The following is a 57671-nucleotide window of genomic DNA, read 5'->3' on the forward strand; positions in this document are numbered from 1 at the left end:
ATGAATTTGTTGATTGCAGCTTTTAACAATTGCATGTATACGGTGAAAGCCGGGGTTTTCAATCCCGTACTCTTTTGTAGGACCAAGTAGTTGAAGTAGTAGCCAAAGAAGGGGCTGAGTACCAGCTCCGATTACAATTTGATCAGGTGAAGAATGTACTCCGCGCGCATGATATAAATAATTTGAAATATGCTCTCGAAGAATAAATTCGCCTTGTGGGTCTTCTTTGGTAAATAAAGCATTTTCGTATTTTAGTAGTGCTTCTTGTAATGCTCTTTTCCAGTTTGTAATTGGAAAGGCAGTTTGATCAATAAGACCTTGGCTACAATCATATTCATATTGTTCATTTAATAAATTGTTAGCTTCCCTTGCTACAATTAATTTTTTATTTGGAATAACGTCAATATCAACATCTGCAACAAAAATACCACGTTTCGGTTTGCTTTCTACATAACCTTCAGCTAATAATTGTTGATAAGCTGATTCGACTGTAATACGACTAATATTAAGGTGTGATGCTAAATTTCTGTGTGAGGGGAGACGCGTGCCAACAGAAATAGTCCCTTGTATAATTTCATGTTTTATATATTCGTAAATTTGTAAGTAAATAGGTGTGTTACTTTCTATTTGCAATGGGATAGTAAAATCCATGTTATGAACTCTCCTTTAAAACTGGCCTTATAAAAAATAATTAAACTGTCACTTAAGTGAAGGGCAGATGCTCTCTATAATAATGATATAACATTTAGAAAATTATACAAATAGTTAGGGGAGAGTTCAAATGAATGTGAAAGAAGTAGTAGCAGAAGAACAATTACATGAAGTATTACCTGTTTTACAGCAATTACGAACGAAGCTTTCAAAAGAGGAAGCGAGCTCTTTATTTCGAAAAATGAAAGAAGATAATTATAAACTATTTTCGTTACGTAATGAAGATGATGAAGTTGTTAGCCTTGCCGGTGTAGCAATTTGTACAAACTTTTATAATAAGAAGCACGTTTTCGTATATGACCTTGTAACAGCAGAAGCGCATCGTTCAAAAGGATATGGGAATGTATTACTTTCATATATAGAGAACTGGGGAACGGAAAATGGGTGTGAGTCTATCGCTCTTACATCAGCGTTTCCTAGATTGGATGCCCACCGTTTTTATGAAAGAGAAGGGTATGATAAGGTGAGTTTTTCTTTTCATAAAGAATTATAAATAAAAAGAAGCTGTCCCAAAAGAGTTGGGAACAGCTTCTTTTTATTTGAAAAGTTATTATAGATAACCGGGTAGATTTTATTGAACTGTTAATAGGATGTGAGTTACGATATATGTATTTGAAAAGGTTATATAGTGTATTTTGTCGAATTTTTTTTATAAATAATAAAGAGAATGATTGGAGCGCTTATACTTGGAGAAAATAAAGAAACTATCAATCCCTAATGATGCTAGAGTTATCGTGATATCTGATATTCATGGAGAATTAAATCTTTTAAAAGAATTACTACATAAAGTTAACTTTAATGATGAAGATTATTTAATTATTAACGGAGACCTTTGTGAGAAAGGAAGCGATAGCATCGGCGTAGTAAACTATGTAATGGATCTTGTGGAGAATAATTTAAATGTTCACGTTGTTGAAGGGAATTGTGAAGTTTTAGTTGATGCTCTTATTAATGAAAATTCTCGTCTCATTCATTATTTATGTACGAGAAAGCGTTCGATTTTTAATGAGTGGTTAGAGAAATTGCATTTTTCTATTCATGAAGATACTTCCATTGGAGAAGTGAAGGAAGTGTTAATGAGTCAATTTTCAAAAGAAATAAAGTGGCTAACAGAGCTGCCAACAGCGATTGAAACAGAAGATTATATTTTTGTACATGCTGGACTTGAAGATAGAGTAGATTGGAAAGAAACCGAGCGCAAAAATGCGATAGCAATGCCAGAGTTTTATAATAAATCACATAGAGCAAATAAGTATGTAGTAGTTGGTCATTGGCCTGTTGTGAACTATTCTGAAGAAGCGCCTTCTAACAATCCAGTTATTGATAAGAAGAAAAAAATTATTGCAATTGACGGCGGAAATGCAATTAAAGAGGCAGGGCAATTAAATGCATTTATTATTCAGAGGGCAACTACAGGTGATACGTTTTTTTATACATATGTAGACAATTTTTCAGAGTATGAAGTAATAGCAGATTTTAATGCGGATATAGAAATGCTGGGTGGGGTTACTTATCCGTATTATTACATTGAGCCTGTGGAGATGATGCGAGATTATACAATATGCAGGCAAAAGGAAACGAATAAGGTACTCTCTGTGAAAAACGAATACATTAAGCAACTTGAGTCAGGTGAATACACGGTGAAAACCGATATTTCTTGTGCGCAAGTAAGCGTTAGAAAAGGGGATATTGTTTCACTTATTGATGGTAGCTGTGCGGGCTATGACTTAATCAAGAAAGATGGGGTAGAAGGTTGGATAGAGAAAGGAATAATACTAGAAATGAATAAGAATGAAAGTAAAATATTTAACTGAAATAGGAGGGATGTAACCTCCTATTTTTTATTAACTGTATTACGATCACGTACCTCATCTAGTTTTTTCCGAAGTTCTGTTTCTAAATTAAATTCAAAAAAATTGGCTAACTTACATAAATAAGCTAAACAATCTGCAAGTTCTTTTCCTAGATTTTCGCGTATTTCAGCTTTTGCTATTATGTAGGATTCATCTTCTGACACTCCGTTTTGTTTTAGTTGTTCAGTTTTGTAAATGAGTGCACGAAATTCTTCCGCTATTTCCGCTACTTCCGTTGTTAATAACATATGGGTAAATAGAAGAAAATCCTTACTATCCTGATAGTTATTCCTTTTATTGTTATGATTCCAGTTCATGTCCTCTTGAAAACGTTGATACATTTTTTGAACTTGTTCCATAATAGATTGCCTCCTCAAATATGCTGAAATTAAAGATTAGAAGCTTTTCTTTTCATAAATATTGGGTGCCAAATAACAAAATTATACAATATAATAAATGATATTTGTTTTGATTTTTCAGAAAAAATATTATAATTATATATGAAATAAAGAGGGATGTAGGAGGGAATTATGCAAAACGTTATATTAAAGGGGAAAAAAGTTACAATTCGTACAATTGAAGAATCGGATATAAAAACATTATGGAGCCTCGTATTTAAAGAAGAAAATCCAGAATGGAAGAAATGGGACGCACCGTATTTTCCGTTTACAATGCAAGAATACTCGTCCTATAAAGAGATGATGCAAACTCGTTTAAAAGAAGAACCGCTATCAAATTTAATTATAGAAAATAACGGTCAGATTATAGGGACAGTCGGATTTTATTGGGAGCATAAACTGACGCGTTGGTTGGAGATGGGAATTGTTATTTATAATCCAACATACTGGAATGGTGGCTACGGTACAGAAGCATTAACATTATATAGGGACTTACTATTTGAAAATATGGAGATTGGTAGAGTAGGGCTCACAACTTGGTCTGGTAATGAACGAATGATGAAAGTAGCGGAGAAAATAGGAATGAGCTTAGAAGGTAGAATGCGAAAATGCCGATATTATAACGGAACATACTACGATTCTATTCGAATGGGAATGATTCGTGAAGAATGGGAAGCGCTATATGTAACGAAGGGGTGAGGAAGCGTGTACGCTATTATTGCTACATTTGATAGTGTGTTTACTAATAAAATTAGAGAATTGCAAAATGAACTAACAGATATAATAGGATCAAATCAATTAGCTGGAATAGAACCCCATATTACAATTGCTGATTATAATGAGTTAGATGTTAATTTATATACTGAAAAATTAAAGGATTTTGTAGTTACTCAAGAGAATTTTACTGCTGTAAATTTTCCGTTAGTTGGAACTTTTCCAACTAACGGAACGATCTTTCTAGCACCGACCATTACCTATGGATTATTAAGATTTCATCACTCCTATCATGATTATTTTAAAACCTTTCATGATCATCCAATGTCATATTATGTACCGGGAAAATGGGTTCCACATTGCACGATTGCTAAAGGGTTAAATGCAAATCAGTTTTTAAGTGTAATGGAGTATATATATGAAAAGTTTGATGTTACAACAGCTTCGATTGAGAAGTTAAAATTAATTAAGGTGAATTGTGGGAATGCTTCTGCGGTTTCTTCTAGTATATTAGCAGAATATAATTTAAAGAGAATGGAGACAACGAGATGACATATGTAATTAGAGAAATGAAGCAAGAAGATATACATGCTGTACAATCAGTAGCGAAAATAGCTTGGCATGATACATACGAAGGAATTATTCCGAGAGAGATTCAAGATAGCTTTTTAGATGAAGCATATTCTGATGAGAAAATGAAATATCGTCTTAAAAATACACATTTATTCGTTGCGGAAGAAGAGGGAGAAGTAATAGGATTTGCGAATTTTTCACCTGTTAGACTGCAAAACGAAGCAGAATTAGGTGCGATTTATTTGTTACCCGATCAGCAAGGGAAAGGAATAGGAAGTGCTTTATTACAAAGAGGGATTAAGGCATTAAAAGGGATCCGGAAACTGTACATACATGTAGAAGCAGCAAATGAAAAAGGAAAACGCTTTTATGAAGCGAAAGGTTTTGCGACCCTAGAGCAATTTGAAGAAGATTTTGAAGGACATATGATGCAGACAGTAAGGATGGTTTTATACATATAAGGAGGACTTGAAATGCAAATATTTGATTTTAGTGAAAAAGTGGGAAAGCACATATCAGTATTTCAATCAAATTTCATTATGTCGAAAATATTAAAGTTTCAAGAGAATATACATATAGGTGCTATGCATTTACAAGCGAATGGAATTATTGGATATCATGAAGCAGTTATATCGCAACTGCTTCTTATTGTGGATGGCGAAGGATATGTATGCGGGGCAGATAAAGAAAAAGTGAAAGTAGAAGCTGGACAAGCGGTATTTTGGGAAAAGGGGGAGTTTCATGAAACGAGTACGGAGAATGGGTTAATGGCAATTGTTATGGAAGCAGAGAATTTTGAACAAGCGATATTGATGCCTATGCATGATGGGGGTTGTGAAAAATGATAGAAAAGGCGAATCAAGAAGATACAAATGAAATATTAAAATATGCAGCTCAATCGCTTTTGGAAGGGACGAAGGGGAGTTGTCAGTTAAGTACGGAAAAAGCAATTGAAATTACAAAGCCATTAGTAGAAAAGGGAGCATACTATTTAGTCATTAAAGAAGAAAATAAAGTAATGGGATGGATATTAATAGGGGAAAATGTAGACTATTTTTCTCGTGAAAAACTTGGATTTATATATGAGCTGTACGTTTTCCCGGAATATCGCGGGAGAGGATTATCGCGAGAACTTATGGAAGCTGGTATTAAGAAATTGAAGGAGAAATATTCGGAGATTCGTTTGAACGTATTTGCTGGGAATTTTGCAAAAGAGATGTACGAAGATTTTGGGTTTGTTGAAAGACAGGTAATTATGACTTTGAAGTGAGAAAATATTTCAAGCTGGAATAGCACAATATGTTAAAAAGCCGATTTTAAATCGGCTTTTAATTATCGATACATCGTCCACATCCCAATATCTTTAAACCCTAATCGTTTATAAATTCGTCCAGCAGCTGGGTTGTTATAAAATAAGCAAAGCGTTCGGCCTTCTTTCGTAAAGTCTTGAATCATTTTTTGTAATATGAGCGAAGCGTATCCGCTCCCGCGATAATTTGGGTGTGTACAAACGCCAACGACCATAGCGGATAATGAGTTTTCAGCAGAAGTAGAGGCGGATGCGATGATTGCATCATCTTTTTCAATATAATATGTACGTCCTGTATTTGTTTCGATAGCTTGCCTTAACATTTTTTCTGATTCATTAGCAGACGGAAATTCAGCGATGTTACTTCGTAATTGCATAACTCGCCCTATATCATCTAGCGAGGCAAGTTTAATTGTTTCAAGAATAGGTGTGTTAGGTAAGTTATTGTCATCGAGACATTCACAAAAATACATTTCATTTTTGGCACCTAGTTGTATACGTGGAGCAGTTTCAAACCTTTCTACAATAGTTGACTTACCAGAGAGTTTAAGCGGCTTATATGCTGAAAGAAGTGCCTCATAGTCAGAGGCTGCAAACTCTTCTTTACTATACGGTATAAATGTATCGTGGAAGCGGAGTAAAATCGATTTTAACGTTCCGTTCTCTTTGAATGCTCCCCATAATTCTTGAAAGTCCGTTTCGTAACCGAAAGATTCTATATCTCCAATAATAAACAAGTTAAGGGCTGCTTCTTCTTTTAGAAAAGAGAATACTTGCTCATGATCTTTCTTTGTTAATTTTCGTATCATAACGAATCGACCTCTTTTTTTATTTTTCTAAATATTACAACTTATATTTTTTGAAATCAATATAAAATTTTATGTTTAGTTCACAAACTTTCGGAAAAACTAGGAAAGATATGACAAAGGAGGTTATGAACGGTGGATCATCCAATTCAAGGGTTAATGAAGGCAGCAATGGAAAATTTAAAAGAAATGGTTGATGTAAATACGATTGTTGGAGAGCCTGTTCAAACGGCTGACGGTGGTGTAGTGTTAACGGTTTCTAAAGTAGCATTCGGTTTTGGAGCAGGAGGTTCTGATTTCCAGACGAATGATGGTCAAAGAGCGAACGGTAACCCTGCATTTGGTGGCGGTAGCGCGGGTGGTGTTTCCATTACACCAGTAGCATTTCTTGTGGTGAATAAAGATGGGGTAAATATTCTTCATTTACAAAATGCGACACATTTAGCAGAAAAAATGATTGAATTAGCTCCACAAACAATTGATAAAATTCAATCGATGTTCCAAAAAGATGAAAAGAAAGAGGGAAATCATCACCCTCAAAACCCAGATGAAATCCTTTAAAAACACCTGCTTATGAGCAGGTGTTTTTTCTTGTAATCAGTATGTAATAAAACACATGAAATTGTAAATAGTTTTTGAAGTTTTTTCTATGTTTCTAAAATTTTTCATGTTAAAATATGCTATAGAATTGAAACATACAAAACGAAGGTGGCTAGGTGCTTTGTCTGGAGGATCTGACCAAGTAAAGAATATGATATATATTAATGGTAATCGTCGGGGTCATTGTTTTATTACATCAGGAATTACGTTTAAAGAGTTTGCAAGTAACATCCCTTCACCGCTTCATCAAGTGTTGCTTTTGAAGCATAACTTTGAATGGACGGATTTTCACTATCATACTTTATTTGAATATGTTGAGGAAGAAAATATACATAAGTTAATTCAAGCAGAGATTGATGAATTTGATGAATTTTGTTGGGTAGATTTTGATGATGCAAGCGATTTAGATGAATTAGAGTCAAAAGAAATTGCAGAACTTTTATATTTGGCTCACAAAAAAGAACCACTTGCAAGAACATTCTTTCCGTTATTGAAAAATAGATTTGTTTATTTTTCACATGATGACGGGTGGTACAACAAAGTGTATTACCGTAGAATTGCTGACTTTGTAGGAATGTTAAGTAAAGTCATTCCTTATAAACTCGGTGCTTTCGGTAAGAAACGTTTTTCTTTCTTCCAAAAATCAAAAATTTTCCCAGCAATTTCAAAAGAAGTGGTTATGGGACTTGTTCCATTAATGGAAGATGGTCTTTATATCGATTTAGCAGGGAAAATTGAGTCAAGAAGAGGTCTTGAAATTCCGGTATATGTAGTGGGTTCGTATGAAAGTACGGATGAGGTACTAGATAATATTGATGAATTGAAGGAAGAAGCAACAGAAACTGGTTGGCTCATTTTTGATAAGAAAGAACAAGAGTGGCAATGGGTTGTTGACTAAGAAAACTTGGCGCATGAAGTCAAGTTTTCTTGTCATTTGAAAGGAGAACAAATGAAGAAATATTATACAATTGTGGGTATTGTAAGTATTATTCTCGTGGCAATATTACTTATTACTTGTCCGAAAGAATCAGATTTTAATTTGTATGTAGAGGATAAGTATGCGTTGAAATGCGATGAGAGTAGTTTTGAATGCACGCAAAATGTAGATGGTAAAAAAGAAAAGCTACAATTTGAAAGTACAAATGCACGAGATGGTGTATTCTTTATGACTGTAAAGCAAACATTTAAAACAGAAGCTGGTATTACGAAAGAATATAGCGGAGTAGGAATGTTTGGTACATTTCTTTTTGTTTCAGAGAAGACTTTCTAGTAATAGAAGGTCTTTTTTTTATGCTTACGTTCATATAGATGAAGTAAGACAAGCATAGGAGGGATAGTGATGAAGAATACATGTATTGTTTGTGGCGGTGAGGAGTTTTTTTCCTCGACGTTATATGCACGTACGAAACAAGATTGGGCATATGCACCAAACATGTATCGATTTGAAAAAGTGTTTATTGAGCATCGGGATGAAGAGAATTATCCAGTTTTTCAAGAAATTACAGCGAAACATTGTTGTGGATGCGGTCATATTATGTTGTATCATGAATGAACACACCAAGTATAACTTGGTGTGTTTTTTTAAAATGCTGACAAAGCAAGCGGATAAAGTAAAGTAAATAACACAGAAAAACTACCAAAACCAATTGCTGTATATCCAAGGGTTCTCGATCCGAAATTAACAGCTAATAAGCCAACTAAAATCGCAAGAGAGCCGAGTGTAACTGGATAAAAAGCAATTGAGAATAACGAAAGAAATAATGCGGCATAGCCGATCATTGCACCGGTATTTGTACCTTCTATTTCATTTGCAATTTCTTTACGCTCATGTATTATTGGAATGCCAGCTGGAGATATTTCAGCCGCATACTCTTCGTTTTTTTCACCACTTTTAAAATGATGATTTCTCTTTCTTCGCATGTACATCCCTCTCTTTCAATTGGGTGTATCTATAGTATCTTTCATAAAGAAAAGAACATGAGTATGAGTTAAACCCAAGTAAAGCAAAAATTGGAGAAAATATATCCCGTTGTTATCCTGTTCATCTCCTTATGAAGACAAACAGGAATTTTGGAAAATGATGTAGAATGAAATGAATGATAATACGTGAAGGTAGGGGAATGTATGACGGAATTTAATTGGCATGAATCAGCAGAGAAGAAGTGGGATAGTAGTGCAGAGTTTTGGAATCAAAATAGTCAGGAAATGTGGGACAGTGGAAGTAGGAGTACAATTATTCCATTTTTTGAACAGTACGTGGAGAAAGAAGCTCAAGTGCTCGATGTTGGCTGTGGTGATGGATACGGTACATATAAATTAAGTCGCGCGGGTTATAAAGCAGTTGGAGTAGATATATCAGAAGTTATGATTCAAAAAGGTAAGGACCGTGGTGAAGGTCCAAATTTATCTTTTGTGAAAGGAGATCTTTCTTCATTACCGTTTGAAAATGAACAATTTGAAGCGGTTATGGCGATCAACTCTTTAGAATGGACTGAGAGCCCGTTACAAGCATTAAATGAAATGAAACGTGTTTTAAAGAAAGATGGATATGCATGCATCGCCATTTTAGGACCGACAGCAAAGCCTCGAGAGAACAGTTATCCTCGTTTATATGGAAAAAACGTTGTATGCAATACGATGATGCCTTGGGAATTTGAACAGTTAGCGAAAGAACAAGGATTTGATGCTGTAGATGGCATAGGAGTATATAAGCGCGGAGTAAATGAAAAGATGATTGGTCAATTACCGACAGAGTTACAACAAGCATTAACATTTTTATGGGTATTTATGTTAAGGCGTGTATAAAGAAACCGAAGAATTTTTAGGAGGGAAATAAGTGCAGAAAATACAAAAAACTGATACAATATCATCAGAACCAATTAAAGGGGGACTAGGGTATATGACAACTACTACAACAGTTAAATCCGATATTGAAATCGCACAAGAAGCAAGTATGAAGAAGATTCAAGAAATTGCAGCTGATTTAAACATTTTAGAAGATGAATTAGAGCCATATGGGCATTATAAAGGTAAGTTATCTCTTGATATTTTTAAGCGCTTACAAGATGAGAAAGACGGTAAAGTTGTTTTAGTAACAGCGATTAACCCAACTCCAGCTGGAGAAGGTAAATCAACAGTAACAGTTGGTTTAGGCCAAGCTTTTACTAAAATTGGTAAGAAAACAGTAATTGCGCTTCGCGAACCATCTCTTGGACCAACAATGGGATTAAAAGGTGGAGCAGCAGGTGGTGGTTTTTCACAAGTAGTACCAATGGAAGATATTAACCTTCACTTTACTGGAGATATTCATGCGATTACAACTGCTAATAACGCATTAGCGGCGTTTATTGATAATCATATCCAACAAGGAAACACACTTGGAATTGATACGCGTAAAATCGTTTGGAAACGCTGTGTAGATTTAAATGATCGTGCCCTTCGTAACGTAGTAATTGGTCTTGGTGGACCAGTTCAAGGTGTACCACGTGAAGATGGTTTTGATATTACAGTAGCATCTGAAATTATGGCCGTATTCTGCCTTGCAACAGATATTCAAGACTTAAAAGCACGTCTATCTCGCATCGTAGTTGCTTATAACTTTGCAAATCAACCTGTAACGGTTAAAGATTTAGGCGTAGAAGGTGCGTTAACATTACTATTAAAAGACGCATTAAAACCGAACTTAGTTCAAACGTTAGAAAATACACCAGCTATCATTCATGGCGGGCCATTTGCGAATATCGCTCACGGTTGTAACAGTGTTATCGCTACAACAATGGCAGCAAAATTAGGTGATTATGTTATTACAGAAGCTGGATTTGGTGCAGATTTAGGCGCAGAGAAGTTTTTAGATATTAAAGCTCGTGCAGCTGGCATTAAACCAGAAGCAGTTGTTATTGTTGCGACTATTCGTGCGCTTAAAATGCATGGCGGCGTAGCAAAAGATCAATTAAAAGAAGAAAATGTAGATGCATTAGCAAAAGGTATGGAAAACTTACAGAAGCATGTTGAAACAATTCAAAGCTTCGGTGTACCTTTCGTAATTGCAATTAATAAATTTATTACAGATACAGATGCAGAAGTTACATACTTACAAGAATGGTGCAATGAGCGTGGCTATGCAGTATCCTTAACAGAAGTTTGGGAGAAAGGTGGCCAAGGTGGAGTTGACCTTGCTGAAAAAGTACTAAAAGAGATCGAAAAAGGTGAGAATAACTACGCACCACTTTATGAATTAGAATTACCTTTAGAAGAAAAAATTCGTACAATTGCTCAAAAAGTGTACGGCGCAAAAGATATTGAATTTGCTCCGAAAGCGCGCAAGCAATTAGCTCAATTTGAAGGAGAAGGTTGGAGTAACCTACCGATATGTATGGCGAAAACACAATACTCTCTTTCTGATGATGCAACAAAATTAGGTCGCCCATCTGATTTTATCGTTACAATTCGTGAATTAAAACCATCTATTGGTGCAGGATTTATCGTTGCGTTAACAGGTACAATGTTAACAATGCCGGGTCTTCCAAAACAACCAGCAGCACTGCAAATGGATGTAAATGAAGATGGAAAAGCAGTAGGTTTATTCTAAAAGGTTGTAATTCATCTCGTTTATCTGTAAACTATATATACATCAAGTGGCGCCTTTCCATCGAAAGGCGCCTGTTTTTTGGAGGAAATTATGTTTGATCCAACTGCTTTTGACAATCTAAAAGTAATCGTAGAAGGTGCTGTTTATGATTTTGATTTACATGGAGATATTCTTGTAACAGATCGAAAGGATATGATGGACCTTGCCTCATTAAGTCGTATATATCATATTTCATTTCAATTAACAGAACCGTTCGAACCATTAGTAGAAGCAACATTTTCATTATCTGTGGATGCAAAGAACTTGTCTGGTGAAATACTAGAAGTGCCCCAGTTTACACCAGGTTGTGAAATGAAGTTAGCATTTTCATTCCCGTTAGAACAACCAGAAGTAGTGTGCGAAGAAATTGAAACTTTAATGTGTTCTATATGGGGAAAAGAAAGAATGATTATGCAGAAAGTTTCATACGAATATAATAAGCAAGCGATTTCATATCATAATAAGGTAGAGGTTCTATTTCAAAAAGCGATTACAGAAGACCATGTTGATGATTTAATAGCTGTTATTTCTCACATGATAGAAACAGTGCGAGCAATACAGCATTTTCTTCAAAAATAGAGATAAAGGAGAAAAACGAATGATAAAAGATATGCAACCATTTTTACAACAAGCTTGGGAGAAGGCTGGTTTTAAAGAGTTAACTGAAATTCAAAAACAAGCGATTCCAACTATTTTAGAAGGACAAGACGTTATAGCTGAATCTCCAACTGGAACAGGAAAAACATTAGCGTACTTATTACCCCTTTTACATAAAATTAATCCTGAAGTAAAACAGCCACAAGTTGTTATTTTAGCTCCAACGCGTGAACTTGTAATGCAAATTCATGAAGAGGTTCAAAAGTTTACAGCAGGAACTGATATTTCAGGTGCATCTTTAATTGGTGGTGCAGATATTAAGCGCCAAGTAGAAAAGTTAAAGAAACACCCGAGAGTAATTGTCGGTTCACCAGGCCGTATTTTAGAATTAATTCGTATGAAAAAGCTAAAGATGCATGAAGTGAAAACAATTGTATTTGATGAGTTTGATCAAATCGTAAAACAAAAGATGATGGGCGCTGTACAGGATGTAATTAAATCAACGATGCGAGATCGTCAATTAGTATTCTTCTCGGCGACAATGACAAAAGCAGCAGAAGACGCGGCACGTGATTTAGCAGTTGAACCACAATTAGTACGTGTAACACGTGCAGAGTCAAAAAGTTTAGTTGAGCATACGTATATCATTTGTGAGCGACGCGAAAAAAATGATTACGTAAGAAGAATTATGCATATGGGCGATGTAAAAGCAGTTGCTTTCTTAAATGACCCATTCCGTTTAGATGAAATTACTGAGAAACTGAAATTCCGTAAAATGAAGGCAGCTGCTCTTCATGCAGAGGCAAGTAAGCAAGAGCGTGAAGCAACGATGCGTGCGTTCCGCGGCGGAAAATTAGAAATTTTACTTGCTACTGATATTGCAGCACGTGGAATAGATATTGATGATTTAACACATGTAATTCACTTAGAGTTACCAGACACAGTAGACCAATACATTCACCGTTCAGGTCGTACTGGACGTATGGGTAAAGAGGGAACAGTCGTTTCTCTTGTAACACCACAAGAAGAGCGTAAATTACTTCAATTTGCAAAAAAACTAGGTATCGTATTTACGAAACAAGAAATGTTCAAAGGATCATTTGTAGAAACGAAACCGAAAGCACCAAAGAAAAAGAAACCAGCATTTACTGGGAAGAAAAAGCCTAGATAAATAATTGGGAAGACGTAACTATGTGTAGTTACGTCTTTTTTGTTTACGAGCCAGTCGATAAACTTCGTAAAGAAGTACATATGAATGAAAAAGGATTAATAATAGAACTTGTAGAAAGCTACATAGAATATAAAAAGTATTAGGGGGAAAACCAATGATTCATAAAGTCGGACAAATTATGGTGTATGTAAATAATCAAGATGAGGCAGTAAATTTTTGGACGGAAAAGGTCGGGTTTCATGTAGTTGCAGAGGAAGATAACAAACAAGGAATGAGATGGATCGAAATCGCTCCAACTAACGATGCAGAAACGAGCATTATACTACATAATAAAGAAGTTATTTCTAAAATGAGCCCGGAATTAAATCTTGGTACACCGTCTTTAATGTTCTTCTCAGAAAACCTTGATCAACTATATACAGATTTAACAAATAAAAATGTTACAGTTGGAGAAATGGTAACTATGCCTTCTGGTAAAGTGTTTAACTTTGCTGATAGTGAAGGGAATTACTTTGCAGTAATGGAGAAAAATAAATAATTATATAGTTATGTAAAAATCCCCCTCGTATATAATGAGGGGGATTAAATATTTGAAGTGGATTTTTCATTAGAGAGTTGATTAATAAAAAATGCGCCTTTTTCAATAGCTGTCTCAATATAACCAACAATTTGGTCAAACGTAAACACTTGTAAATCTTCATGCAAATGCTGCTCGGGATACAACATATCTTCAAAAAGATATGTTCGAAAAGCTAAAACGTTTTCTTTAGAAACCTCTTCGATATCCACAATGTGAGCTTCTTGATTGAGAAGAGAGAAGAGCTTTTGTTCTTTATCGTAATGATGAAGCAACTTTGCATTTAACAATTTAAAATCGTTATAGTACATAGGTGCGATAGTTTCGTCGTTTTCTATTCTATTTTTTAGCCAAGGTAGAAAAAAGCCGTTTAGCCAATTATCATCGGCAATGAGGTGGGTGTAATAGCCTAAGAGAAAAGGGGAATCCATATGAACTTCATATTTATGAATAAATGAATCATAATCTATTCTTCTCGTATAGTTTTTCGTTGTACCGGCGTAAAAATGTGAAGTTCCTTTTTCTTTTTTTGAATGAACAGCATCAGGAGCTACACCTCCAAGTAAGAAAGAAGTTTTATCTTGAATGGATAATTTTTCGGCAATCCCGTTAGCAATAATAACATGCATAATTCGTGATCCCATATATAGCCCCCTTTTTAAGTATTCATTTTAGGGAGCTGACTGAACGTTTAGTATGACTTTCCCTGTACTTTTTCTACTTTCGACCCATTCGTGTGCTTTCCCTGCATCTTGAAGTGGAAAAGATTTCGTAGCCTTAATTTGCAAAATTCCGTCACGTAAATAACGGAAAACTTGATTTGCAGTTTCTTGGAGTGATTCAGGACGTTTTTTTCTTGTAGTGCCGAAGCTAAAACCGAGTATAGAACGGCAACTTGCGTGTAAATCTTTCGTTTGGAAATTACCAATTTCACCGCTAGCATTACCGAAATGAACGAGGCGACCGTAATAAGCGAGGCATTGTAAACTTCTTTCCGAAACAGTTCCAGAAATAGAGTCTAAAATAACATGAACTCCTTCTCCGCTTGTCAGTTCATTGACTTTCTCTACAAAGTCTTCATCTTGATTGCATATAACATAATCGGCTCCAGCGTCTAAAGCAATTTTTCTTTTCGCGTCACTGCCGACAGTACCGATAACTTTTCTAGCCCCTAATAGTTTTGCAAGTTGAATCGCTGTAGTACCAATTCCACCAGCAGCTGCATGAATCAGTACAGATTCACCTTGTTGAATTCTTGCAACATTTGCGAGTAAATTATAGCTTGTAAAAGATACGATAGGACAAGCGGCTGCAGTTTGAAAGTCGACTTCATCAGGTAAAACGAAAGTTAGGTTTTCGTTTGCGACAACATATTCTGCGTAAGATCCAGTTTGAGGAAAAGAAATGACACGCTGTCCAGGGTGAATGTTTTTAACATGAGAACCTACGCGTTCTACAATACCAGCTGCATCTATCCCTGGAATAAAAGGTAATGATTTATTTCCTTTTTTGCCATAACGAGATTTAATATCAGCAAAATTAACACTTGTAGCAACAACACGAATTAATACTTGATTTTCTGAAATGGTCGGAATATCCACATCTGTATATTTCATCACTTCAGGACCACCAAAAGAAGTTACAACGATAGCTTTCATCATATATCCCCCTAAATTTGACTATATAAATCATTTTAAAGCTTTATTAGGAAATGGAAAATTATATAATTGTTATGCATGGTTATAAGTGAATCTTATGAAGTTATTAGATCATTATATTAATTTATATAAAAAAACTTTTGAAAAAATCGAACGAAATATCGTTTGCTTGCCAATATATAGTGTAAGACAAAGGAGGGATGGTAGATGAAGGATGAAACAGTGTATACAGATCTAATTAAATTAACTTTATCAGGCAATAAGGAAGCGTATAGCGAATTGTATGATAAAACGATTCAAGAAGTGTATAAGACAGCACATTTTTTAATGGAAGATAAAGCGGATGTAGATGATGTTGTTCAGGAAATATACATACAGCTATATGAATCACTTCGTAAATACGATAGTGAGAAGCCATTTCGTCCTTGGTTAATTGGACTTGCGATTAAACAATTCATTCTTATAGAAGAAAGAGGTGGATGCGACTACGAATTGTAAAAAAAGCAGAAGAGCAAAGAAAGCCAGTACAAATTGATTTTTCTAGCGATGTTGTGAGTAAAATATCAAATCAAAAACTAATCGAACTCATTCATAAATTACCGTATAAATTGAAGCAAGTTATTATCTTAAGATACTTACACGATTACTCACAAGAAGAAATAGCACATATATTACATATTCCAATCGGTACTGTGAAATCTAGAATACATGCTGCATTAAAGAAACTACGTCAAAAAGAGCAAGTAGAAGAAATCTTTTTAGGAGAGGTAGGGAATGTGAAATGAGTTTAGAGTGTAGAGATTAGAGAATCTATACAAGAAGAAGCGAAGGGGATTGTTGCCCCGCCGGAGTTAAAAGAAAAAGTAATTGTTCAAATAAAAATGAAGCGCGGGGGGAGTAAAAGGAAGAAGCGCCTTATCGCAGGAGCGCTTGCTGCAGCATTTTTAATTCCGACGACTGGTTTTGCTTATCAATCTATTATGGCAGATGGTATATATGGATCTTTTGAGAATTTAAAAAAACATGCCGGAACGATGACATTAGAAGCATATATGCGTTTTAGTGCAAAGTTATCGCAAGCGAAAGATGATATGGGGGCAAAGGAATATGAAGAGTTTACAAAAGAACTAAAAAAATTAACAAATGCAAAGCTTGAGTATGGAGATTCGAACGGTAATATTGATTATGATCAATTATTACCAGCTAAAAGGGAAGAAATGAAAAAGGTAAATATGGACCTTCAACCATACTTTGATAAGTTAAACGGTCATAAATCTAGTAAAGAAGTATTAACACCAGAAGAGTTTGATGGCTATGTGGAAGCTTTAATGACATATGAAATAGTACAAGTAAAAACAAAATCAACTGGTGGAATGGAAGTAGAAGAAGTACCTGAGGCATACAAAGAAAGATTTATTAAAGCACAGCAGCTTATGGAGTATATAAATGAACAGGTGAGATAGATAAAAAGGGGGAACCTGTGAATAATTAGGTTTTCCTTGTTTAGTTATAAAAATATGATGATTGCATGTATTATTTAAGAGAGATTATATTAGACAACGCTACCATCTATCTTTTAAAAAAAAGAAACATCTGGGTCAGCTGTATTACTTTGTTGTGGGAATAAAAATCTTTCAAAGTATGGTGAAGATTGTCCGTGTAATCGCAGAAGTTTTTCAATTTCAACTGCAAAGCGACGAGCATCCTCTGCAGTACGTTTCCCCGTAACAATATCCATACATTAAGTTTAAAGCCATAAAGTTAGCTGATTCTAAATCGCATTTAGCGGTTGCTTCACCAGCGGTACGATCTAAATATAAACTACCATCAAATTTCGCTAATTCATCTAAAAATTGTATAGGTGCTTTAAAATCAATCGTTTGTCCTAAATAGTCAAGATGAGGTGTTGGGAAGTTATGAGGAACTGTATCGAGATGAACAACTGTGCGCTTCCATGGTCTATTATTGTGCCAAATAATCCTTCTAGTACTGGCTTCACTGGGTAAACCGTATTTATTAATTAAAGCGTAAACTGTTTTTTTCTGTTCTCCACTCCAATCATTTAAAATTTGATCTAAAACAGGATGGACTCCTGATTGTTGCCGATAATAGTCATTAAATCCATAAGTCATTACAATTCCCTCCCTATATACAGTAATTAAAGCGCACTATATTTATTATATGGTGGACATTTGTCCGCATTTCTAATTACCGGTATTATAGTGTAGCTATGAATTTATTTGTTATTTCATGAATGTAGCAACAGGAAACGAGGCGGAACAGAATTATCCTTCATTTTTGCTATTTGCATGATCCTTTTGTATAAAACAATCTAATAGTGAATAACCAGCTATTAAACTAATTATAGTAACAAATGTTGTATTTATAAGAATAATGTTAAGTAAGTAAGGAAGGAATTCGCCAAGAGGGGAGAAGAGTAGTGCCGGGGAAAAGGAAATTAATATTGTAGGAACTGTAATAGCAATAAATTTATCCGGTTGAAAGCTCCAGTTTTGTTTACTCGTTTCGCGATTAATGGATTGAAGGAATCGTAATAAAATGCCGACTACAAGAGGAAAGAGGGTATAGTAGAATAGCCTTGGATAAATGTTAAAGTTCACCTGCGCGTCTGTATCTAAATAAAATTGAATTTTCACTCCGACAAATAATAATAAGACGATAAATAATGTAAAGCAGAGGTATAGCATTACTTTTTGCATTGCATTCCACCATCCTTTACTTAAAATATATTCAAAGAAAGAAGAGATATACAATAACTACTATTGTATATCTCTTCTTTTACTGTTATTTAATAGTGGAATTTGTTTTCTCTTGCTTCGTGAAATAATCAATAATGCCCATTGCGCTAATTTCTATATCTAGATGTAAAATGTTATAAACGGAATGATTGGATGGGACGTTTAACTTTGTAAGGTGAGAAGTGATTTTATCCATTAATAAAGTTTGTAATGCTTTAGTCGCTTCATCGAAATCATTATATTTTTCAAAGACATCTTTACCAGTATGAACGAAAATGGGTAACCAATGTTCAAGTTGGTTATATACTTCTATAACATGAGATGATGCACCGTAATGGCCGAAATAAATAGTATCTACATTCATACTTTGAATATGATTTTTAGAAGCAATCATCGCATCTGGCTGAAATTGTGAAGGGGACGTTGACGGTAGATATAACTCTACACCAAGGTCTGCAAGCTCTCTATAATAAATCCCAATTGTATCACCAGTAAAAATACCGTTTGTTAATGAATCATGGATGCTTATATGGTGCTTCGCATGCCCTGGTGTATCATAAAATGTAAGGATGCGGTCTTCTGCAATTTTTAACGTATCTCCATTTTGTACAATGTGAACACGTTCTTCTTCTATAGGAAGAATTGGATCAAAAAGTTTATCGAAATCTTCTTTATACACAGCTTTTGCGCCTAAAATGAGTTTTGTTGGATCAATCATATGACGTGCCCCGCGAGAATGCACATATAAAGTAGCATTTGGGCACTTTTTCATCATTAAACCAGCTGCCCCAGCGTGATCTAAATGAACATGTGTAACGATAATGTTTTTTACATCATTTAAGTCGATATGTAATTGTTGTAAGCCATCTAAAATATAGGGAAGAGAAGGGGCTGCACAAGTTTCAATTAAAGTAATATCATCACCTAATAAAACGTACGTACCAGTTCGTTCATTATGTTGTAAGTCGTAATCATCAATAAGATATAGGTGAGAAGATAATTGCTCTACTTTTTTCATATTTACCACTCCTTATATACTACATGTTTCTATTATACGCTAAAAAAGAAAAAAGGCAGAAAACGAAAGCTCGTCTTCTGCCTTTTTGTAATGTTGTTATTTCGTTTGTTCTTTATTGATAGACATAACGAACAGTCCAACAATACCGCCAACTATTGGAAGCATAATCTCTCCTGCTAAATTAAAGTAGGAGCTTAAGAATAAACCATTTACATCGATTACCCAGCCAGTAACATACAATAACATCATATATAGTACGAAATAAAACTCGCGATTTGAAATCGTTTCACGTTGTGCAGTTTTCATAATGAACACCATCCTTTTCTATTATAATAGAATATAAACTGTCACATTTTGTTCACAATTCAATTGTAAAACTTTCCATCATAAAAGTCTAGTAGTTTGTGTCGAATTTCCGAACAAAAATAAAGCGTTTTCATTCGTAGGGAGAAATATGTAATAGGAGCTGTATATTCACGAATGTAGTATAGTATAAACATAGAATGATAGTGAAGAGAGGGGCAGGAACAATGACAGTTTATGATTTTTCAGCTAAAACAATAACAGGAGAAGATAAATCGTTAAAAGATTACGAAGGAAAAGTGCTTCTTATTGTAAATGTAGCTAGTAAATGCGGGTTTACACCACAATATAAAGGATTACAAGAAGTATATGATAAATATAAAGACCAAGGACTAGAAATACTCGGTTTCCCTTGTAATCAATTCGGGGGACAAGAACCGGGAACAGAAGCGGACATTACAAGTTTTTGTGAATTGAACTACGGTGTAAACTTTCCGATGTTTGCAAAAATCGATGTAAAAGGTGATAAAGCTCATCCACTATATACATACATGACAGAACAAGTACCAGGTTTACTTGGTATGAAAGCAGTGAAATGGAACTTTACGAAGTTTTTAATTGGAAGAGACGGGAAAGTAGTTGGGCGTTTTGCACCACAGACGAAGCCGGTAGATTTAGAGATGGAGATTGAGAAAGTACTTGGCTAATAATTACGAATCACTACTTTGGTCACTTCTGCTAAATAGCTCGTTTAACTTTTCCACTATCGATTTTTGCATACTTGGTAGTACGTGACCGTACGTATTTAGTGTTGTACCGATATCCGTATGCCCCAGTCGTTCGGAAATTAATTTAACGTTAATATTTTGCTGTATCAACATTGTAGCGTGAGTATGCCGTAGATTGTGTATACGTATCTGAGGAAGTTCTAAGTGCTTCGTTAGGGAATAGAACGTTCTACGGAAACTCCGTGATTCTAATGGTCTGCCGTGAATTGTAGGAAGGATTAAGTCTAAATCAGTATAATCTTCGCCGTAGATAAGTTTTTCTTGTAGGATTAACTTTTTATGAGACTCTAGTTCTTCTATAAGCATGGTGGATATGTGTAAATGATCTTACGTTTGCCTCGTTTTTTGCTCCGACTTTCAACGCTCTACCAACAGTTAAAGTCTGTCTAATATAGATAATGCCGTTTTCTAAATCAACGTCTTTCCAACGTAATCCTAATATCTCACCTTGTCTCATCCCAGTAAGTACAGCCATTAAATATCCGATATAATAGCGCGTAGGATACTTCACCCGTCTTCCTTCAAGAAGTCCTTTAAATGATTTTCAATGGTTAAACGAATATCTCATTGTACAGCGCCTAGGGGGAATAATATCTCATTTGTAAATATTGATGTAGATAATTATATTATCTTACGAAAAGGTAATGTTGACGTCATATTTTTGAATTTCTTTTCAACCGAAAACAGATTAAGATTACAGTGTTATGAAAATCAAAGAGGTGAACAACATGAAAAAATATATGGCACTTTTTAGTATTTTAGTTGTATTTGCAAGCCTTTTAGTTGGATGTGATATCAATCGTATGGACAAAGATGAATATTACGTTCAAATTACAATGGATGGAAAAAAGGGAGTTTCAAAATCTATGGATGATGAAGTGATGGGAAAGGAGTATGAATATACATTATCGGGTTTTGATAAGGAAGGTAAAGAAAAGGAGTTAGGATTTATTGCGCAAAAGAATCTTCGCAAAGAAGCCTTTCTACGTATATATCACTCAGATAAAAAAGGTGTAACAGCTTGGGAAGAAGTGCAGAAAGACGGGCTTCCTACGAAAGCAAAAGAAAAAATAGGTATAAAATAATCAGTTATTTGTGACGGTGGATTCTCCTACGTGGAGGGTTCGCCGTTTTTTCTTATAATTTATCGTGTAGCTTTTTATATAAAGTATATTAAAAGAAAGGGTAAATCTTCTTCTGGGATGATAGCTCCATAATTAATAACTTGTACGATAACCTCTCTATTATCACTATATACATTCATATCAACAAGTTGCCCCACATATTCGTTTGTACCAATATCTTTTTCAAGTACTCTAAAAAATGCACTTTATTTTTTCTTTATCTTATCTTTACCTTATCTTTAAATTTTTATATTAAACTTTAAACTTAAAAGAAATAAATTCGAGTGTAAAAAGGGGCAGAGAAATAGATGATTATTACAGATTTTGTAAATAACCAACCACCATTGAAAAATTGAATCTCTTATACGAGGAGGAATATATGAAGGATACGAGTAAAAAACAAATTATTATAGTATTCTTTATTAGTATTTTAGGCTTAGGAACAATGCTGGGAATACTATATTTTACTCATAAAATCAATATTCATAAAAATAAAGCGCTTGCTACCGAAAAACGTTTATTACAATATGAGCCCACCTTGAAAAAAGAATTAGAAAAATATAATTTAGAAGGGAAAACAGCAGTTTTATTAGGAATTATGTACCAAGAGAGTAGAGGTGAGGGCAACGACCCTATGCAGTCTTCTGAATCACTTGGATTAAAGCCAAATGAAATTCAAGAGACAAACTTGAGCATTAAACAAGGGGTAAAACACTTTGCTCAAATGTACAAATATGGAACGGAAAAAAATGTTAGCATGGATACAATTATTCAAAGCTATAATATGGGACCAGGGTATATTGATTTTATTGCTAGTCAAGAAGTTAAACAACACTCGGAAGATTCGGCCAAAAAGTTTTCTAAGATGAAAGTTGATCAAAATCCAGAGATGTACACTTGTGGTGGAAATAAAAATAATTTTAGGTATCCATATTGTTATGGTGATTTCACATATGCTACAAAGGTGAATGAAAAAACAATACTTATTGAAGAACTTCTTCGAAATGTACATGCCCCTTCTAAATAAGCTGTATAATGATATCGTCAGCTATCAACAATTAAATATTAGAATGTAACTTATACTTTAAATAATTCTTTTTTGTTTATATTTTTGTTATGTTCTGATGCAGGATTCTTATAATAGGGGTCCCGCAATATATCTATCAGGCTAACAATACAAAATATCCCCTAAAATAAAAAAAGACGTTATTCTTTCTGAGAAATCATTGGAAAAGATAACGTCTTTTTATCGATTTGACGGTATCCTATATAAAAAATCTCAATCTTATTTCTATAGGGTGAAATAAGATTGAGACTCTTTTGTTATTTATTTTATGGATAATGGAATGGTAATCAAAAATTGTACGCCTTGTTTTGTATTACTCATAGAATACGTGATAAAAAGGGATTCGAAAATTTGTTTTACAATATATAACCCTAAGCCACTCCCTCCCGTATTTCGATTTCTTGACTTTTCGATTCGATAAAATGGTTTGAAAATATGTTGTATATCTTCTTCTTTTATTTTGACACCTGTATTGATAACTCGCATTTGGATGTTGTTTTGTTTAGAATCCTTTGTTAACTTTATATAGACTTTTTCGTTATACGGTGAATACATAATCGCATTATGAATGATGTTTTTACAAGCTTTTTCTAAAAGAACATAATCCGTATAAACAAAAATGTCAGAATCGACTTCTTTTATTATTTGAATGCCTTTTTGAGAAGCAAAAAATTCGAGGTTTTTTGTGATTGTATCTATTGATTTCGAAAGATTTACTTCTTCCACTTGAAGTTTAAAGGTATGTTGTTCTAATTTTGACATGCTTAAAATTTCGCGAACCAGTTGTTCCAGACTTTCAATTATTTGATAATTTTTCTTTAAATATTGGTCACGATTTTGATAAGGGCCGATATTATATATCATCCCTTCTAAGTATCCTTTCATAAGAGTAAGAGGAGTTTTTAATTCATGTGCTACAATAGCAAAAAATTCCCTTCGCTTTGTTTCTATTTCTCTTTCTTTTTCAATATCACTTTTCAATTGCTGATTCGCTTTTTGTAAATCAAAAATTGCCTGTTGTAAATTTATGGACATATCATTCAAGCTATTGGACAATTCCCCTAATTCATCCATAGAACGAACCTCAATTTTTTCGGAGAAATCCAAGTTTGCCATCTTTTGTGCACCTTCATTAATATAAATAAGTGGTTTAGTAATAAACCTTGAATAGAGATAAGCACTTCCTAAACCAATAACCAGTACGATGATACTAATATAGGGTAGAAAAAGTACCAAGACCTGTGAAGCTTCATCGATCGGTTGAAATGTTGCGGACACCACAAGCGTTAAGTTAACATCTTGGAATTGTATTGGCTTGGTAACCTCATATGAATTACGAGATTGATCCAAACTCTTTATTGGTACTGTTGTAACAAAACCTTTTGCTGGAGTACCCCCCTGAACAGTACCCCCCCGAACAGTACCCTCTTGAATAGTACTTTGAAGAAAAGGATAATAAATAATCCTTCCCTCATTATCTTGAAGATATATCACTGCATTATTTTTTTGTGCGTATTCATCAACAAGTGGTGTTGCATTTTGAAGCGTAAGATCTTTAGATTTATCAATTATTTCTTCGATTCCCGTTTGAAGCTGATCTGTTTTGTATTTCTCATAAAATTTAGGGAGAAAGAAGTATAAAGTTACATAAATCAAGGTTGCAAAGGCTAACAAAATGAGGGATGTAGTCATAAAGAGTTTATAGGTAATTCTCTTCATCTTCATGATTTTTACAATCCTATTCATCGATTTTATAACCAACGCCCTTTACTGTTTTAATATAGGGTATATCTAATTTTTTTCGTATGTTTTTCATATGCGTATCAATCATTCGTGTGTCTCCGGCATACTCATATCCCCAAATTTTTTCTACGATATTTTCTCTTGTGAGTACCTTTTTTTCATTTTGAAGTAGTAGTTGCAAAATTTCAAATTCTTTTGTCGTTAAGGGAACTTCAACCCTATTTACATATACTTTATATGCATCGCCATCGACATATAGTTCTCTAAATATGAAATGATTATCCGTACTTTGATTATTGCTTCTTCTCAGTACTGCTTCGACTCGTCTCATCAAAACATGAAAAGAAAAAGGTTTCGTAATATAATCATCGATTCCAAGATCGAATCCTTTCATTTGATCTTGTTCTTCTTCTAGCGCGGTTAGCATAATAATTGGTATATTTGACTGACTTCGAATCATTTTGGCAACTTCAAATCCATTCAGGTTTGGCATCATCACATCTAGAAGAATTAAATCGAAGGATTGCTTATTAAATTGTTTCATGCCCTCTAATCCATCTGATGCAACTATAACTGTATACTGTTGTGTCATTAAAAATTGTTTGATTAATTCTTGTATTTCTTGATCATCTTCTACCACCAGAATGTGATAGTTCTTCATAATATCACCTCTTGGAGTCATTATAACCTTCCAATCTGGAGTTGATGTGGAGAGACGTATTAGAAACACTATAAAAACTTCACAAGAAAACTACATGTATTTCAAATCAGCTCCAGATGCATGAGATAGGTTATATACATAACAAGACAGAGGGAGGTAATTAAGATGTCACTGGAAGCAAACATCATTCTTTCTTTATTAGATGTACAACTGTGGATGGCCCCTCATTCGAATAATAGACGCATAAAAGAGAAAAAACAAAAATTGAAATCAGCATCGTGCTTAAATAAATACACAAGTGTAAATAAAAGGAAGCTATATAAGTCTAGTGAACAAAAATAGAGAGGATCAAATTGATTCTCTCTATTTTTGTATTCAATAACTAGGTACTGAAAATCTTTACTATAACTCTAGATTAACTCCATATAGAATACAGATTAAGTTTGTATGATACATGTACCAAATAGAAAGGAATGATACATGATGTTGACGACTTACACAATCTATCAAATTTTATCCCTTCCTTCTTATTTACACACAAACCTATTACCATCCATTCTCACGAGAATGCTAGGATCTAAGTTTAGAACAAAAGAATAAATAAGCTAATGGATGTTTATTGTCCCCTGTTTCCACTTTTTGCAAAACACCTGTATAAACATGCATGCTACTATATACATTGAATACCCTATTTGTTGAGAGCCGAATAGGCTCTTTTTTTAGAGACAAGCTCGAAGTGGGTTTGAATATCGTTACACATATATTCATAGAAAAATTCAAATATAATGTTACCCCTACGAAAAAACAGTTGATTTATGTCTAAACCATGCCTAAAGGTAAAATTTTCTTTTTTTGAAATGGTGATTCCTAAATATTATATTCATACATCGTAATTCAAATATGAAGACAAAAATATTCAATTGTAAATTAAAGGAGAAAGGGATGTTCACAATGGGACACTATGATACAAATCAAACAGAAAGCAATAGGAATAAAGCCTATAAAAAAACAGGGCATTTTTTCACAGGAATCATTGGTGCAGTGATTGGTGCAATTACCATTGGATTGACCACCCCTTATATAAATGAAATCAAAGGAAGTGCAGGTCAATCTCCTAAGCATAACGAAGTAAATCAGGCTACGCCGATCTCTTACAAATCAGAAGATGTGAGCAATCCTCAAAATATGATTGAATCTGCAAAAGAAGTTGTCGTAGGTGTCATTAACTATAAACAAAATGCAGATTCATTTAATACGCAAGATCAATCAGAAGAAGCTGGTTCGGGATCAGGGGTCATATATAAAAAAAACGGCAATAAGGCTTTCATTGTTACAAATAATCATGTGATAGACGGTGCGAATAAAGTAGAAGTGAAATTGAATAATGGTAAAAAGGTTCCCGCTAAAGTAGTAGGGACAGATCCATTATTAGATTTAGCGGTATTAGAAATTGACGGGGCAGATGTAAAAAGAGTCGCAACACTTGGAGACTCAGAAAAAATTCGTACAGGGGAAACGGTAATAGCCATTGGGAATCCATTGGGGCTAGAAGGTAGTGTAACAAAGGGGATTATTAGTAGCAAGGAACGAGAAATACCTGTTAGTACCCTTGGAAATCAACAAGTGGATTGGCAAGCACAGGTAATTCAAACAGATGCAGCTATTAATCCTGGGAATAGTGGAGGAGCTTTGTTTAATGAACAGGGTGAAGTCATTGGAATTAATTCGAGTAAAATTGCACAACAAGCTGTTGAAGGAATTGGATTTGCAATTCCGATTCATATAGCCAAAACGATCCTAGAGTCTCTTGAGAAAGGTGGAACAGTTAAACGTCCGATGATGGGTGTACAGTTATTAGATGTGGAGAAAATGACAGATTCTGCACGCAATCAATTAAAATTACCAAAAGAGATATCAAATGGTGCAGTATTGAGGAATATCTCAAACCAATCACCAGCAGAAAAAGGTGGATTGCAACAATATGATGTTGTGATTGCATTAGATGGACAAAAAATAGAAAATGTCGTTCAATTCCGTAAATATTTATATGAAAAGAAAAAATTGGGGGATACAATTAAAGTAACAGTTTATCGAAATGGTGAAAAACTAACAAAAAACGTGAAATTAGCGAATTAAACAAGTGCCGCTTAAAAATATAGCCACCTTTCGGTGGTTTTTTTATATGTGCTTTTTGTGTGGGTACTAGATATATCAGAGGTGGTAAATGTGATGAAGCAAAAAGAATGCCCACATTGTTATTCCATGCAGGAGGCTAATTTTCCAGCTATAGTATCTCATCCTGTACTGTATGGGTCATAAATAAAGGGAGTTATCCCGTGTTTGTATTCCTTCCTCAAGTTAATCGGTTGGTGACTGATATTTTATACCTATTATTATTCCGTTTGTCCTCATTCCACATTAAATGGACTGACTCCTTACCAATGTTCCAAATCGATTACGTATTTTAATTTGTGTTCCAGTTTTTCTTGACTATATTAACGAATCACTACATATGCACTCCAGATAAGCCCCAATATCTTTAGATAATCTACTGAATATCTTCATATAAACTCCAGATAGTGTATTTAGAATAACAACTATCAAGGAGGTTAGGAAAAATGAATTTTATAAAACGCGCAATTCTCAGTATGAAAAAAAGAATAGGAACATCATTAATTTTGATGGCGGTCTTTCTGATTGTTACAAACTTAGTGCTGGCAGGATTCGCAATCCAAAATGCATCAAAAAAAGCTGCTGATTCAGCAAGAAAAAAACTGGGTGCTGATGTTACTTTAGGTCTTGATTTTGATAAATTAGGAAAACAAGCAAGGGAAACTGGAGAAGCGCCTAATCCGCCGCAGCTCAATACAAAAGAAACAGATCAATTAGCGAAGTCCAAGTATGTAAAAGACTATAATTATATAACCAATAATTTCGGAATTGCGGATGGGTTTAAATTAGTAGGAGCTTCAGAAGGAGAAGAAGAAGGAAAAGGAAAAGGTAGCGTTGCAATGGTGGGAGGATCAGGATCAGGTTCAGAAATAGATATGAATTCTTCTCTTATGATAGAAGGAGTTCGCAAGACTTTATTACAAGAAAGTTTTAAAAATGGAAAAAGTAAAATCATTGATGGGAAACCAATTACAGAAAAGATGCAAGATCAGAATGTAACTTTAATGGAAAAACGATTAGCGGAACAAAACAATTTGAAAGTAGGAGATAAGGTTAAAATTCAATCAGGGGATAAGAAGGAAACTCTTGAACTTGAAATTATTGGTATTTATGAAACGAATGAGCAACCAATGGGTCAAAATCCCCCTCCTATGATGAATCCAGCTAATAAACTATATATGCCTCACTCTACTTTAAAAAAATTAGAAACAGATGAAGGTATGAGTAGCATTCAGGTCGTGTACTTATTGAACGATCCACAATACATTGATGCATTTAAAAAAGAAGCAAAAAAATCTGATATTGATTTTAATTATTTTAAGTTAGATGCACATGATTCATTGTACAAGCAAATGATTGGTCCTATCGAAAATATTGCTTCTACGTCTCAAATGATTATCTATATGGTATCTATTGCAGGTGCGATTATCTTAGGATTAATCATTATGTTATCGATTAAAGCACGTCGTAAGGAAATGGGGATTTTATTATCTATTGGAGAGAAAAAATGGAAACTGATGGCGCAGTTCGTAGTAGAAGTCGTATGCATTGCTATTTTAGCATTTGGATTATCCGTAACAACAGGAGCTAAAGTTTCTCAATTCGTAGGGGATAACTTACTTTCGAGTGAAATTGCTACAGCAAGCGAAGAAAAAGACAATTCACAAAATGGTAGTGTAATGATGGTTGGAGCTGGTGGTACTCCGCAAAACCAAAATGAAGATCCAATTGATAAAATTGATGTAAGTGTAACAGGAGAGGATTTAGGGAAAATGGGAGGGATTGGACTAGCTATTGCTATAATAGCAACGCTTCTTCCGGCATTATCTATTCTACGCTTAAATCCAAAACAAATTCTTTTAAAAGATGAATAAGGAGGCTCGATATGGAGACAATTTTACAATTTAAAAACTTAGATTATTATTATGAAAGTAACGGAAAAAAAGTAACGATACTAGATAATGTTAATTTTTCTTTTCAAAAAGGGCATTTCTACACGATTTTAGGGCCATCTGGATCTGGTAAAACTACAACTCTTAGCTTAGGTTGTGGGCTGGATATACCTAAAAATGGTTATGTACTGTATAATGGCAAGGATATTCGAAAAATTGGCTTGGATCGATACCGTAATCAAAATGTATCTGTAATTTTCCAATCTTATAATTTGATTACCTATATGTCTGCTTTTCAGAATGTATTAACGGCAATGGAAATTACAGGTGTGAAGGTACAAAATAAAAAAGCAAGAGCATTAGAATTATTAGAGAAGGTAGGACTCACAGAAGTAGAAGCGAAACGAAATGTCTTGCAACTAAGCGGCGGACAACAACAACGTGTAGCAATTGCTCGAGCGCTATCTTGTAATGTCGATTTACTGATCGCTGATGAGCCAACAGGAAATCTTGATGAAGAAACAGCAAAAGAGATTATTGAGTTATTTCAGGAGCTTGCCCATCAAGAGAATAAATGTGTAATTGTTGTGACGCATTCACAAGAAGTTGCTAAAAAATCGGATCGAGCAATTTATTTAAGTAAAAAGAAGTTAGTAGTAAACGAAATTAATAATAACTAAGAAAAAAGCTACTTTCTTTCTTAATTCACATAATTTTCAAAGATTAAATTCGTTGATGTTAATATTTGTTATATAATATATTTGTCAAAGCATTACTCCTGTAGTTTCTATAATGAATCTGTAAGATAGTTTGTTTGACACGTATATTCATCTGAAACTAAAAAGAACTTGTAGAGATTGCTACAAGTTCTTTTTGTTTTAAGGGTGAAATGTGGATTTAAAATATAGTTTGATAAATTATAACAAAGTCTGATCATTAATAGAAATATGCTCTTTAAACGTGCCTATAAATCAAGGGTTATAATAATTTAATCAAACTTTATCATTCTAGCCAAGAAGACTCCTTCCTCAAGGAACGAGAAGTGAGTAGGTGGGAGATAAATTGGCTTCGAACAAGGGATGGCAGGAAGCCATCTTAATTGTTCGACATACATAAACTGTTACTTCAAAATTTCATTTAATCTTATTTATTTCATAGGAATTATAAGGTATACTAGAAATAGGTGCAAAATGCACCATTTGAAAAAGAGTGCATTGCAAAAAGGAATCCGTAAAGGATTCCTTTTTTGTTTTTTAGAGAATGAAGCAACGTTCTAATTATCTCTTTCTTTTGTATGTATGAATGAACTACTGCTTTATAAACTTAAAAGGCATTTTTGGAAAATTGCCATATTCCTGTAACAAAACAAAGGTATGTTATGTGTGTAAAATATAAAGAGAAAGAAGGAAAAGTTGTGAAAAAAGTTTTGCCAATTGTTGCGTTATTAGGCATGATGAGTTTTGGAGTACAGGAAATGAATGTAAGAGCTGATACTTATCACAAGAGCGATTCAAAAATTAGTTTTTGGGATTCAAAAAGGAAGGGTACTAATTTTATGAATAGCACGTCATTACCTGAAAACTATAAAAGTGCAAAAGAAGCTAATATTGAATATGTACGTTTAGCACCTGATAAATGGGCAAAAGATAAAGATTTTCTATTTGAGGATAAACCGGATACTTCTGGAAAGGATTTTCTGATAGGTAATGCAGATAACTATCAGGGATTAGTAAAGGAGGATTTAGAAAAATTAAAAGCTGATTTAGATGCCGCACAATCGCAAGGAATGAAAGTTGTTCTTACAATGTTATCCTTACCTGGTGATCGATGGCGTCAATTTAATAATAACAAAAATGACGACAGAATATGGGAAGAGGAGAAGTACCAAGAACAAGCAAGTCAATTTTGGAAGGACCTTGCTCTAGAACTAAAAGATCATCCCGCAGTGGTTGGTTATAATATTATAAATGAACCGCATCCAGAAACAGCTAAAAATAATAGATATAATGATTTTTGGACGGAAGATTATGAGAAATGGTATAAAAAAGTGAAAGGAACGACAGCTGATCTAAACAGATTTTATGAAAAGGTGATCAATTCCATTCGTGAAGTGGACCAAGAAACACCGGTTATTTTAGATTCAGGTTTATATGCTACTCCATGGGCCTTTAAATATTTAAACCCCGTAAAGGATAAAAAAACACTTTACGCATTTCATATGTATGAACCATATGAATTAACGAGTCAAGGTGAAAAGCAAAACAAGGAATATCAATATCCAGGATTAGTAAAAGTAGGGGATTTAGAGAAACCTGTAATGTGGAATAAACAGGGATTAGAGAAATTTTTGAAGCCAATCCAACAATGGTCTAAGAAAAATCATGTACCATCTAATCGAATTATTGCAGAGGAGTTTGGAATTAACCGCACTGTTCTAGGAGCTACCCAATACATGCAAGATCTTATTTCTATCTTCAATCAAAAAGGTTGGCATAAATCATTCTATGCATTCCGTGAAGACACTTGGACGGGAATGAATTATGAATTGGGAACAGGCAAAATGAAATGGGACGAAGAGGGTAAACCGATACGTCAAGATAATTCACTTTGGGATGTAATAAAAAAAGATTTACAGGGTCATAAATAGTTTAGAATATTAATCCTAAGGACTAAATGTAAGCATCTAATTCAAATAGAATTAGATGTTTTTTATATAAAGGGTAGTAATCAGGTTCAGTTACAATAGAAAATAAGATTTTTAGGGAATAGCGTAGAAAGTATTTTGAGGGTTTAAATAAATGTGGTTGCGATTGTTTAAACCTTTAAAGTTAAATAACTTTTATGAATTTTTTGTGAGATTCCAACCTTTAAATATTGAAATTTATTTACTTATTTCGCCAATTGAATACATTTATGGTCATAATTTTTTACAAAAATAAGTAATATTATCTACCAATGATAGAAAGCGAATAGCCTGAGAAATGTGTGGTGTTGATGTTTATTACAAAATTGTAAGGTTATGTAATGAAAATCGATAGAATTGGATGTTTTAATAATATAACCTGGATAACGGATGGAATATTCTGAAAAAGGGTTGAGATGGATGAAAAAAAGTAAAAGAACATCTAGGTTTTTTAAAAATGTTGTATGCATATTTATTTTCATACTCATTATGAGTGAATTGACTTCCACGAAAGTAGCAAGGGCACAATCGAACATATTAGCTGATAGGAGCATAGAAAACTTTAAGAAAAAGATGGATGAACAAGTACCTAAATGGCAGGAGAACTATGATGTACCAGGGGTTGCAATAGGAGTTGTACATAATGGGCGCATCGCCTATACACTAAATTATGGTTATGCAGATAAAAAGAAGAGAAAAGAAGTGAAGGATAATACTTTATTTCAGGCAGGTTCGGTGTCCAAAAGTCTTACTGCTTGGGGAGTCCTACATCTTGCAGACAAAGGGCTTCTATCATTAGATGATCCGGTTGGCAAGTATCTAAATAAATGGAAATTACCAAATTCGAAGTTTGATAATAATGAAGTCACGATAAGAAGATTATTAAGCCATACGGCAGGATTACCCACACATAAAGGGTATTTAGGAGTGGTACCTGGGGAACCGCTTAATTCTATTGAAGAATCACTATCTGGGAAAGGGTGGAATAGTGATTCGGTTGAAATAATTAAGAAGCCAGGTTCAGAAGCGATATACTCCGGGATTGGTTATACGATTTTGCAGCTTGTTATTGAAGAGGTGACAGGAATGCCATTTGAACGTTATATGGAGGAACAAATTATGAAACCATTAGGAATGAAATCGAGCTCATTCAGACAAACCCCGGATAAATCAAATCTTTCGAAGGCATACGGATACTTTGGTCAAGAAATCCCGAATTATCATTATACCGAACAGGCTGCTGCAGGTCTCAAAACAAATGTTACGGATATGATGACTTTCATACTTGCAAGCATGGACACCAATGATCATAAAGATAAGGGATATGGTATCATCAAAAGTGAACGTGTGGAGGAAATGCAAAAGCCAATATTAGGCGAGAATGGTTTAGGTATATTTGAGAGTAAGTTATCTAATCAATGGAAAATGATGTATCATTCTGGTGATAATCGGGGATGGCATTCCTTTTATGGCTACATTCCGAATACAAAGGATGGATTGGTCATTCTCACGAATGGTGAAAATGGTAAAGACTTAAGACAGGATATTTACCACGAATGGATAAAACACGAGACTGGGAAGTTCCCTGAAAGTTACTTTTCCTTCGAAGAACAAAGAAAAAGCAACACAATTGTATCCGTTGTTATTGGAGCAACACTTGGTATATACTTGCTACTATTTGTAATTAGATTAAACAAGGAGAAAAGAATTTTCATTTTGAAGCACGAGAAAAAGCCTTACATCAGAGTTGGATTTAGAACAATTCTACTTTTTAGTATTGCTCTGTACCTATTTTGTCGAACCTACATGTGGAGCACTTTAAGTTTAAGTGCAAGCAATAGAATAAATATAGTGCTCATACTGGCATGGATGTTGTTGTTATTAATTGTAGGATTCTTTCCAAAAAAACGAAGTGGCACAAATCAAACACTAAAATCTGAAGCTGTTGGTTATAAATCAAAAGGGAATTAAACGGATAGTTTGGTTTAGATGAATATAATACTAGTTAAGTTTGGATAGATACATAGGAGAAACTGAATTTATAAGAGAAAAAATAGTTAAAACAATATGTTTGAGAATAGAGCGATGTTTAGGTGCTATAAATTTGAGAAAAAAGAAACAGAATAATAAGGTATTTGTTGATAAAGCCTCTCTTCTGTTACAAAATTTTACATATTTGGTATGATATACGTAAGTTCTATGTATATTAAGGGAGGAATGGGAATGAAGAGGTTCATAATTCATGAAAATGGTAATACAATCTTAAAAAAGCTAGTTTTAATGGTGTTGCCGATGGTTCTAATGATATTGATGATAACACCATCGAATGATGCATCGGCAGCCAATCAATCAAATACAGGTTCACTAAAAGGCGTGAATTTATTTAATGGAAGTTGGACAGTTGCTATACAGGCAGCAAATTTACAATATGTTTCTGCTGAACCATCGGGAAATGTGGTAGCTAATCGTAATGCAGTTAATGAATGGGAGAAATTCGAATTAATTCCGACTGGGGAATTATATACGTACGCTTTAAAAGCAAAAAGTAATGGGAAGTATGTTTCGTTTGAGCCAAATGGTAGAGTAGTAGCAGATCGTACATCAATTGGAGCATGGGAAAAATTTATTTTATATAATGGTGGAGACAATAGGATATATGTATTACAAGCACTTAGTAATGGTAGATTTATATCAGCTAATAGTGGTAGAGAATTAACAGCTAATAGTTATGTAGCTGGAAGCTGGGAAAGATTTGTTATTGTATACTTCTAAATTTTGAAGTGTTATATATCTAAATGATAATGAGACGTTTAGTTAGTATGAATGCCTAACACAATAAAGTGTTAAGTACTTAATACAAGTGTATATTAACGTGCAAAAAGGGCTTCAAGTAATTGACAGTCCTTTTTGTATGTTAAATAAGGACTTGCTGAGGATATAATGAGAAGAAAAAGAACCCTATAGGGTTCTTTTTCAAGGCATATTAACAGTAAGGAGAATCATGAAATGCTACTTCAAATCTTTATTAGGGGAAAGATTTTGAAAAAGCTTAACATACATCTATTTTTACATAAATGTAATATATAGTAAATTGATAATGTTTATACTTACTATTACTAATATTCAATTAAGATAGTTAACACCGCTTGTATAGTGTTAATGAACGTTTAATTATACATTTAGAAATCTAATAATAGGATAATAGATAAGAGTACGAGCACAATTGATACATTGGTCACTGAAAAAATATTACCTTTATCGGCTAATTTACCAATAGTAGGTGTTAAGAAAGCACCAGCTATTGCGACAAAGCCAAACAATACAATTTTATTATTTGAGAAATGTAATGGCTCAAATCGTAATAAAACTGGAATGACTGTCCAATAAAGACTAAATGTTGTAAATAAACATGCGTGATAAAAAGCTCTTTGTTGTAAAGAAGAAGTATGTAGCAGTAGCTAATGGAACAAGGAATCAAAAAAATTCGCTAAGGGGGTACTTCAAAACCTTAGCATTGAGTCGTTGTGACGAGACTTCTCTATGGAAATATAAAGTGAGAAGAATGATAAACATTCTTCTCACTTTTATCAATTAGGGTGTCATATATATAAATATGCGTTTGATTGGATTTTTGGGTGAAAAATTCACATGCATAGTATAACAAAATATTTAAGGTAACTTATATGTAATATTGCATATGAGGAGGGATTCTTCTGTAGGAAAAAGATAAAGTTTACAATAGACTATTAGCTAAATATGAAAATCAAAATAATGAAAAAGTAATATATTGTTCAATTTTAATATCTAAAACTTATATATACGTGTTACAATGAAGTTCTCTAATTTATTTTATTCTCCTATTCAGAATTTATGGTTTAGTTATCCAATACAACATAATCGGCTGTAGTAAATGATTCATGAATGAAGTGATGCATTTAGAATGGTTAAAAGGCTGTTAAGCATAATTATACAAGGAATAGATTTACTTAATTAAGTTTTAGAGAATTTATTATGGTAAGGATTTCATCCGATTTGAATAGTGCTGAAGTGAACTACTCGCCACTTAGCAAAGCTTGAAGTGGGAGCTTCTCAGTTCCACGACGAAAGTAACCTTTCGTCTCCCTGAGCGTTACTTCGGGGTGTTCCACCCCTAGATGTCAACGCTTGGGTGCTCTCTTGGTACGGTTGATATTTTACGCAGGAACCGAATGGCTTGGTTTTCGCACTCTATTTTCTTCCTGCAACCTCATATATCAAGTTATCAAAGAACTTCATATAGCTAGTTTATCAAAAGTTTTTGGGTATGCCAAACCGAAATTCATCTCCCACCTACCGCTGGGCTATCGCCCTTCACACACTTGAGGAAGGAGAATTCTTTCGGAAAATTCGTTAAACTTTTTATCCAATCAAAGTCAAATTAAATGAAGTATATGTTTCATCCAGTGTATTTGGAACAATTCGTAGTCTTAAAATTGCTAAATATAGAAAGATAACATATTCGAAAGGAGGATAGATAAAACTCCGCTTGTGAAATTTAAATCGCTAAATGCGAAGATTCAGGCGAAGGGATGTAACGGTGATTTCATTTCGAATGGTACCATAAGTGAATGTAGAAAAAATAAAGGAGAAAAAATTAAAATAAACTATATAAGTAGTATGAATGAAAAGGAGAAGTATCTAGTGTTTAATATAAAAGAAAGAATGGGACAAATAAAGCTTAAAACGAAGTTGTCTATGGCATTTATCGCAATATTAATTATACCTAGTCTTATCGTAGGAGTATCATCTTATAATAAGGCAAAAACAGATCTTAATGAAACAATCCTACAATCAGCAAAAGATAATGTAAGTATTTTAGATAAGATTGTAGATGATGAATTAGAAAATAAACATACAGATGTAACTCATTTTGCAAAATTACTTACACAAGGTGATTATAGTCCTGAACAATTACAAAATGTACAGAGTAAATTTGATCAGTATATACAGTTACATCCAGAGATAGAAACAATTTATACGGCATCCAGTAACAATCAATTTATTCATGCACCTGTTGGAAAAATACCAGAAGGGTTTAATCCTTTAGAAAGTAGTTGGTATAAGGATGCAGTAAAAGCAAATGGAGAGATTATTGTTTCATCTCCATATAAATCAAAGGCTACAGGAAATATGGTAATTGCAATTGCAAAGCAAAATGCAGATAAAAGTGGTGTCATTGGTGTAGATTTGAATATTAATGATATCGTAAAAACATCCAAAATGATAAAAATTGGAAAACAAGGCTTTGTATCTATAGTCAGTCAAGATAAAACTATAGTTGTTCATCCATCACTAAAGCCTGGTGAGAAATTAGAGAAAACTTTAGCGGATGAACTGTACAAGAAAGAAGATGGAGTAATTACTTATAGCCTTAATGGTGAAGATCGAAACATAAGCTTTAAGACAAACAAAAAAACAGGTTGGAAAATAGCTGGTGTAATGCCTACGAAAGAAATTGAAGAAGCTACCAATCCTATTTTTTATAAAACGCTCACTATAATAGGGGCTTCATTATTGTTAGGTGGAATTGTAATTTTCTTCATACTTAGATCTATTATAAATCCACTAAGACAATTAGTTATTTCAGCTCAAAGAATTAGTCAGGGAGATTTAACTGAGAAAATAGATATTCGTTCAAAAGATGAACTTGGTCAATTAGGTGGTAGTTTCAATACAATGGCAGAGTCGTTACGTAATATTATTTCTCAAATTAACACATCTGCAGGACATGTAGCTGCTTCTTCGGAGGAACTAACTGCTAGCGTAGAGCAAGCAAGTGTTGCGACAGAACAAATTACAAAAGAGATGGAAGAAATTTCGAATAGTGCGGAAGTTCAAAATAATGAAGTTGAGTCTGGAGCTAAATTAATTGGTGAGGTAACACGAAATATTCAATACGTAGCTGATAATGCTTCTGAAGTATCGGCTTCATCCATATATACAAAACAAAAAGCCAATGAGGGTGAACAATTAGTAGAACAAACTGTAACACAAATGCAGTCTATACATCACTCTGTTTCTCAATCCGATAATGTAATTAAATTATTAGATAAGAAATCGCAGCAAATTGGTAGTATATTAGAAGCGATTCAAAATATTGCAGAACAAACAAATTTATTAGCATTGAATGCAGCGATTGAAGCAGCTAGAGCAGGAGAACAGGGGCGAGGGTTTGCAATTGTTGCCGATGAAGTTAGGAAGTTGGCGGAACAATCATCCGAATCTTCAATGGAAATTGGAAGTTTAATCAATGAAATACAAGCAGACGTACATGAGACTGTAAAAGCTATGAATGAAGTAGGAGTAGAAGTACAGTCGGGAATTAAGGTTGCGAATGATACAAAACAAAGTTTTTATGAAATTTCAAAATCTGCAAATGATATCGTGTCAAAAGTGCATGGTATGGTGGAACTATCAAATAAAATGACAACTGATGCAATGAAAGTCGATACATCAATTGATCAAATAGCTATGGCTGTGAAAGAGAATTCTTCAAGTATGCAAACGATAGCCGGTTCATCTGAGGAACAACATGCCTCCATGGAAGAGATAAATTCTTCAGCAATACAATTAGCACAGATGGCCGAAGAACTTCAAGAGTTAATTGGTGGATTTAAGATATAATTTCTGATTCTAGGATAGAATACTAGAAAGTGTGTTAAAGAGTGACAGTTACAAATTTTATTCAAGCTTTCATTTAAAGCTATAACAAAAGCGACACAAGAATATTAAGTTTATACTTTTGTATTTAATAACCCTCCATTTGAAGGGTTATTAAATACACTTAAATTATATTTGTGGTGGTGCACCACCATAATCGCCAATACTATAGGAAGGAGCAGGGTAATGTCCATGAGTAGCAAGTTGATCTGTTTTAGAAAACTGAAAAATTCCCACCGTTAACGCCCCAATAAAAGCAATACCAGATAATAATAAACTAATTTTTTTCATTATTTTAATACTCCTTTTTCGATTGATTTTCGTCTTGCTTGATAACAAATATGGAAATAGTCACTTACCTTTTTGTAATTCTCTAATTGTCTACATTTTGTAGCAAATAATTCAGCGTATTCGACAACATGTTCCCATAACTCTTCTTTCTCAAAGTATAAGATTCCTTCCTGAATGATTTTTTCTAATTCTTCCAATGGAATATTTTCGTTTAATCTTTTTAAAATAGAGAAGTGATGTATATATTCTTCGTTATGAATTCCTCTGCAGATCTGTAATCCCTTATCAATAAGTTTGTTAGCTGTCGATTGTTCCCCTAATTTATAATGTTCCTTAGCTTGTAGGAAGATAGCTTTAAAGTGTGTAGGGATTTTATCTGTTACTTCTGAAAGATGACGAATAGCTAAAGTAGACATGCTTTGATTAGAATAGAGCCACCCCATAGTACTTCTAACATATAATAAAGAATTTTCTTCCTTATCCTCTGTTAGTAAATTAATTGCAGAATTAAGATAATCTTCTGCTTGTTCGTACTGCTTTAAATAAATACAGCAGCCACCTAGCAAGCTATTACAAAAGGCTGTTTTTACTTCATAACCTTCATACTTCGAAAAGATTGCTCTCGATTTATTTGCGTATTCGATAGAAGCGAGCATGTTATAAGTATGGTGATAAAAAGTAGCAATTCTATAGTAGAATTCAGCATGTTCTATTTCATCTGGTATATCTACTAATATCTTTTCTGCCAATTTATAATGTTCCTCTGCCTCAGTATAATTTGATATAAAAGTGGAATGAATGGATTTAAAAAAGTGATAATAGAAGCGCAGAAAATGGTCTGCAGGCATATCATAATCGCTAATAGCATCAAAACTATTCTGTTGAATACCAAGGCTATCTGTTAAGACCGTGTAACGGAATTCAAGTAGTGAGTAATACAGTAACAAATTTTGATCCTGACGTTCTTGATTCGGCTCAATGCTTAACTTACTAATTTTTTCATCAATTTTCTTTTTTAGATTAGTAGCTTTTATAACTTGTTGAGATAGCATAGATCGATACCAGTCGTTCAATAGAGAGGTTAATTGCTCATTTCCCTTTACTGAAACACTCATTATATACTCCCCCATCCTATAGAAATATCCTAATCCTATTTAATTGTAACTATCATAGCAAAATAGAAGGAAAAATGGAGTGATTTTACGATTTTTTCAAGAAAATTCAGAAAAAACTCAATTATTGTCGAATGTACTTATAATTTAAGTTATCTGTTTGGTATATGTCATTAATCTAATGCGATTAATGTTCAGAATAATTAATCTTTTATTTATACAAAGTATTTGATGAATTTTTTTGTATTTTATTGTTAGAATGGATACCAAATGATAGGGGGTGATTAACATAATTTCCAATTTTATCTTTTTTATATTTGTATTTATAATCCAGGGAGGGAAAAAGATTGCGAACTAATATATTTTTCTTTGATTAGATTGGTTAACAAAATAATAAAATTAAGATTTTATATTTTGTATATAAAGAATATCAGTTTTAGGATATGAAGTATAAAAGGGAGATGCTTATAAATGAAAATACCTTGTTTTATCATGCGTGGAGGAACGTCAAAAGGCTTCTTTTTTTTAGATAAACATTTACCTGCCAATAAATCTATTAGAGATGAAATCATTTTAAAAGCATTAGGGGCAGGGAATGCACGTGGTGTTGATGGAATGGGTACATTAGATCCTTTATCAAATAAAATTGCAATTATCCGAGCGTCCACTACACCAGGGGTAGATATTGATTATTTATTTTTACAAGCGGATCTAAAAAGAATGATATTAGACGATAGCGTAAACTGCGGGAATATAATTGCAGCTGTTGCACCTTATGCAGTAGAGAGCGGACTGATTAAAGTTGGATCAGGAGAAAAAACTATAATCATACGAAACTTAAATACAAATGTAATCGTTGAATCGACAATAGCCACTAAAAATGGAAATGTTGTATATGAAGGAGATATTAAGATAGATGGAGTTCCAGGGACAGGGGCTCCTATTAATCTTAATTTTAAAAATTCAATAGGGTCAGTTACGGGAAAGTTATTTCCTACCGGAGAAAAACTGAATGTTATTAATGGAATTAATGTGTCGTGTATCGATGTATCTGTACCGTTAATTATCATTCGAGCCAGTGAATTGGGGATTATAGGAGATGAAAAACCCGAGGTGTTAAATGCGAATAAGTCATTTTTACGTAACATTGATTTGATTAGAAAAGAAGTAGCTTATCTTGCGAATTTAGGGGACGTATCCAATAAAGTCATTCCTAAGATTGCAATCGTCTCAAAGCCAAGGAAATCAGGAACCATAACATCAAGATATTTTATTCCTCATCAATGTCATAGCACTCATGCAGTAACAGGATCGCTTGCATTATCAGCAGCCATAAATATTTGTGGTACAACTGCATATCATGTTGTACATCATAATTACCAAAACAAAATGAAAAAACCAAGCCAAATTATAATAGAGCACCCTGCTGGAAAAATTCAAACAGAATCTGTTGTTGAGGAATCAAATAGTGGATATGTAATTAAAAAGTCTAGTGTTACTCGGACAGCAAGATTACTTTTTAAAGGAGAATTCATATTGCCTTAATTACTGGATGATTTTCCTCTTTTATTAGTATTAATCTCACATTTTTATAAGACCGAGAAATACAATGAATCCGTTTCTCGGTCTTTTTAATTACCATATGAACGAGAAGACCATCTTTTTTAAATGGAGTAAAGGTAGGGAGGATTCAATAAGGAGGTATAAATTTAATGGATAATCTAAAAAAAGCAACATTTTTTATGGTTTTTTCAGGTATTAGTTTTTCACTATCAGGTTTTTTCGCAGAACATGCTATTATCTCAGGTGATTTCTTTTTAACTTTAACAGCAAGATTTTTTATTCCTTTGCTCTTCTTAATACCTTTTATTATAACGAGAATGAAGAGAATTTCATTTTGGAGAAATAGTTATAAACAATTACCACGAGCTTTTTCCATTACATTATCACAAGCATTATTTTTTCTATGCGCAGCTAAAACGTCACTTTTCATAGCAATGGTTTTATATAATACAGGGCCTATTTTTATTTGCCTTATTACACTTTTTTCGAAAACAAGACGTGCAACACGGCTAGAAATAATAGCAGCATTTGTAGGGTTTTTTGGAGTTTTTCTGATATTAAAAACGGGTAGTATGGATTATGAATCCTTCTTTTATTTAGGAATAGGGCTACTTTCAGGACTATCTTTAGCATTTTCGCAATTTTTTTTACATAGAAGCGCACAAACGGATGATAACTTATCTATTATGACTTATACGTACTTATATGGAACAGTAATAGCAGGCACACTATCTGGATTCTTTTCAAAGGAGAGTTATAGTGAAGTCTTTACCACTAATTCAATCGTACTCTTATTTTTATTTCTAATGGCAATGGGAAGCTTAGGGAATCAATGGTTTAGAGGGAAGGCATATAAGTTAACAACAAGAATATCAAATTTGTCTGCATTGTTATATCTAAACATTTTGTTCTCACTGATACTAGATATAATGTTTAATAATAGTATTCCATCATTTATTCAAATAACGGGTGCAATTTTTGTGATGGGAAGTGCTGTTATTCCAGTTATACAACGCGGAAATAAAAAGCATACAGAACAAAGAAGGGCAGTCAGTTCATGATTAATAGTATCTATAGGATTCTAATGCGAAATTAATTTAAATTTAATAAAATTATTCACAAATATGTTGATGTGTATCTATTGTATCAAGGTACATAGAACTAAAACTATGATATTCGTACGAACTCAAAAAGTCGAAATTCCCTGACTTGGGAATTTCGGCTTTGATGTTATGTCATGGAGTTACAATTTCTTCGGTTCTTTAAATTAGAAAATTGAACTTGATTACCGTAGTTGAATTGTTGCCCTTTTAAAAGAACCGAAAAATTTTTTGAGTTAGCATCTTTTACAAAATAATTATTGAGGAGGGGAAATTCCACTGAGAAATGCTATCAAATATAAGGATAGAATAGTCTAATTTCTAATGGTCCCAGTATCTTTTATTTTGACGTGTGTTTTTACGTTTATTTTAGCCTCTGCTAACGCTTGCAACCAATCTCCTTTTAGTTTTTTCCACTCTTTATATTGAAAAGCTCTAGCATATAGGGATAATCCGATTGGATCAATTTTATTCTGCTGCATTTCATTCAACATATTTTGTAAATTCTTATTAATTTCTTTTTGAATAGCATCCTTTAATTTATTTATGTTTTTTTTATTATCATAATGCTCCTTGATTAAATTCGCATTAGTTTTTTCAATTAAAGCTACATTAGCATATATATCGAGATTAAATACAAACTTTCCGTTTTGAAAATTAACATCTACCTTCCTTGTCGCATTCTGTACGAAGATAGAAGCGTTTGTTTTTTTATTGGATTTTTTAGGAGGAAGCACAAGGTGTAGTATCATTCGGCCGTTACTTTTTGACTTATTTATAAGATTGAAAAATTTAACATCTTTTTTAGGGATTTTAGTTAAGTACTTTCCTTTATGATCTAAAAATGCAATTCCTACCGTGTCAATTTCATTCTTTGTTTTTTTGATAACTGGAACAACTTGTGTCATTCCTTCTTCATTTTTTTCTCTCATTAATTGTTGAATCGTGGAAGAAACGGATTGATTATTTTGAATGGAGGATTCGATTACACTACTTATATAAGATGGTAGTGATGGTTTATCTGGCTTATTAATTGTAAAAATTTCTTCTACAGGTCCATCAACAAGCACTACTTTAGCATTAATGGTAGCATAAGGATCACGGTAAGAAGAATCCAGCTCCTGCAGCCAATTTGCTTCTAGCGCCAATTTTTTCCCAATTAAAATTATTTCGGCTTTGGAGGCTGTCATATAACCCGTTAACTTCGTATCTATCTTACTGAATCCATTATATACAGTGGATGCCTGCGCCCAATGCTCTATTGTACTTTTTTGCTGTTTATGATGAAAGAGTGGGATGCTTGTACCAACCTTTACGTCTCCATTAGAGTTTCTATCCAAGGCAATTAAAAGGATTAATGAAACCTTTTCAAGAGGAATTCTCTGACTACAACCAATTAAATATACACAACAAATTACAATCCATATCCATTTTCGAATCAAAGTTGTTTCCTCCTAGTAACCCAAGTAAAAAGAATACTGTAACCGAAAAATAAGATTGGCAATAGAATAAAGAAAATGACATTTAAGATATCCATAAGAGAATATATAAATAAATATTGATCCACATCGGGATTTAGAAAAATAAATAAGCCGATTATAAATAACATAAAAGCAACCAGTGTCCAATTGCGGGCGTTTTTTTGAAATGAAATGGTCACAGATTCAAAACTGAAAAATAAATACGGATATATTGTAGTGGAAAATACAATCAAATAGTAAGCGATATATAAAATTTCTAATCGTTCTATGAAAGAAAAACGAACTCCTTTTAACAGATGAAATACTGGCCAAATTACGTCTTTTATCCCCTCCGGACTAAAGTATATATAAGAAAGAATAGTCACATATAAATAGAAAAACATGGTTCCAGTATTCGCTATTAGTATTCCTTTTATGGCCTTTTGTTTTTTTTGTAAGAACGGATAAATAAAATATGCAATTTCTAAGCCGGCATAAGGGGTAATTGTTTCTTTTGTTGCTTTTACAATAGGGTATATACCATCTTTAAAAATAGGTAGTAGGTGTAAAGGAGCGTACATACTTTTTAATGAAAAAAGAAGAAATAGTGGCATCCAAGTAGTGAAGAAGAAAACAAGCATAGAATAACTAGTAAGAGCCCTTAAACCACTCAGGGCTAAAATAATAAAAGGCAATAGTAATAATATGGCGATTTGATAAGCGGGAGCGGAAGGGAATATCCACACTTTCACAATATCAGTTGCCTTTAATAAAGTATTAAAACCAGCAAAAAATAGATAAAAGGCATATAAAAGAAGAAAAATGGTCCCTAGCCATTTACCAAAGTATGTTTTTAAAATCTGTGAGAAATTTTTGTTAGGATTTTTTTGTAACATTAATATAATAATTACGCCGATTATAGAAGTAGTTATCCACCCAAGAATGATAGAAATCCAGCCATCTGTGCCAGCAGTAGTGGCAAGTGGGCTTGGCATAATTAACATCCCTGAAGCAAGTTGCAGTGAATGAATGAAAATAATAAATTCAAATAAAGTTATGTTTTGGAATTTAAGATTTCCTATGCGAACCACCTTCTTCTTTCTTTTTTTGTTTCGGTTGTCCTGTACTCGAGCGGGTGGTGATCATAGAAATAGGAAATCTTACAAAAGAATCTTTTAATTCTTGGAGACGAAATGGTGCTATTGGTAATCCGTATGGTGAACCATAGGAAGTTAGTGAAACAAAATGAGCAAATAAGAGCATTAATCCACTAACAATACCTACAATCCCATAAAAGTATGCCAATAACATCATTGGAAAACGAATAAGGCGTATAGAACTTGATAAATCATAATTAGAAACAATAAATGATGCAATGGCTGTAATCGATACGATAATAACCATAACGTTACTTACAAGACCAGCTTGAACAGCCGCCTGCCCAATCACAATCCCTCCAACAATTCCAATGGTTTGTCCAATTGGTTGTGGTAAGCGAATACCAGCTTCACGTAGCATTTCTAGTGTGATTTCCATTATAAAAGCTTCCAGTAAGGGCGAGAAAGGGACTTTGACTCTTGACGTCGCAATAGAAGTGTATAAATCTATAGGAATGATTTCAAAGTGAAAAGAAACTATTGCAATATAAAATGCGGGTAAAAAAATAGCTATAATAAATCCTGCAAATCGTAATAAGCGAAAAAAGGATGCAATGAGCCAATGAATATTATAATCATCTGGAGTTTGAAAAAATCCAATTAAATTAATTGGAACAATCATCGCGCTAGGGGATCTATCCATTAACACTGCTACTTTTCCATCAAGTATATGATTTGAAATGGCATCTGGGCGTTCACTTAAATAAGCCTGTGGAAAAGGAGTCCAATTTTGATCTTTTGTAAAATTAGACAGTTCTCCAATGCTTAATACCGCATCCGTTTTAATTTTATAGATTCTAGTTTCTATCTCTTGGACTACATCTGCGTTTGCTACATCACCTAAGTAAATTAAATAGACTAAAGAAGTGGCTCGTTCTCCAATCGTCAGCTTTTTGATTTTTAACTCTGTAGAAGGAATATATCGACGAATTAAGCCTATATTTTTTGTAGCATTCTCAATAAATCCATCATGTGAGCCTTTAATAGTAACTTCTGAAATGGGTTCTTGAATTGCTCTCTCTGCCCAGCCTTTTGTATTTATTAGAAGTGACCGCTTTTCTCCCTCCATAAATAGTACACATTGACCCTCAAGTAATCCTTCTTTAATTTCATTCCATGTATATACTATTTTGGTATGAGTAGCAATAATATTAGAATTAAATATTTGACTGTCTTCATTTACTTTTTGTAATAATGGTGTAAGAACATTGCCTTTTAATGCGACACCATCTGTAAGGCCTTCAAAATAATATAGTAAAATATTCGTGTTTGTTTTTAATTGCAAAGGATGTTCAATTAAATCTGCACTAATGTCAAAGATATTATCTAGTGTATTTTTAAGTTCTTTTAAGTTACTTGTTTGGATCTTTTCAATGGTTTTATCTGTCTTAGTTTCTAAGGTCTCTTCATTTAAGGACAAAATTGACACCTCTTTAATAAATAACGATTAATTGTATTTATTATTTTTATATGATGGAATTTTATTCACTAATTTAAACAAATTAGGAATAAAAATTATTAATTGAGAGCAAAAAAATAGAGGTAATTTGTGTGGAAATCTAAGTATCAAGATAGAATTGAAATTTGAATGATTATCATAAAAAAGAACCCATGATAGGTTCTTTTTCATAGTTGGTAAATATTTTCTCAACAATAGATGGCAATTAAGGTAGTAATTTAGATGTCTTTAAGTTAATCAGCTGAATTTTGTAGGAAGAATTCTTTTTTCATACCTTAATGCTCGATTAAAAAGGACATTACATTTATTTGGGTGTTCTAGTGTATTTGAACTTTGCATGCTAACAAATTTTGTTTAGGGACAAAATGCATTTTTCTGAATTAACAGAAAAAATAACGTGCAAAATTCCTATTGGTTATTTTAGCAGGTATCAAATATTTCTTTGGCCTTATTTTCTTGATATTACCGTACGTTTATATGTTTCTAAGAGAAAGAAATACTTTCATTTTTATTACCATCTATTGTTTGATTAAGATGGTAACATGAAATTGAAACGTTTACAACCAGAAAATAAAGAAAAAATATTAAAATGTGACTTTTTTCGACAAAATTTCTGTTTTTATATATAATATTTTTATAGGAATTAGAAATAACTAAAGTAGTAATAATAGCCTAAAATTAAAATGAAATTCAATGAATATGAGTCCAAAGTCATGAAAATCATTGATAAAGTTATAATTGAATTTTTGAACCGTAAGAGTTTTAAAAGCATGGTCAAACTTTAGTCCACTTTGCGTTTCTTCCTTTTGTAACTAGCTTAATATGGCCAAACAATTGCAAGGAATTTAAAGCCTTACTGATTGTACTCTCTGCAATGTCTGGATATGTGTTACGAATACTCTCCTTAGTAAAGGGTTGTTTTTGTTTAAGTATAAAATCCTGAATTCTCTCAACTTTAGTATGTTTACATATAGAATCTAGAACTGTGTTATGAAGATCTTTGTAAGCCTCTAATATAATAGTTAAAAACGTTTTTAACCAAAAGCTACTATTATGTTCCTCACAATACCAATTCACCGAAGATTTATAAATCGAATTGTAATATTCAGATTCGTTTTTCTTAATATATTTATCCAAACATACATATTTAACAAATGTATGTCCACTCTTAATTAACAGCAATTGCATTAACATAAGTGCCAGCCTGCCATTACCTTGATTGAAAGGGACTATACAATAAAAATTTAATATAAAACGAGCTATTAATAAAAGTGAATGTAGCCCCTTACTAGTATTTAATGAGTTGTATTGATCACATAATTGCTCCATAAACTGTGGAATAAGCTCATGTGGAAGAATGCGGTAACTATTCAAGTGCATTCCATGTTCTGGAATACCTGGAATAATAAAAGGTTTTTCACGCCATTTGGCACTGTCAGAGGTAATGTAATGTATTAGCTGAAAATGTAATTCCTGTATAGTTGCTGGATTGATTAATAAATTACAGGAGTCTTTATGCACAAAAGAAAATGTTTGATAGTAACAAAAAATAGCATCTTCCGAGATATTTTGAGGTACTATATCATCTAAAATAAGTTCTTTTAATCTTTTATTAGGAACTTTTATATCCTCATAAATAGTAGTGAAATTTTTTATGTAATGTAGTGGTATAGTTTTTTCTAAACTATTAAATATGTCAGGGTTTTGTTCCTGATAAGCAGCTAATTTTCCTTTGAACTCGCTAATTTCACTTATTAAATTTATTAACCTCCTTTTTAATTCAATATTTTTATACTTATCATCAAAAAAGTCTCTCATTTTTATTCCCCCTGTAACCCCTTAACACGTTGTTGCATATATCTTTCCATTCTAAAGGTATTCCACGACATCATTGTAAAATAACGACATTTTTGTTCTGATTTTAAATATATTTCAGAATCTATATTTTTATTTAACAATTAATATATGGACATTATAAAGAAGAATCGTTAGGATTCAATTTTAATAGGCATAATCCTAACATCAAATGTACAAATGTACAATAAAAAAATAAAAAATATAAAACTATCGACTCTTTTGAAAGATTATTTAAAGGAGTTTTAAGTATTTGTAGGCATAGATGTATTTTAGTTTAGGAGTAAATATTGAAGTGGTAATAAAGTTTTCATAGGTGATAAAAAAGTAGATAAACTATTAATTTGTGACAATTATGTGCCTAATATATTTATTTGCTATTATAAGGATTTTAAAATTGAATCCTAATGAGCTGAATTTTCTATATTTAGCATAAAGATTAGGAGAGGTGTGTTGATGAAATGTATCATTTTATATAGAAATATGTAACGTTTAACACTTATATTGTAAAATATTTTGACATAAGTTAATTTAAATACTAGGTACAGGAACATTTAATAAAAGCTCAGTACTTAAAGTACCCTTAAAACGTTTCACCCTAAAAACGTTTATGTATAAATCTCAAGCACACTGAAGTTTTTTATTTGTTTCTGTGCCTTATTGGATAAAAATAACATGATAAATTTATAGTATGTGATAGGAAATGACTATTAACAAGGAATTAAGTAAGCTGAATATATTAAGTTATTTTGGTAATTAAGGTTTAGTTTGAATTAATAGGAGTATTGTATGTGTTTGTTGAACCACTTGTTTTAATTTGTCTGTTACTTTTAATTTATGAGTTTTAACATCTAGAAGCTAGTCAATATATAGATTACATTAGTTATGTGGACTTTATAGGAGTATATATCTAAGATTAAACGATTTGTGTGCATTAACCATATGAATCAAACCATATTATTTATGGTGTTTTTTAGGGTTCAGAAACTATGTGTGAACTTAACCTTGTAAATGACGTATTTGTATGTTGTATAACAGAAGTGGGAAGTCTGGAAGAAACTGATATAATCGGTTTCTTCCAGACTTTTTTACTTTAAAAGTGTATTTTTTCTACATGAAGTTAAATATAATTCTTCGGATAAATGTTTGAATTTTTTGTGAAATTGAATAAGGTTTTTATTCCTCTTTCAATACATAATGTTACAAAACAGAAATATTTTATGTGTTTTATCTTTATAGGAGAGTAAAAATAATAATAAATGTACCAATGTATGAGAGATATTAATATATTAATTGGTAATTTGTTCGTTTATCTCTATATTGCTATTATATTAGCGAAAACAATATATTGGGGGGACGAGAATGAATCTGAAATTAACATCTAAATTTGAAAGATTAAGAAAAAGTAAAAAAGGAATTGGTGCTTGTGTTTTAGCTGCAGGGGTGACGGCAATTACAATGATTCCTCAAAGTGCATATGCACATGGATTTGTTGAAAAGCCGAGTAGTCGTGCTGCTTTATGTAGTCAAAATTATGGAGCATTAAATTTAAATTGTGGAAATGTAATGTACGAACCTCAAAGCCTTGAAGCACCTAAAGGATTCCCAGATGGTGGACCGATTGATGGAAAAATCGCTTCGGCAGGAGGACTGTTTGGAGGAATTCTTGACCAACAAACATCAAATCGCTGGTTCAAAAACACAATTAAGGGTGGAGCAAATACATTTACATGGAAATATACAGCGGCACATTCTACAAGTAAATGGCATTATTACATTACAAAAAAGGGATGGGATCCTAATAAACCATTGACACGTGCTGAATTAGAACCAATTGGAACTGTGAAACATGACGGTTCGGCCGCATCAAATAATTTAACACATACAATTAATGTACCAACGGATCGCAATGGTTATCATGTTATTCTAGCTGTATGGGATGTAGCAGATACGTCAAACGCTTTTTATAATGTAATTGATGTGAATTTAGTAAATAATGAAACTCCCGATACAGTAGCCCCAAGTCAACCAACTGGATTAAATGCGTCTAAAGTTTTTGCCAATAGTGTTGAAATAACATGGAAGGCCTCTACTGATAATATAGGTGTAAAAGAATATCAAGTGTTACGCAATGGAGAAGTAATTGATACGGTACCAGGTACAACTTTTATTGATAAAAAACTAAAAGCAAATACGGAATATACCTATACAATAAAGGCATTAGACTTTGCTGGAAACATATCAAAAGAAAGTGAAGAACTAAAGGTTAAGACAACAAATGAAATCCCAGATATAGAGGCTCCGACTCAACCAAAAGGATTACATAGTATGAGTACAACAGCGACAACTGTTGATTTGATGTGGAGTCCGTCTGAAGATAATGTAGGTGTTGACCATTATATTGTATATAGAGAAAGCGCTGGGGTTATGAATAAAATTGGGACAGCGGATAATACATCCTTTACGGATAAAGATTTGAAGGCTAATACATCGTATAAATATGTAGTGACGGCGGTTGATTTAGCTGGAAATGAATCTAGTAGAAGTGATGTTTTGAATGTAACAACAAATTCAGAGAATTCCACATATGAAAAATGGGATGCAAGAAAAGCATATACTAAAGGTGATAGAGTAGTACATGAGGGAAAAGTGTATGAAGCGGTTCAAGATTATCAAGGAAATGGCGACACAAATTGGATTTTTGCCTTATCGCTTTGGAAGCCAGTTTTGAATAAATGATAAGCGGGAAAAGGTAGTTAACATTTTTGGATTTCTCTTAGAAAATTAAGGGTCGTTCCAAATATGAATTGGGTGAATTATCTAATGGTTTAAATGATATGTTAATGAATTTAAACCAAGATATGATTGATTTACAAATAGCAAATTAGCAATTAAATAGCGACATTGAAAAGGAAAGAGAGATAGAAAAAAGCGTAGGAAGTTCTTTGTGATTTTTTGAGGCTCTTTCTATTACTTATTCTCTATGCAATTTCGAAACAGAGGTGGGATTTTTAATCTCCATACCAATATTTGCGATATGAAATCAAAAAAGAATCCCAATGGTATTCCATCAAAAAAGAATTCCATTGGGATTCTTTAATTTCTAATTTGTTATAGCGTATATTTTCACTGTGAATTTGTTAGTGGCACCAATTGGACTTGCAATATAATATTTTGTATTTGTGTAAGCTTCAGTCCTAGATCCATGTGAAATATTTTTCCAACGAATAGAATCTGTGCCTAGAGAAACATCAATCATTACATTGAAAGAGATAGTAGAAGGATGGTCTTTTTCTGAAGGCTCAATAACCCATTTTAATTCTTTGGTACCTACAGGTAAACTATCAATTTTAAAGTTTTGACTGGATCGATTTTGTTGACCGGATAAAGGACTAGACTCGGATGGAATTTGCGAAATTAATATTTCCTTTTCATCCGAATGTATACCATTTAATTTAATGATACTATCGATTAAACCTGGGCCAGGAAAATCAGCTGCGATGATACCAGAATGTTTAATTCCACCTTGTTGCAAGAGTTCGGTCCCAAGTGTATTCATCCCACCATAATATACTTGTCCATTTCTATCGCGAGGGAAATCACTCCACGAATTAGTGAAATTCGTTTGAATCAACTTAGGACTACTATCAGTATTTCTATTCTCTTTTCCGCTTGCAACAAACCAAGGATATACAGTATTTAAAAATGCGGCTGCCCCCCCCGTACCACTAAAATGGTTGAGATATATTTTCCCATTATTAAAGTTAGTATTTGTATTTTGTAGATGGGTTTTTACCGCATTCCATTTTCCATATATTTCGTCTGGTCCGCTTCCAATTTCAAATTTATCTTGTATATTCAAACTTTCGTAATCAATACCGTACAATTTAGAGGATGTAAAGTTTTGTAAGATTACAATTTTCCCACGGATATCTCCTAAAGTAGGGTTGTTTCTGTCTGAAGTTGGTACGGAATTAGGATCCCAAAAATATGAAGTATTAGCATGTTTATATTTTAAAAATATTTCCTCAAATGATAGAGACCCATTTTCAGGAGTAGTTTCTTCTTTTAAACGCATCAAAATTGTTTCTGTCGGATGATCTTTTAAAAATTGAATTGTCTCTTTTAATACATCTTCAAACATTGCTTTTTGATTTACAATTCCATGGTACATTGCAAAAGAATCTTTTACACGTTTAACACGCATATCTACATATCGAATTCCAGAATTTAATTGTTGGGGTAGACTCATAGTTTGATTTCTTGTCAAATTTTCATCAAGAAAACTTGCTCCATGTAAAGCCATTGTACCGTGAGTCCCTGGAATAGATATTTCACTTAATTTTGTTGAATCTGCTACTTTCGACATCCACGATGGATTTTGATAGCCTATATTGGATTCATAGGAATAACCTGGATGACTATCAGCTAAAATAGTAGATGGGGTACTTAAACTTGCTAGTGTAAAACAAGTGAGGATGCTAATTTTAAAGAAATTTCTCATTTTTATTTTGTTCATTTTATCTCTCCTGATCTTTAAACAATAGCTATTATAAGATGTTTTTTTTACCATATTTATTGTTTTCATTCTTAAAGTAATGAATTGTTGTAATTAAAAATAGGGGGAGTAAGTTATTTGAGACTTTAATAATTTGTGTAATGAATTGTACCTAAGAGCCAAAAGGATTCTTAAAGAATTGAAGTATAGAATCGGAAAAAACAACCATTTATCGTATTGTATACAAACAAAACAGAAGCCTTAAAAAAGACTTCTTTTTTGTGACATATAATGAATGATAAGGCGGTTAACAAATCAAGATAATGCGACTGAGTGGTAAAAATCTATTTATAGCTGTTTCAGAATCTCTTATAACAAGGTTACGTACGAAAAATGGCCTCTGCAAGGCTAATAAAAATTAAATAATTCTACTCATTAAAACTTAAACTAACTACAGTTGCGATAGATTGGGCTGCATGTTCCCAGCTTCCATCTATAACTTTCCCAATCTGCTGACCAAGTGCGTTTAAATCATTTGGATTAACTGGAATTCCATTATACGCAGCAAGAATTGATAAAAGTGGAGCAGCAAATGGTGTCCAACCACCTCTATCAATATTAAATACCGGCTTATCTATTACCTTTCCATCTTGCACTGTAAACTCATAATAAAATTGATCATCTGGACGAAAACTTAAATGATGAGAAATTTGCCCCTTAACATATTTTTTTCCTGCACCTAGGTTTACTACTTCTATTTCTTTTACATTAAATTCATGCTCAAATACTTTTATTTTTTTGACTTCTGGACCATTTAAGGCAGCTTTAACGGCTGTTTCCAAATTATTTTGTGCAAATGGTTGAATACTCATTTGAGCCTCTTTTTCTGCAGCAAACACCGATGTAGTAGGTAGTGCACCTGTAGCTAATGTAGCTGCAAGGGCCGTTGTCATCATGATTTTTCTTTTCATCTTCATAGTTTTTCCTTCCTCTCTTAAAGTTATGATATATAATTTTTTAAAGACTGACACGGTGCAATATTTTATTTCATAATGCACGCAACTAGTTTAAGAATTATGCGAAATTATGTCAGAAAATTAAAATTAATTATATATGTATTTAAGATGATATCTATCTACACATATTTTTTCAATTTTTTGATAAATGTAATGATAATTACTTCTTAAGAGTCAATTTAGTACCTTGTTTATTAATACAAGTCCTATAAACATATTAAGTTCATAGTGAAAGTAATATATTTGATATTAAATGTCTTACATAATGCGATAAAATTTCACAATTTTTTATGAAAAATAAGGACTTTACGCATATAATATGTCGACGGGTAACATTAACAAAATATTCATTTAAATCAGATAAAAAAATAGTGTTCTTAACTTATAATATTGTTACTACGATGAAATAAGGCTAATAATGAGTAAACTTAAAAATTAATTTCAGATAGGAGGAGGATAATGAAGAGCAGAGATGGTTATAAAATTATTGTGATTGGTGCTGGGACTGCAGGACTATCTTCTACTGCACATTTGTTACGAAATGTACCCCTATTGAAAGAAAGTATAGCTATTATAGATTCATCAAAAAAACATTACTTTCAACCACTATGGAGTTTAGTTGGGGGAGGAATTGTTTCAAAGGAATGTACGATGCGTGATCAAGATTCACTTATTCCAAAAGGAGCAACGTGGATTCCAAAAAGTGTCGTTAAGTTGTTCCCAGATGAAAATAAGATACTTTTAGATGATGGAATGCTGCTTGAATATGAAATTCTTATTGTAGCAGCCGGTATACAAATAAATTGGGATGGTATTAAAGGCTTAAAGGAGTCTATTGGGACTAATGGGGTTTGTAGTAATTATTCTTATAAATATGTTGATTCTACTTGGAGAGAAATTGAAAAATTTAAAGGAGGGAATGCGATTTTTACCCACCCCAATACTCCTATTAAATGTGGTGGGGCTCCACAAAAAATTATGTATTTAGCAGAAGAGTATTTTTGTAATAGCGGTGTAAGAAACAGAAGTGAAGTAATTTTTTATTCCGCAAACGCTAACATATTTCAGGTTCCACGTTATGCTGATACATTAGAACAAGTACTAGAAAGAAAGCAAATTATAACGAATTATAATAAAAACTTAGTAGAAATTATCGTTGAAAGGAGAGAAGCAATTTTTGAAGATACGCAAACACTGAAAAGAGAAATTGTACCATATAGTATGATACACGTTGTTCCACCAATGGGGCCGCCTGATTTTATTAAAGAGAGTGAGATAAGTGATCATCAGGGGTGGGTAGATATAAGCCCTTATACTTTGCAGCATGTACAATATAAGAATATTTTTGGACTTGGTGATTGTACCAATTTACCTACCTCTAAAACTGGGGCGGCAATTCGAAAACAAATACCTGTCTTAAAACAAAATATTATGGACGTGCTTAACGGAAGAGACTTGCAGGCAAGATACGATGGGTATACATCCTGTCCGATTGTTACAGGATATAAAAGTCTTATACTCGCTGAATTTAACTATGAACATGAGCCTCAAGAAACATTTCCGTTTAATCAAGCGAAAGAACGGTATAGTATGTTTTTACTTAAAAGATATATGTTGCCCTATATGTATTGGAATTTTATGTTGAAAGGGATTCTATAGGGAAAGATAGAGAGTTGTTGTAAAAATTGAAAAGTAATTTGAAATAAGTATTTGGAGGGAATAGCTATGCTTTTAAAATATTTTTATGATGAAAAATTAGCTCATGCTTCCTATTTAGTTGGTTGTCAGAAGGAAGGTGTAGCCATTGTAATTGATCCAGGTCGGTATATAGAACAATATATAGAATTTGTTAAGAAAGAGGGGATGGAAATAATTGCTGCAGCTGAGACTCATATTCATGCAGATTTTCTTTCTGGGTCTAGAGAGTTTTCCCATCTTTATAATGCAAATTTATATGTATCTGATGAAGGGGATTGTGATTGGAAATATCAATATCTTAAAGAGGGCCGATACAATTTGGTTAGAGAGGGCACAGAGTTTAAAGTTGGTCATATAAAATTCAATGTAATTCATACCCCAGGGCATACGCCTGAAAGTATTTCCTTTTTAGTAACTGATACAAGTCAAAATAATTATACGAATGATAAACCGATAGGAATATTCACAGGTGATTTTATATTTGTAGGAGATATAGGAAGACCTGATTTATTAGAAACTGCTGTTGGTATTAAAGATACTGCAAAAATAGGTGCGAAACAGTTATTTGATTCTATACAAAAAATAAAAATACTCCCCGACTATTTGCAAATATGGCCATCACATGGTGCAGGAAGTGCATGTGGAAAAGCATTAGGAGCAATTCCAACTTCCACATTAGGTTATGAAAAGATGTTTAATTGGGCGTTTCGGTGTAATGAAGAAGATAATTTTGTATCGACTTTATTGACAGGACAGCCAGAGCCTCCAAAGTATTTTCCATTAATGAAGAATTTAAATAAGTATGGTCCGCCAATTCGTAAGAAGAGAGAGATTACTGCTATTAATACAGTAGAAGAACTTCAAGAAATGATGAGGAGCATTCAGCAAATAGTTGATATAAGGGATGTAGAGAGTTTTGCTGCTGCTCATGTTGAGAAGTCAATTAACATACCGTATAACAACTCTTTTACAACTTGGTGTGGATGGTTATTAGATTATAAAAAAGAAACTTTAATAATTTTAGATACGGAAAAGGTTAGAGTGGAGGAAGTTATTAGAGACTTTGAATCTATTGGGCTAGATAATATTATTGCTTTTGCACCTTTAAAAGTAATACAAAGATTTGATAGTTTAGAAAATTACAAAGAAAAAACATCAATTGAATTATATTCGCATATAAAAGGTGGAAGTGTTAAGGTTATCGATGTGCGTAGTAAAAAAGAGTGGGAGGAAGGACACCTTCATGATGCAATACATATCACTTTAGGTAATCTATTTGAGCAGCTAGATTATATTCCGAAAGATTGTCCAATAGTTTTACAATGTCGGACTGGATTGCGTTCCGCTATAGCAGCTAGTATTTTACAAAGAGCTGGTATAAAGGAAGTGGTTAATTTAAAGGGTGGATTTCTTGCATGGAAAAAAGAAGGGCTTCCTTATACAACATGTAATTGAATTAGTTGAACCAATCGGGCGTTTACGAACAGTTAATCTCCCACCTAACTCCCTCGCATTCGCCAGATTTTGAGGTGGGAGTCTTACTGCCCGTTAATGCGGGATCAATTGAAAGAAGGTATATGGGGAAATGCCCCTGGAAATTTAGAGGATTATACAAAATAAGATTCAATAATATTGAACATACAAAGAGCTTTTAAAGCCAATATCGATTTAGCAATGCATATTGTAGCAGGGAAAAAGCTAGGATTACCTCAATCGAGTCAAGAGGCTTTTGATTTGTTAGTTACAGCAGGTTTACTTAGCGCAGATCTAGCAAGTAAGTTAAAGGCGATGGTTGGATTTCGAAATATCGCTGTTCATGATTATCAAAGTGTAAATTTAGATATTGTTCGTCAAATTATTGAAAAACATTTAAAAGATTTTAGACTATTTACGAAAGAAATTATGGGAACACTGGAATTATAGGTACATATGTCTTAGCATCATCATTACAAAAATCAACA

At 33.1% G+C, this 57671-nt stretch carries 55 protein-coding genes and 6 pseudogenes (1 of these 61 cut by a window edge); 37 read left to right on the forward strand and 24 right to left on the reverse strand.

Annotation, left to right across the window (positions count from 1 at the left end; all coding sequences use genetic code 11):
- On the reverse strand, positions 1-651 hold the 5' end (the start) of the coding sequence (locus ACQKNR_RS19610) for a PLP-dependent aminotransferase family protein (protein ID WP_427319804.1). Its footprint begins 750 nt before the window's first position; the window shows 651 of its 1401 coding nt (coding positions 1-651); its start codon is at positions 649-651; its stop codon lies beyond the left edge, outside the window.
- Between the two features lie 130 nt (positions 652-781).
- Here ACQKNR_RS19610 and ACQKNR_RS19615 point away from each other — a divergent pair, with 130 nt between their 5' ends.
- Both ACQKNR_RS19615 and ACQKNR_RS19620 read left to right on the forward strand, forming a co-directional pair.
- On the forward strand, positions 782-1204 hold the full coding sequence (locus ACQKNR_RS19615) for a GNAT family N-acetyltransferase (protein WP_427319806.1): 423 nt from the start codon (positions 782-784) through the stop codon (positions 1202-1204).
- A 193-nt stretch (positions 1205-1397) separates the two neighbouring features.
- Entirely contained in the window at positions 1398-2525 is a 1128-nt protein-coding gene (locus tag ACQKNR_RS19620; RefSeq protein WP_427319808.1) for a metallophosphoesterase, read from the forward strand.
- A gap of 20 nt (positions 2526-2545) precedes the next feature.
- Here the strand turns inward: ACQKNR_RS19620 and ACQKNR_RS19625 are convergent, their stop codons facing one another.
- Positions 2546-2923 (reverse strand): MazG-like family protein, encoded by a 378-nt coding sequence (locus tag ACQKNR_RS19625; RefSeq protein WP_427319810.1) that lies wholly within the window; start codon positions 2921-2923, stop codon positions 2546-2548.
- A 171-nt stretch (positions 2924-3094) separates the two neighbouring features.
- On the opposite strand from ACQKNR_RS19625, the gene ACQKNR_RS19630 reads away from it, so the two are divergent.
- From ACQKNR_RS19630 to ACQKNR_RS19650, 5 genes are read left to right on the forward strand one after another with little or no spacing between them, the layout of a single operon-like run.
- Positions 3095-3661, forward strand: coding sequence for a GNAT family N-acetyltransferase (locus tag ACQKNR_RS19630; protein ID WP_427319812.1), 567 nt, complete (start codon positions 3095-3097; stop codon positions 3659-3661).
- A gap of 6 nt (positions 3662-3667) precedes the next feature.
- Positions 3668-4228, forward strand: a complete 561-nt coding sequence (locus tag ACQKNR_RS19635) for a 2'-5' RNA ligase family protein (RefSeq protein ID WP_427319814.1) — start codon at positions 3668-3670, stop codon at positions 4226-4228.
- The gene (locus ACQKNR_RS19640; RefSeq protein WP_427319816.1) at positions 4225-4710 is read left to right on the forward strand and encodes an N-acetyltransferase family protein; all 486 of its coding nucleotides are present in this window, start codon (positions 4225-4227) and stop codon (positions 4708-4710) included. The genes ACQKNR_RS19635 and ACQKNR_RS19640 overlap by 4 nt, the downstream gene beginning before the upstream one ends.
- Before the next feature lie 12 nt (positions 4711-4722).
- Entirely contained in the window at positions 4723-5094 is a 372-nt protein-coding gene (locus ACQKNR_RS19645; protein ID WP_427319818.1) for a cupin, read from the forward strand.
- Positions 5091-5519 carry an N-acetyltransferase family protein gene (locus ACQKNR_RS19650; protein WP_427319820.1) on the forward strand — a complete coding sequence of 143 codons (429 nt, stop codon included), beginning with the start codon at positions 5091-5093 and terminating at the stop codon, positions 5517-5519. The genes ACQKNR_RS19645 and ACQKNR_RS19650 overlap by 4 nt, the downstream gene beginning before the upstream one ends.
- 62 nt (positions 5520-5581) lie before the next feature.
- Here the strand turns inward: ACQKNR_RS19650 and ACQKNR_RS19655 are convergent, their stop codons facing one another.
- A complete protein-coding gene (locus tag ACQKNR_RS19655; RefSeq protein ID WP_427319822.1) occupies positions 5582-6367 on the reverse strand; it encodes a GNAT family N-acetyltransferase in 786 nt (261 codons plus the stop codon).
- A gap of 132 nt (positions 6368-6499) precedes the next feature.
- On the opposite strand from ACQKNR_RS19655, the gene ytfJ reads away from it, so the two are divergent.
- From ytfJ to ACQKNR_RS19675, 4 genes are all read left to right on the forward strand, one after another.
- Positions 6500-6925: a GerW family sporulation protein gene (gene ytfJ, locus ACQKNR_RS19660; RefSeq protein ID WP_000349987.1), complete on the forward strand. Its 426-nt coding sequence runs from the start codon at positions 6500-6502 to the stop codon at positions 6923-6925.
- 160 nt (positions 6926-7085) lie between these two features.
- On the forward strand, positions 7086-7862 hold the full coding sequence (locus ACQKNR_RS19665) for an oxalate:formate antiporter (RefSeq protein ID WP_427319824.1): 777 nt from the start codon (positions 7086-7088) through the stop codon (positions 7860-7862).
- A 51-nt stretch (positions 7863-7913) separates the two neighbouring features.
- Positions 7914-8234: a hypothetical protein gene (locus tag ACQKNR_RS19670; protein WP_427319825.1), complete on the forward strand. Its 321-nt coding sequence runs from the start codon at positions 7914-7916 to the stop codon at positions 8232-8234.
- 69 nt (positions 8235-8303) lie between these two features.
- Positions 8304-8516 (forward strand): hypothetical protein, encoded by a 213-nt coding sequence (locus ACQKNR_RS19675; protein WP_000798747.1) that lies wholly within the window; start codon positions 8304-8306, stop codon positions 8514-8516.
- 29 nt (positions 8517-8545) lie between these two features.
- Here ACQKNR_RS19675 and ACQKNR_RS19680 read toward each other — a convergent pair whose 3' ends face one another.
- A complete protein-coding gene (locus tag ACQKNR_RS19680; RefSeq protein WP_427319827.1) occupies positions 8546-8884 on the reverse strand; it encodes a permease in 339 nt (112 codons plus the stop codon).
- A gap of 204 nt (positions 8885-9088) precedes the next feature.
- Between ACQKNR_RS19680 and ACQKNR_RS19685 the strand changes: the two genes are divergently transcribed.
- From ACQKNR_RS19685 to ACQKNR_RS19710, 6 genes are all read left to right on the forward strand, one after another.
- Positions 9089-9769, forward strand: a complete 681-nt coding sequence (locus ACQKNR_RS19685; protein ID WP_427319829.1) for a class I SAM-dependent methyltransferase — start codon at positions 9089-9091, stop codon at positions 9767-9769.
- A gap of 94 nt (positions 9770-9863) precedes the next feature.
- The gene (locus ACQKNR_RS19690; RefSeq protein WP_427319919.1) at positions 9864-11552 is read left to right on the forward strand and encodes a formate--tetrahydrofolate ligase; all 1689 of its coding nucleotides are present in this window, start codon (positions 9864-9866) and stop codon (positions 11550-11552) included.
- Positions 11553-11642: 90 nt separating this feature from the next.
- A complete protein-coding gene (locus tag ACQKNR_RS19695; protein WP_142328492.1) occupies positions 11643-12170 on the forward strand; it encodes a hypothetical protein in 528 nt (175 codons plus the stop codon).
- A gap of 19 nt (positions 12171-12189) precedes the next feature.
- A complete protein-coding gene (locus ACQKNR_RS19700) occupies positions 12190-13359 on the forward strand; it encodes a DEAD/DEAH box helicase (RefSeq protein ID WP_427319831.1) in 1170 nt (389 codons plus the stop codon).
- A 20-nt stretch (positions 13360-13379) separates the two neighbouring features.
- Entirely contained in the window at positions 13380-13502 is a 123-nt protein-coding gene (locus ACQKNR_RS19705; protein WP_427319833.1) for a hypothetical protein, read from the forward strand.
- A gap of 11 nt (positions 13503-13513) precedes the next feature.
- Positions 13514-13897, forward strand: coding sequence for a VOC family protein (locus ACQKNR_RS19710; protein ID WP_427319835.1), 384 nt, complete (start codon positions 13514-13516; stop codon positions 13895-13897).
- Positions 13898-13941: 44 nt separating this feature from the next.
- Here ACQKNR_RS19710 and ACQKNR_RS19715 read toward each other — a convergent pair whose 3' ends face one another.
- Together ACQKNR_RS19715 and ACQKNR_RS19720 are read right to left on the reverse strand one after the other, a co-directional pair.
- Positions 13942-14580, reverse strand: coding sequence for a zinc dependent phospholipase C family protein (locus ACQKNR_RS19715; RefSeq protein ID WP_427319837.1), 639 nt, complete (start codon positions 14578-14580; stop codon positions 13942-13944).
- 27 nt (positions 14581-14607) lie between these two features.
- The gene (locus ACQKNR_RS19720) at positions 14608-15594 is read right to left on the reverse strand and encodes a quinone oxidoreductase family protein (RefSeq protein WP_427319839.1); all 987 of its coding nucleotides are present in this window, start codon (positions 15592-15594) and stop codon (positions 14608-14610) included.
- Between the two features lie 207 nt (positions 15595-15801).
- Here ACQKNR_RS19720 and ACQKNR_RS19725 point away from each other — a divergent pair.
- Together ACQKNR_RS19725 and ACQKNR_RS19730 are read left to right on the forward strand one after the other, a co-directional pair.
- A pseudogene (locus tag ACQKNR_RS19725) lies at positions 15802-16379 on the forward strand (sigma-70 family RNA polymerase sigma factor).
- Positions 16376-17057 (forward strand): annotated as a pseudogene (locus ACQKNR_RS19730) (DUF3600 domain-containing protein). Before ACQKNR_RS19725 ends, ACQKNR_RS19730 begins: the two co-directional pseudogenes overlap by 4 nt.
- A 113-nt stretch (positions 17058-17170) precedes the next feature.
- Here ACQKNR_RS19730 and ACQKNR_RS19735 read toward each other — a convergent pair.
- From ACQKNR_RS19735 to ACQKNR_RS19750, 4 genes and pseudogenes are all read right to left on the reverse strand, one after another.
- Positions 17171-17726: pseudogene (locus ACQKNR_RS19735) on the reverse strand (hypothetical protein).
- Between the two features lie 153 nt (positions 17727-17879).
- Positions 17880-18314 carry a hypothetical protein gene (locus ACQKNR_RS19740; RefSeq protein WP_427319841.1) on the reverse strand — a complete coding sequence of 145 codons (435 nt, stop codon included), beginning with the start codon at positions 18312-18314 and terminating at the stop codon, positions 17880-17882.
- Between the two features lie 85 nt (positions 18315-18399).
- Positions 18400-19371 (reverse strand): MBL fold metallo-hydrolase, encoded by a 972-nt coding sequence (locus ACQKNR_RS19745; RefSeq protein ID WP_427319843.1) that lies wholly within the window; start codon positions 19369-19371, stop codon positions 18400-18402.
- Positions 19372-19467: 96 nt separating this feature from the next.
- Positions 19468-19677 (reverse strand): DUF3925 domain-containing protein, encoded by a 210-nt coding sequence (locus tag ACQKNR_RS19750; protein ID WP_000844994.1) that lies wholly within the window; start codon positions 19675-19677, stop codon positions 19468-19470.
- Between the two features lie 224 nt (positions 19678-19901).
- Between ACQKNR_RS19750 and bsaA the strand changes: the two genes are divergently transcribed.
- Entirely contained in the window at positions 19902-20381 is a 480-nt protein-coding gene (bsaA, locus tag ACQKNR_RS19755; protein ID WP_427319845.1) for a glutathione peroxidase, read from the forward strand.
- Positions 20382-20384: 3 nt separating this feature from the next.
- Here bsaA and ACQKNR_RS19760 read toward each other — a convergent pair whose 3' ends face one another.
- Both ACQKNR_RS19760 and ACQKNR_RS19765 read right to left on the reverse strand, forming a co-directional pair.
- Positions 20385-20768, reverse strand: a complete 384-nt coding sequence (locus tag ACQKNR_RS19760) for a tyrosine-type recombinase/integrase (RefSeq protein ID WP_427319847.1) — start codon at positions 20766-20768, stop codon at positions 20385-20387.
- The gene (locus ACQKNR_RS19765) at positions 20740-20973 is read right to left on the reverse strand and encodes a tyrosine-type recombinase/integrase (protein WP_427319849.1); all 234 of its coding nucleotides are present in this window, start codon (positions 20971-20973) and stop codon (positions 20740-20742) included. Before ACQKNR_RS19765 ends, ACQKNR_RS19760 begins: the two co-directional genes overlap by 29 nt.
- A 217-nt stretch (positions 20974-21190) precedes the next feature.
- On the opposite strand from ACQKNR_RS19765, the gene ACQKNR_RS19770 reads away from it, so the two are divergent.
- Entirely contained in the window at positions 21191-21547 is a 357-nt protein-coding gene (locus ACQKNR_RS19770; RefSeq protein WP_427319851.1) for a YxeA family protein, read from the forward strand.
- Positions 21548-21627: 80 nt separating this feature from the next.
- Here the strand turns inward: ACQKNR_RS19770 and ACQKNR_RS19775 are convergent.
- Positions 21628-21747 (reverse strand): annotated as a pseudogene (locus ACQKNR_RS19775) (vancomycin resistance histidine kinase VanS); the annotation flags it as partial.
- A gap of 218 nt (positions 21748-21965) precedes the next feature.
- On the opposite strand from ACQKNR_RS19775, the gene ACQKNR_RS19780 reads away from it, so the two are divergent.
- Complete coding sequence (locus ACQKNR_RS19780; protein ID WP_427319853.1) at positions 21966-22613, forward strand: lysozyme family protein; 648 nt, start codon at positions 21966-21968, stop codon at positions 22611-22613.
- Between the two features lie 300 nt (positions 22614-22913).
- On the opposite strand, the gene ACQKNR_RS19785 is transcribed toward ACQKNR_RS19780, so the two are convergent.
- A complete protein-coding gene (locus ACQKNR_RS19785) occupies positions 22914-24377 on the reverse strand; it encodes an ATP-binding protein (protein ID WP_427319855.1) in 1464 nt (487 codons plus the stop codon).
- Between the two features lie 13 nt (positions 24378-24390).
- Positions 24391-25056, reverse strand: a complete 666-nt coding sequence (locus ACQKNR_RS19790) for a response regulator transcription factor (protein ID WP_427319857.1) — start codon at positions 25054-25056, stop codon at positions 24391-24393.
- A gap of 165 nt (positions 25057-25221) precedes the next feature.
- Here ACQKNR_RS19790 and ACQKNR_RS19795 point away from each other — a divergent pair, with 165 nt between their 5' ends.
- From ACQKNR_RS19795 to ACQKNR_RS19825, 7 genes are all read left to right on the forward strand, one after another.
- Positions 25222-25398 (forward strand): hypothetical protein, encoded by a 177-nt coding sequence (locus ACQKNR_RS19795; RefSeq protein WP_328055554.1) that lies wholly within the window; start codon positions 25222-25224, stop codon positions 25396-25398.
- Between the two features lie 600 nt (positions 25399-25998).
- Positions 25999-27192 carry a S1C family serine protease gene (locus ACQKNR_RS19800; protein ID WP_427319859.1) on the forward strand — a complete coding sequence of 398 codons (1194 nt, stop codon included), beginning with the start codon at positions 25999-26001 and terminating at the stop codon, positions 27190-27192.
- A gap of 482 nt (positions 27193-27674) precedes the next feature.
- Positions 27675-29102 (forward strand): ABC transporter permease, encoded by a 1428-nt coding sequence (locus ACQKNR_RS19805; protein WP_427319861.1) that lies wholly within the window; start codon positions 27675-27677, stop codon positions 29100-29102.
- 11 nt (positions 29103-29113) lie between these two features.
- Positions 29114-29800: an ABC transporter ATP-binding protein gene (locus ACQKNR_RS19810; protein WP_427319863.1), complete on the forward strand. Its 687-nt coding sequence runs from the start codon at positions 29114-29116 to the stop codon at positions 29798-29800.
- 698 nt (positions 29801-30498) lie between these two features.
- Complete coding sequence (locus tag ACQKNR_RS19815; RefSeq protein WP_427319921.1) at positions 30499-31767, forward strand: glycoside hydrolase family 5 protein; 1269 nt, start codon at positions 30499-30501, stop codon at positions 31765-31767.
- A 456-nt stretch (positions 31768-32223) separates the two neighbouring features.
- Positions 32224-33774 (forward strand): serine hydrolase domain-containing protein, encoded by a 1551-nt coding sequence (locus ACQKNR_RS19820; RefSeq protein ID WP_427319865.1) that lies wholly within the window; start codon positions 32224-32226, stop codon positions 33772-33774.
- A 252-nt stretch (positions 33775-34026) separates the two neighbouring features.
- Positions 34027-34575: a fascin domain-containing protein gene (locus ACQKNR_RS19825; protein ID WP_427319867.1), complete on the forward strand. Its 549-nt coding sequence runs from the start codon at positions 34027-34029 to the stop codon at positions 34573-34575.
- A 419-nt stretch (positions 34576-34994) separates the two neighbouring features.
- On the opposite strand, the pseudogene ACQKNR_RS19830 reads toward ACQKNR_RS19825, so the two are convergent.
- Positions 34995-35261, reverse strand: a pseudogene (locus ACQKNR_RS19830) (MFS transporter); the annotation flags it as partial.
- Positions 35262-36483: 1222 nt separating this feature from the next.
- Between ACQKNR_RS19830 and ACQKNR_RS19835 the strand changes: the two are divergent.
- Positions 36484-38466 carry a methyl-accepting chemotaxis protein gene (locus tag ACQKNR_RS19835; protein ID WP_427319869.1) on the forward strand — a complete coding sequence of 661 codons (1983 nt, stop codon included), beginning with the start codon at positions 36484-36486 and terminating at the stop codon, positions 38464-38466.
- A gap of 165 nt (positions 38467-38631) precedes the next feature.
- On the opposite strand, the gene ACQKNR_RS19840 is transcribed toward ACQKNR_RS19835, so the two are convergent.
- Both ACQKNR_RS19840 and ACQKNR_RS19845 read right to left on the reverse strand, forming a co-directional pair.
- Positions 38632-38793: a hypothetical protein gene (locus ACQKNR_RS19840; protein ID WP_427319871.1), complete on the reverse strand. Its 162-nt coding sequence runs from the start codon at positions 38791-38793 to the stop codon at positions 38632-38634.
- Positions 38793-39908 (reverse strand): tetratricopeptide repeat protein, encoded by a 1116-nt coding sequence (locus ACQKNR_RS19845; protein ID WP_427319873.1) that lies wholly within the window; start codon positions 39906-39908, stop codon positions 38793-38795. The genes ACQKNR_RS19840 and ACQKNR_RS19845 overlap by 1 nt, the downstream gene beginning before the upstream one ends.
- A 468-nt stretch (positions 39909-40376) precedes the next feature.
- Here ACQKNR_RS19845 and ACQKNR_RS19850 point away from each other — a divergent pair, with 468 nt between their 5' ends.
- Positions 40377-41450, forward strand: coding sequence for a PrpF domain-containing protein (locus tag ACQKNR_RS19850; protein ID WP_427319875.1), 1074 nt, complete (start codon positions 40377-40379; stop codon positions 41448-41450).
- A gap of 167 nt (positions 41451-41617) precedes the next feature.
- Positions 41618-42529 carry a DMT family transporter gene (locus ACQKNR_RS19855; RefSeq protein ID WP_427319877.1) on the forward strand — a complete coding sequence of 304 codons (912 nt, stop codon included), beginning with the start codon at positions 41618-41620 and terminating at the stop codon, positions 42527-42529.
- Positions 42530-42882: 353 nt separating this feature from the next.
- Here the strand turns inward: ACQKNR_RS19855 and ACQKNR_RS19860 are convergent, their stop codons facing one another.
- The 4 genes from ACQKNR_RS19860 to ACQKNR_RS19875 form a co-directional block, all read right to left on the reverse strand.
- Positions 42883-44010: a Ger(x)C family spore germination protein gene (locus tag ACQKNR_RS19860; protein ID WP_427319879.1), complete on the reverse strand. Its 1128-nt coding sequence runs from the start codon at positions 44008-44010 to the stop codon at positions 42883-42885.
- On the reverse strand, positions 44007-45110 hold the full coding sequence (locus ACQKNR_RS19865; protein ID WP_427319923.1) for a GerAB/ArcD/ProY family transporter: 1104 nt from the start codon (positions 45108-45110) through the stop codon (positions 44007-44009). The genes ACQKNR_RS19860 and ACQKNR_RS19865 overlap by 4 nt, the downstream gene beginning before the upstream one ends.
- Entirely contained in the window at positions 45097-46605 is a 1509-nt protein-coding gene (locus ACQKNR_RS19870; protein ID WP_427319881.1) for a spore germination protein, read from the reverse strand. The genes ACQKNR_RS19865 and ACQKNR_RS19870 overlap by 14 nt, the downstream gene beginning before the upstream one ends.
- Before the next feature lie 813 nt (positions 46606-47418).
- Positions 47419-48462: a Fic family protein gene (locus ACQKNR_RS19875; RefSeq protein WP_427319883.1), complete on the reverse strand. Its 1044-nt coding sequence runs from the start codon at positions 48460-48462 to the stop codon at positions 47419-47421.
- A 1398-nt stretch (positions 48463-49860) separates the two neighbouring features.
- On the opposite strand from ACQKNR_RS19875, the gene ACQKNR_RS19880 reads away from it, so the two are divergent.
- Both ACQKNR_RS19880 and ACQKNR_RS19885 read left to right on the forward strand, forming a co-directional pair.
- On the forward strand, positions 49861-51237 hold the full coding sequence (locus tag ACQKNR_RS19880; RefSeq protein ID WP_427319885.1) for a lytic polysaccharide monooxygenase: 1377 nt from the start codon (positions 49861-49863) through the stop codon (positions 51235-51237).
- Between the two features lie 41 nt (positions 51238-51278).
- A pseudogene (locus ACQKNR_RS19885) lies at positions 51279-51451 on the forward strand (two-component sensor histidine kinase); the annotation flags it as partial.
- 150 nt (positions 51452-51601) lie between these two features.
- Here ACQKNR_RS19885 and ACQKNR_RS19890 read toward each other — a convergent pair.
- Positions 51602-53017 carry a phosphatidylinositol-specific phospholipase C gene (locus tag ACQKNR_RS19890; protein WP_427319887.1) on the reverse strand — a complete coding sequence of 472 codons (1416 nt, stop codon included), beginning with the start codon at positions 53015-53017 and terminating at the stop codon, positions 51602-51604.
- Between the two features lie 407 nt (positions 53018-53424).
- Positions 53425-53973, reverse strand: a complete 549-nt coding sequence (locus ACQKNR_RS19895; protein WP_427319889.1) for a methyltransferase — start codon at positions 53971-53973, stop codon at positions 53425-53427.
- A gap of 498 nt (positions 53974-54471) precedes the next feature.
- Between ACQKNR_RS19895 and ACQKNR_RS19900 the strand changes: the two genes are divergently transcribed.
- The 3 genes from ACQKNR_RS19900 (at position 54472) to hepT (ending at position 57633) form a co-directional block, all read left to right on the forward strand.
- A complete protein-coding gene (locus ACQKNR_RS19900) occupies positions 54472-55671 on the forward strand; it encodes an FAD-dependent oxidoreductase (protein WP_427319891.1) in 1200 nt (399 codons plus the stop codon).
- A 66-nt stretch (positions 55672-55737) separates the two neighbouring features.
- Positions 55738-57165 (forward strand): MBL fold metallo-hydrolase, encoded by a 1428-nt coding sequence (locus tag ACQKNR_RS19905; RefSeq protein WP_427319893.1) that lies wholly within the window; start codon positions 55738-55740, stop codon positions 57163-57165.
- Positions 57166-57336: 171 nt separating this feature from the next.
- Positions 57337-57633: a type VII toxin-antitoxin system HepT family RNase toxin gene (hepT, locus tag ACQKNR_RS19910; RefSeq protein ID WP_427319925.1), complete on the forward strand. Its 297-nt coding sequence runs from the start codon at positions 57337-57339 to the stop codon at positions 57631-57633.
- Positions 57634-57671: the final 38 nt, after the last annotated feature.

It is taken from the genome of Bacillus sp. NPDC094077, assembly GCF_050279465.1.
Lineage (GTDB): Bacteria > Bacillota > Bacilli > Bacillales > Bacillaceae_G > Bacillus_A.

What these genes read in the sequence shown, in the direction of transcription:
- ACQKNR_RS19615 (WP_427319806.1), top strand. Translation starts at nt 782, where the DNA reads ATGAATGTGAAAGAAGTAGTAGCAGAAGAACAATTACATGAAGTATTA.
- ACQKNR_RS19625 (WP_427319810.1), bottom strand. Translation starts at nt 2,923, where the DNA reads ATGGAACAAGTTCAAAAAATGTATCAACGTTTTCAAGAGGACATGAAC.
- ACQKNR_RS19630 (WP_427319812.1), top strand. Translation starts at nt 3,095, where the DNA reads ATGCAAAACGTTATATTAAAGGGGAAAAAAGTTACAATTCGTACAATT.
- ACQKNR_RS19640 (WP_427319816.1), top strand. Translation starts at nt 4,225, where the DNA reads ATGACATATGTAATTAGAGAAATGAAGCAAGAAGATATACATGCTGTA.
- ACQKNR_RS19645 (WP_427319818.1), top strand. Translation starts at nt 4,723, where the DNA reads ATGCAAATATTTGATTTTAGTGAAAAAGTGGGAAAGCACATATCAGTA.
- ACQKNR_RS19650 (WP_427319820.1), top strand. Translation starts at nt 5,091, where the DNA reads ATGATAGAAAAGGCGAATCAAGAAGATACAAATGAAATATTAAAATAT.
- ACQKNR_RS19655 (WP_427319822.1), bottom strand. Translation starts at nt 6,367, where the DNA reads ATGATACGAAAATTAACAAAGAAAGATCATGAGCAAGTATTCTCTTTT.
- ACQKNR_RS19670 (WP_427319825.1), top strand. Translation starts at nt 7,914, where the DNA reads ATGAAGAAATATTATACAATTGTGGGTATTGTAAGTATTATTCTCGTG.
- ACQKNR_RS19675 (WP_000798747.1), top strand. Translation starts at nt 8,304, where the DNA reads ATGAAGAATACATGTATTGTTTGTGGCGGTGAGGAGTTTTTTTCCTCG.
- ACQKNR_RS19680 (WP_427319827.1), bottom strand. Translation starts at nt 8,884, where the DNA reads ATGCGAAGAAAGAGAAATCATCATTTTAAAAGTGGTGAAAAAAACGAA.
- ACQKNR_RS19685 (WP_427319829.1), top strand. Translation starts at nt 9,089, where the DNA reads ATGACGGAATTTAATTGGCATGAATCAGCAGAGAAGAAGTGGGATAGT.
- ACQKNR_RS19690 (WP_427319919.1), top strand. Translation starts at nt 9,864, where the DNA reads ATGACAACTACTACAACAGTTAAATCCGATATTGAAATCGCACAAGAA.
- ACQKNR_RS19695 (WP_142328492.1), top strand. Translation starts at nt 11,643, where the DNA reads ATGTTTGATCCAACTGCTTTTGACAATCTAAAAGTAATCGTAGAAGGT.
- ACQKNR_RS19700 (WP_427319831.1), top strand. Translation starts at nt 12,190, where the DNA reads ATGATAAAAGATATGCAACCATTTTTACAACAAGCTTGGGAGAAGGCT.
- ACQKNR_RS19705 (WP_427319833.1), top strand. Translation starts at nt 13,380, where the DNA reads ATGTGTAGTTACGTCTTTTTTGTTTACGAGCCAGTCGATAAACTTCGT.
- ACQKNR_RS19710 (WP_427319835.1), top strand. Translation starts at nt 13,514, where the DNA reads ATGATTCATAAAGTCGGACAAATTATGGTGTATGTAAATAATCAAGAT.
- ACQKNR_RS19715 (WP_427319837.1), bottom strand. Translation starts at nt 14,580, where the DNA reads ATGGGATCACGAATTATGCATGTTATTATTGCTAACGGGATTGCCGAA.
- ACQKNR_RS19720 (WP_427319839.1), bottom strand. Translation starts at nt 15,594, where the DNA reads ATGAAAGCTATCGTTGTAACTTCTTTTGGTGGTCCTGAAGTGATGAAA.
- ACQKNR_RS19740 (WP_427319841.1), bottom strand. Translation starts at nt 18,314, where the DNA reads ATGCAAAAAGTAATGCTATACCTCTGCTTTACATTATTTATCGTCTTA.
- ACQKNR_RS19745 (WP_427319843.1), bottom strand. Translation starts at nt 19,371, where the DNA reads ATGAAAAAAGTAGAGCAATTATCTTCTCACCTATATCTTATTGATGAT.
- ACQKNR_RS19750 (WP_000844994.1), bottom strand. Translation starts at nt 19,677, where the DNA reads ATGAAAACTGCACAACGTGAAACGATTTCAAATCGCGAGTTTTATTTC.
- bsaA (WP_427319845.1), top strand. Translation starts at nt 19,902, where the DNA reads ATGACAGTTTATGATTTTTCAGCTAAAACAATAACAGGAGAAGATAAA.
- ACQKNR_RS19760 (WP_427319847.1), bottom strand. Translation starts at nt 20,768, where the DNA reads ATGCTTATAGAAGAACTAGAGTCTCATAAAAAGTTAATCCTACAAGAA.
- ACQKNR_RS19770 (WP_427319851.1), top strand. Translation starts at nt 21,191, where the DNA reads ATGAAAAAATATATGGCACTTTTTAGTATTTTAGTTGTATTTGCAAGC.
- ACQKNR_RS19780 (WP_427319853.1), top strand. Translation starts at nt 21,966, where the DNA reads ATGAAGGATACGAGTAAAAAACAAATTATTATAGTATTCTTTATTAGT.
- ACQKNR_RS19785 (WP_427319855.1), bottom strand. Translation starts at nt 24,377, where the DNA reads ATGAAGATGAAGAGAATTACCTATAAACTCTTTATGACTACATCCCTC.
- ACQKNR_RS19790 (WP_427319857.1), bottom strand. Translation starts at nt 25,056, where the DNA reads ATGAAGAACTATCACATTCTGGTGGTAGAAGATGATCAAGAAATACAA.
- ACQKNR_RS19795 (WP_328055554.1), top strand. Translation starts at nt 25,222, where the DNA reads ATGTCACTGGAAGCAAACATCATTCTTTCTTTATTAGATGTACAACTG.
- ACQKNR_RS19800 (WP_427319859.1), top strand. Translation starts at nt 25,999, where the DNA reads ATGTTCACAATGGGACACTATGATACAAATCAAACAGAAAGCAATAGG.
- ACQKNR_RS19805 (WP_427319861.1), top strand. Translation starts at nt 27,675, where the DNA reads ATGAATTTTATAAAACGCGCAATTCTCAGTATGAAAAAAAGAATAGGA.
- ACQKNR_RS19810 (WP_427319863.1), top strand. Translation starts at nt 29,114, where the DNA reads ATGGAGACAATTTTACAATTTAAAAACTTAGATTATTATTATGAAAGT.
- ACQKNR_RS19815 (WP_427319921.1), top strand. Translation starts at nt 30,499, where the DNA reads ATGTGTGTAAAATATAAAGAGAAAGAAGGAAAAGTTGTGAAAAAAGTT.
- ACQKNR_RS19820 (WP_427319865.1), top strand. Translation starts at nt 32,224, where the DNA reads ATGAAAAAAAGTAAAAGAACATCTAGGTTTTTTAAAAATGTTGTATGC.
- ACQKNR_RS19825 (WP_427319867.1), top strand. Translation starts at nt 34,027, where the DNA reads ATGAAGAGGTTCATAATTCATGAAAATGGTAATACAATCTTAAAAAAG.
- ACQKNR_RS19840 (WP_427319871.1), bottom strand. Translation starts at nt 38,793, where the DNA reads ATGAAAAAAATTAGTTTATTATTATCTGGTATTGCTTTTATTGGGGCG.
- ACQKNR_RS19845 (WP_427319873.1), bottom strand. Translation starts at nt 39,908, where the DNA reads ATGAGTGTTTCAGTAAAGGGAAATGAGCAATTAACCTCTCTATTGAAC.
- ACQKNR_RS19850 (WP_427319875.1), top strand. Translation starts at nt 40,377, where the DNA reads ATGAAAATACCTTGTTTTATCATGCGTGGAGGAACGTCAAAAGGCTTC.
- ACQKNR_RS19855 (WP_427319877.1), top strand. Translation starts at nt 41,618, where the DNA reads ATGGATAATCTAAAAAAAGCAACATTTTTTATGGTTTTTTCAGGTATT.
- ACQKNR_RS19875 (WP_427319883.1), bottom strand. Translation starts at nt 48,462, where the DNA reads ATGAGAGACTTTTTTGATGATAAGTATAAAAATATTGAATTAAAAAGG.
- ACQKNR_RS19880 (WP_427319885.1), top strand. Translation starts at nt 49,861, where the DNA reads ATGAATCTGAAATTAACATCTAAATTTGAAAGATTAAGAAAAAGTAAA.
- ACQKNR_RS19890 (WP_427319887.1), bottom strand. Translation starts at nt 53,017, where the DNA reads ATGAACAAAATAAAAATGAGAAATTTCTTTAAAATTAGCATCCTCACT.
- ACQKNR_RS19895 (WP_427319889.1), bottom strand. Translation starts at nt 53,973, where the DNA reads ATGAAGATGAAAAGAAAAATCATGATGACAACGGCCCTTGCAGCTACA.
- ACQKNR_RS19900 (WP_427319891.1), top strand. Translation starts at nt 54,472, where the DNA reads ATGAAGAGCAGAGATGGTTATAAAATTATTGTGATTGGTGCTGGGACT.
- ACQKNR_RS19905 (WP_427319893.1), top strand. Translation starts at nt 55,738, where the DNA reads ATGCTTTTAAAATATTTTTATGATGAAAAATTAGCTCATGCTTCCTAT.